This is a genomic window from Streptomyces sp. NPDC058665 (assembly GCF_042714995.1).
In the GTDB taxonomy this organism is placed as follows: Bacteria; Actinomycetota; Actinomycetes; order Streptomycetales; family Streptomycetaceae; genus Streptomyces.
In genome coordinates this window covers 1-57,671 of record NZ_JBHXRX010000053.1, presented here as the reverse complement: position 1 = coordinate 57,671, position 57,671 = coordinate 1, and the positions used below count along the sequence as shown (strand labels likewise).

Sequence of the window (57,671 nt, the reverse complement as noted above, 5' to 3'; positions counted from 1 at the left end):
TACGCGGTGTTCATGCTGCTCGGTGTCCTGCTGATCCGTGTGCCACGCCCCGACGCGGCGCCGAAGGCGGCGCCCGCGCCCGCGTCGGCCCTGATAACCACCGCCCAGGTCTCCGCCAAGTCCGCCGTCCGCACACCGCAGTTCTGGCTGCTGTGGATCGTCCTCTGTATGAACGTCACCGCGGGCATCGGCATCCTGGAGAAGGCCGCGCCGATGATCACGGACTTCTTCGCCGACACCGGCACGCCGGTCTCCGTCTCGGCAGCGGCCGGTTTCGTCGCCCTGCTGTCGGCGGCCAACATGGCCGGGCGCATCGGCTGGTCGTCCACCTCCGACGTGATCGGCCGCAAGAACACCTACCGCGTCTATCTGGGCGTCGGCGCCCTGATGTATCTGCTGATCGCGCAGTTCGGCGACTCCTCGAAGCCGCTCTTCATCATCTGCGCGCTGGTGATCCTCTCCTTCTACGGAGGCGGCTTCGCCACCGTCCCCGCCTATCTCAAGGACCTGTTCGGCACCTACCAGGTGGGCGCGATCCACGGACGGCTGCTCACCGCCTGGTCCGCGGCCGGCGTCCTCGGCCCGCTCATCGTCAACCGGGTGGCCGACAGCCAGGAGGAGGCGGGCAAGAGCGGGCCCGGACTGTACGGGCTCTCGCTGACCATCATGATCGGGCTGCTCGTCGTCGGTTTCGTGGCGAACGAACTGGTCCGCCCCGTACACCCGCGCCACCACCGGCCGGAGAACACCACCGGCACGGAGCCGGCAGAACCGAAGGAGGCCGCCGATGACCACAGCACCGGAGAGCGGGAGCGCAGTGCCTGAGTCCCGGCGAACCGCGCTGATCGTCTTCGCCTGGCTCTGGGTGGGTGTCCCACTCGCGTACGGTCTGTACGAACTCGTCCGCAAGGCCACCCAGCTCTTCACGGGCTGACTTGGGACGGCGCCGGATGATCCGGAGTCTCCAAGAGGAAGCAAAGAATCCTGTTGGGTCGGCTGCCCCCTTACTCGTGAGTCGCTGACGAGACTGGGAATCTCCTGACGTCGACCGAAAAGGAGGTCCCGGGCATGACCGGCACTCGTATCGCCGCGCTCGGGCACTACCAGCCCGCCCAGGTGCTCACCAACGACGACCTGGCGGGCATGGTCGACACCAGTGATGAGTGGATCAGGAGCCGCGTCGGCATCAGAACGAGGCATGTGGCCGGGCCCGACGAGCCCGTGGACGAGTTGGCGGCGCACGCCGCCGCCAAGGCGCTCGCCGCGGCCGGCCTCATGCCCACGGACATCGACCTCGTCCTGGTCGCCACGTCCACGGCGATCGACCGGTCGCCGAACATGGCCGCCCGCGTCGCCGCCCGGCTCGCCATGGGCTCACCTGCCGTGATGGACCTCAACGTGGTCTGCGCCGGCTTCACCCACGCGCTGGCCACCGCCGACCACACCGTACGGGCCGGGGCGGCGACCCGCGCGCTGGTCATCGGCGCGGACAAGATGGCCGACGTCGCCGACTGGACCGACCGCTCCACCTGCGTCCTGCTCGGCGACGGCGCGGGTGCCGCGGTCGTCGAGGCGGTCAAGCCGGGCGAGGAGCCGGGCATCGGCCCGGTGCTGTGGGGCTCGGTCCCCGAGATGGGCAACGCCGTACGGATCGAGGGCACCCCGCCCCGCTTCGCCCAGGAGGGCCAGTCGGTCTACCGCTGGGCCACCACCCAACTCCCGCCGATCGCGCGGAAGGTGTGCGAGCGCGCGGGCATCGCCCCCGAGGACCTGGCCGCCGTCGTACTGCACCAGGCCAACCTGCGGATCATCGAACCCGTCGCCCAGAAGATCGGCGCGGTCAACGCGGTCGTCGCGCGCGACGTCGTGGACTCCGGCAACACCTCGGCCGCGTCCATCCCCATGGCGCTGTCCAAACTGGTCGAGCGCGGCGAGGTGGAATCCGGCGCTCCGGCGCTCCTGTTCGGGTTTGGCGGAAATCTCTCTTACGCCGGCCAGGTCATCCGCTGCCCCTGAGCGCTACGGTTCTCGGTAGACTGTAGACGATAGCCAATCGTTGCCGTCTTTTGCCGGGGACTTTGCCGTAGATCAGCCAGGAGGGGGACCGCATGTTGTCCGCAGGACTGCCGCAGGGCTCAGTGCCCAAACTCGAACGACCCGGACCGCTGCGCGAGCGCGTCTACGAGGCCCTGCTGGAGCTGATCACTGTCCGCCAACTGCGGCCGGGACAGCATCTGGTGGAGAGCGAACTCGCCGGTCATCTCGGCGTCTCCCGGCAGCCCGTACGCGAGGCGCTCCAGCGGCTGAACACCGAGGGGTGGGTCGATCTCCGGCCTGCCCAGGGAGCGTTCGTCCATGAGCCGACCGAGGCGGAGGCGGACCAGCTGCTCTCGGTGCGTACGCTCCTGGAGGCCGAGGCGGCAAGGCTTGCGGCCGCGAATTCCGGCTCGGCCGGCATCGCGGCGCTTGAGGCGCTCTGCGCCAAGGGTGAGCAGTCGGTGGCCGACGACGACGTGGACCTCACGGTCGCGACGAACGCGGCGTTCCACGCGAAGGTGATGGAGCTGGCGGGGAACGTCGTGCTGGCGGAGCTCGCGGCGCAGGTGGACCGCCGGGTGCGCTGGTACTACACGCCGGTGGCGCGCCAGCGCGGCAAGCAGTCCTGGATCGAGCACCGGGCCCTGATCGCGGCGATCTCCGCACGCGACGAGCGGGCGGCGACGGAGGTCATGCGCGCCCACACGGAGCAGACGCGTTCCACGTACCACCACCGCGGGGACACCCAGGTCTGACCGATTCGCACGTGTGCAGTTGAAGAGCAAGGCGCCTCCGGCCGGTCGCGGAGGCGCCTTTCGTATGCCCGGCGACAGATGCCGAGGTGGCCGCCGCGAAACGCCTTTGTCCTGACTGTGGAGAAAGTTAGGAGCGATTCATGCTCAACTTCTTCCCACTCGGGGAAAGCGCTGCTACGTTCCCCTCGAAAGCCCGTCGAAACGAAACCGACGTAGCGACGCATCACAGAGCCGAGAGGCGGGGAGGGGCGCGTGAGACGTATGACCGCACGACCCGCGAACGCTCATCAGGCGCGACTGCTCCGGCTCTTGCGTGACGGTGGGCCCAACTCCCGCGCCCAGCTCGGTGACCAGGTCGACCTCTCCCGCTCCAAGCTCGCCGTGGAGGTCGACCGGCTGCTGGAGACCGGACTTGTCGTCGCGGACGGACTCGCCGCGTCGCGCGGTGGCCGCCGTTCCCACAACATCCGGCTCGCGCCCGCCCTCCGCTTCCTCGGGGTGGACATCGGCGCCACGTCCATCGACGTCGCCGTCACCAACGCCGAACTCGAAGTGCTCGGGCATGTCAACCACCCCATGGACGTCCGTGAGGGCCCGGTCGCCGTCTTCGAGCAGGTGCTCGCGATGGCCGCCAAGCTCAAGGCTTCGGGCCTCGCCGACGGGTACGACGGCGCCGGCATCGGCGTTCCCGGCCCGGTCCGCTTCCCCGAAGGTGTACCGGTCGCGCCGCCGATCATGCCCGGCTGGGACGGTTTTCCCGTACGCGAGGCGCTCAGCCAGGATCTGGGCTGCCCCGTCATGGTCGACAACGACGTGAACCTGATGGCGATGGGCGAGCAGCACGCGGGCGTCGCACGCTCCGTGGGCGACTTCCTCTGCGTCAAGATCGGCACCGGTATCGGCTGCGGCATCGTGGTCGGCGGCGAGGTCTACCGGGGCACCACCGGCAGCGCGGGCGACATCGGCCATATCCGGGTCGAGCCCGACGGGCGCGCCTGCGTCTGCGGCAACAGGGGTTGCCTGGAAGCCCACTTCAGCGGTGCCGCGCTGGCCAGGGACGCCGAGGACGCCGCCCGTACGGGCCGTTCCGCCGAACTCGCCGCGCGCCTCGAAGCGGCAGGCCGACTCACCGCCGCCGACGTCGCCGTGGCCGCCGCGGCAGGCGACCCCACCGCCCTCTACCTCATCCGCGAGGGCGGCAACCGGGTCGGCCAGGTCATCGCCGGACTCGTCAGCTTCTTCAACCCGGGCCTCGTCGTGATCGGCGGCGGGGTGACCGGCCTCGGCCACACCCTGCTGGCCAGCGTCCGCACCCAGGTCTACCGCCAGTCGCTCCCGCTGGCCACCGGCAATCTCCCCATCGTGCTGGGGGAGTTGGGACCGACCGCCGGAGTCACCGGAGCTGCCCGCCTCATCAGCGACCACCTCTTCTCCCCGGCCTGACACCGGTACCCCCGGCGCCGGGCCGTACGGCACACGCTTCATCCGCACAACCGAAATAACAGCAAAAGACATAACAAAAGCATCACCGGTCACGGCGTCACCCAGCTCCCGGCGCCACGCGCATCACCCGCACCGAGCCGCACCACAGCACCGAGCCGCTCCACCGCACTGAGCCGCACCACCGCACCTCGCACCGCCCTGTTCCGCACGCCCGCAAGCCCGCTCACCGGCCGCATCCGCCGAGGGGATACGCCATGGCACCAGCACCACCCGAAGGCCACCTGCTCACCATGTCCGGCATCACCAAGCTGTTCCCGGGCGTCCGCGCCCTGGACGGCGTGGACCTGGAGGTCCAGGCAGGCGAAGTCCACTGTCTGCTCGGCCAGAACGGGGCCGGCAAGTCCACACTCATCAAGGTGCTCGCCGGCGCGCACCAGCCCGACGACGGTGTCATCACCTGGCGCGGCGAAGAGGTCCAGCTCAAGTCACCCATCGCGGCGATGAAGCTCGGCATCGCGACCATCTACCAGGAACTCGACCTCGTCGAGGGCCTGTCGGTCGCCGAGAACATCTTCCTCGGACATGAGCCGACCTCCGCCGGTTTCATCGTCAAGGGCGGCGAGGCCAGGACCGCAGCCACCGCGCTGCTCGCGCGGCTCGGCCACCCCGAGATCCCCGCGGGCCGGCAGGTCGGTGAACTCTCCGCCGCCCACCAGCAGATCGTCTCCATGGCCCGCGCGCTCTCCCACGACGTGCGCCTGATCGTGATGGACGAGCCGTCGGCGGCGCTCGACCCGGACGAGGTCGACAACCTCTTCCGTATCGTCGACACGCTCACCGCCGACGGTGTCGCCGTCATCTACATCTCCCACCGCCTGGAGGAGATCCGCCGGATCGGCGACCGGGTGACCGTCATCAAGGACGGCCGCACCGTGGCCGTGGGTCTGCCCGCGAAGGAGACCCCGACCAGCGAGGTCGTCTCCCTGATGACCGGCCGGGAGGTCGCGTACGTCTTCCCCGACCGGCCCGCGGTTGCCGACGCCCCGCGGGGCGAGCCCGTGCTGCGGACCGAAGGACTCACCAGGGAGGGCGAGTTCGAACCGGTCGACCTCGAACTGCGGCCCGGCGAGATCGTCGGCCTCGCGGGACTCGTCGGCTCCGGACGCTCCGAGATCCTGGAGACCATCTTCGGCGCCCGCAAGCCCACGGCCGGCCGGGTGCTGGTCGACGGCCAGGAGCTCAAGCCCGGCAGCGTCCGCGCCGCCGTACGCGCCGGACTGGGCCTCGCCCCCGAGGAGCGCAAGGCCCAGGCCCTGCTGCTCATCGAGTCGGTCACCCGCAATGTGTCGGTGTCGTCGCTGTCCCGGTTCTCCAAGGGCGGCTGGCTCGACAGCTCCGGGGAGCGCAAGGCCGCCAGGGCCGCGACCCAGGAGCTCTCCCTGCGCCCCGACAACCCGGACGCGGTCATCCGCACCCTGTCCGGCGGCAACCAGCAGAAGGCGGTCCTGGCCCGCTGGCTGCTGCGCGGCTGCCGGGTCCTGCTTCTCGACGAACCCACCCGCGGTGTGGACGTCGGCGCGCGCGCCGAGCTCTACGCCGTGATCCGCCGCCTGGCCGACGAAGGCCTCGCCGTACTTCTCGTCTCCAGCGAGGTCCCCGAGGTCCTTGGCCTCGCCGACCGGGTGCTGGTGCTCCGGGAGGGCCGTGTCGTCCACACGTCACCGGCCCAGGAGCTGGACGAGCACCGTGTACTCGACCTTGTGATGGAAGGGAGCCCGACGCCATGAAACAGCCTGCCTCTGAGGCGCAGCAGGGCGGGCCCGAGGCCGCACCCGCCGCCGACGCCGCACCCGTGCCGCTGACCAAGCCCGCCGGAAAGACCCCGGGAGGGTCCAAGGGCCCGGCGCTCGGGCTGCGTCTCGATTTCCGTACGCTCTCGCTGCTCGGCGTGCTCGCCGCCCTGATAGTCGTCGGCGGTATCACCAAGCCCGAACAGTTCCTGGACACCAGCAACCTCCAGCTGGTACTCACCCAGGCGTCGATCATCGGTGTCGTCACCGTCGGCATGACGTTCGTCATCACCAGCGGCGGCATCGACCTGTCGGTGGGCGCGATCGTCGCCCTGGCCTCGGTGTGGGCGACGACCGTGGCGACCCAGGAGTACGGCTTCGCCGGCATCCTGTTCACCGCGATCTTCGTGGGTCTGGCCTGTGGTCTGGTCAACGGAGTACTGATCGCGTACGGCGGCATGGCCCCGTTCATCGCCACCCTCGCGATCATGGCGTCCGCCCGTGGTCTGGCGCTCCAGATCACCGACGGCAACACGCAGATCGTCACCCTGAAGTCGGTGCTCGACCTCGGCGCCCGTGACTCGTACATCCTCGGGATCCCGCCGCTCGTCATCATCTTCGCGCTGGTGACCGTGGTCGGCTGGCTGCTGCTGAACCGTACGACCTTCGGCCGCCGCACCATCGCGGTCGGCGGCAACGCGGAGGCGACCCGGCTCGCCGGTATCGACGTCCGCAGGCAGCGGCTGTATCTGTACCTGTTCTCCGGGCTCTGCTGCGGTATCGCGGCCTTCATGCTGATCGTGCTCTCCGGCTCAGGCCAGAACACGAACGGAAACCTCTACGAACTCGACGCCATCGCGGCGGCGATCATCGGCGGCACCCTGCTCAGCGGTGGCCGCGGGACGATCGTCGGCTCCGTGCTCGGTGTCCTGATCTTCACCACCATCACCAACATCTTCGCCCTCAACAACCTGCAGAGCGACGTCCAGCAGATCGCCAAGGGCGCGATCATCGTCGCCGCCGTACTGGTCCAGCGCCGCACGGCGCGCCACGGCGAGGCCTGACCTCGTTACCCCCGGGGCCCAGCCTCGTACCGCTTCCTACGCACCGCTCCATCCGCTCTCCTGAAGGGGACGAACCGCCATGCCAGAAACGAGCCGCAGAGGACTCCTGTTCGGCACCGCCGCGATTTCCGCAGGTGCCTTCCTCACCGCCTGCACCAGCAACGAGAAGGACGACGAGCCCGCGGCGAACAATGAGCCGGCGGCCGACGACAAGCCCGGCAAGCCGGTCACCATCGGCTTCGCGGGCCCCCAGGCCGACCACGGCTGGCTGAACGCCATCAACGACAACGCCCGTTCGCAGGCGAAGAAGTACTCGGACGTCACGCTCGACATCACCGAGGGCTCGAACGACACGGCCGCCCAGATCGGCCAGATCGACGCCCTGATCAACAAGAAGGTCGACGTCCTGGTGATCCTGCCGGCCGACGGCAAGGCCCTGACCCAGGCCGGTCTCAAGGCGATGCGCGCGGGCATCCCCGTCATCAACCTGGACCGTATCTTCGCCGACCCGCAGGCGTTCCGCTGCTACGTCGGCGGTGACAACTACGGCATGGGCGTCAACGCCGGCAACTACATCGGCGAGAAGCTGAAGGACAAGGCGAACGCCACCGTCATCGAACTCTCGGGCCCCGACAGCCTGGAGCTGACCCAGCAGCGCACCAAGGGCTTCGACGACGCGCTCAAGAACTACCCGAACATCAAGAAGGTCGCCCGCCAGGCGGCCGACTTCACCGTCGAGTCCGGCCAGGCCAAGATGGCCCAGCTGCTCCAGGCGCAGTCCAAGTTCGACGCCCTCTGGAACCACGACGACGACCAGGGTGTCGGCGCGCTGCGCGCGATCGACCAGGCCGGCCGTGACGGCTTCCTGATGGTCGGCGGCGCCGGCGCCAAGGCGGCGATGGACGCCATCAAGGCCGACAACAGTGTCCTGAAGGCGACCGTGCTGTACCCGCCGATCATGGCGTCGTCGGCGATCGACCTCGCCCGTGCGCTGGGCCAGGGCAAGGGCGTCAGCGGTCTGGCCGGTCTGGAGATCCCGGCCCAGGTCACCCTGTTCTCTGCGGTCGTCGACAAGACCAACATCGACGAGTACCTGCCCCAGGGATTCAGCTGACCGGCTCCGCCCGGCCTGACCCCCACACGCGCGAGAAGACGAGGAGTACTCCCTTATGACCAGCAGGGAAGCGTCGGAGAAGGAAGCCGGCGCACCGCCGCCACTCGGTATCGGCATGATCGGATACTCGTTCATGGGTGCCGCCCACTCGCAGGGCTGGCGCACGGCGGGACATGTCTTCGATCTGCCGATGCGGCCGGAACTCGCCGCCATCTGCGGGCGGGACGAGGCGGCCGTCGCCAAGGCGGCCGACAAACTCGGCTGGGCCGCCGCCGAGACCGACTGGCGGGACCTCATCGCGCGTGACGACGTGCAGCTGGTCGACATCTGTACGCCGGGGGACAGCCACGCGGAGATCGCCATCGCCGCGCTGGAGGCGGGCAAGCACGTCCTGTGCGAGAAGCCGCTGGCCAACTCGGTCGCCGAGGCCGAGGCCATGGTCCGGGCCGCCGAAGAGGCTCGGTCCCGCGGGCAGTTGGCCATGGTGGGCTTCAACTACCGGCGGGTGCCCGCCATCGCGTACGCCCGCAAGCTGATCGAGGAGGGCAGGCTCGGCGCGCTCCGGCATGTGCGGGTCACCTACCTCCAGGACTGGCTGGTCGACGCCGAGTTCCCCCTCACCTGGCGGCTCAAGCGTGAGCACGCGGGGTCGGGGGCGCTCGGCGACCTGGGCGCGCACATCGTGGACCTCGCACAGTTCCTCGCGGGGGAGCCGCTGGTCGGGGTCTCGGCGATGACCGAGACGTTCGTACGGGAGAGGCCGCTGCTCTCCGGAGCGTCGGCCGGTCTCTCGGCGTCCGGCGGCGCCGAGCTCGGCCCGGTCACCGTGGACGACGCCGCGCTGTTCACCGGGCGGCTCGCCTCGGGGGCACTGGCCTCCTTCGAGGCCACCCGGATGGCGGCGGGACGCAAGAACGCGCTGCGGCTGGAGATCAACGGCGAGCACGGCTCGCTCGCCTTCGATCTGGAGCGCCTCAACGAGCTGTCGTTCCACGACCAGTCGGAGCCCGCGGTCAGCGCGGGATTCCGGCGGATCCTGGTCACCGAGTCCGAGCACCCCTATCTGGATGCCTGGTGGCCGCCGGGCCACGGGCTCGGCTACGAGCACACCTTCGTGCACCAGGCGAAGGATCTGGTCGAGGCGATCGCCGCCGGAACCGATCCCGCGCCCTCCTTCGCCGACGGCCTCCAGGTGCAGCGGGTCCTCGCCGCCGTGGAGGACAGCGCGGAGAAGAACGCCATCTACACACCCGTGCCGGCCCCGTCCGGAACCGAGTCCTGAGAGAAGGTCCGTATGCCACGCCCGTTCACGCTGTTCACCGGCCAGTGGGCCGATCTGCCACTGGAAGAGGTCTGCCGGCTCGCCCGTGACTTCGGTTACGACGGACTGGAACTGGCCTGCTGGGGCGACCACTTCGAGGTCGACAAGGCGCTCACCGACCCCGGCTATCTGGAGAGCCGCCACCAGCTGCTCGACAAGTACGGCCTCAAGTGCTGGGCGATCTCCAACCACTTGGTCGGCCAGGCGGTCTGCGACAGCATCATCGACGAGCGCCACCAGAACATCCTGCCGGCCCGGATCTGGGGCGACGGGGAGGCCGAAGGCGTACGCCAGAGGGCCGCGGCCGAGATCAAGGACACCGCGCGGGCCGCCGCCGCCTTCGGTGTCAACACGGTCATCGGCTTCACCGGTTCGTCCATCTGGCATCTGCTGGCGATGTTCCCGCCGGTGCCGCCCACCATGATCGAGCGCGGCTACGACGACTTCGCGGAGCGGTGGAACCCGATCCTCGACGTCTTCGACACCGAGGGTGTGCGCTTCGCCCACGAGGTGCACCCGGGCGAGATCGCGTACGACTACTGGACCACGAAGCAGGCGCTGGAAGCGGTCGACCACCGGCCCGCGTTCGGGCTGAACTTCGACCCGAGCCATTTCGTCTGGCAGGACCTGGACCCGACCGGATTCCTCTACGACTTCCGGGACCGGATCTACCACGTCGACTGCAAGGAGGCGCGCAAGCGTCTCGACGGCCGCAACGGCAGGCTCGGCTCGCACCTGCCCTGGGGCGACCCGCGGCGCGGCTGGGACTTCGTCTCGGCCGGGCACGGCGACGTGCCGTGGGAGGACGTCTTCCGCATGCTGGGGGCGATCAACTACGAGGGCCCGATCTCGGTGGAGTGGGAGGACGCCGGTATGGACCGGCTCGCCGGCGCCCCCGAGGCGCTCGCCGATCTGAAGCGGTTCGACTTCGACCGGCCGACCGCGTCCTTCGACGCGGCCTTCGGCGGCGGCGAATAGCAGGCCGGTAGGCCGTGTCTTCGAAGTAGCGCCGTCCGCCTGCAAGGCGGGGCCCGCGGCGTCTGGTGCGGTGCATCGCAAGGCGGAGGATCGTGCTCGTACTGGGCGTACTCGCACGACTCCGACAACGCGGCGAGGTGCCGTGCCAGGCGCCGCGGCCAGGCGGGACTTCGAAGACACGGCCTACGGCCCGGCGGTGAACCTTCCACCGCCGGGCCGTCAGGCATGCCCGGAAACGCTTTGTCCTGAGGCGGGAAAAAGTTGAACTTCCCCGCTGCGCAAGGGCTTTCCGTCTTGGACGAACAGGGTTACGGTCACTGAGATGTACAGGACATGTTGATCTCCGGTGCGACGGCGCGCTCCGGCGAGACAGCAGACCGAGAGCAACAGATGCGGGAACACGGGTGCTTGGACGAGCACTCCCCCCCATCCCCCCACCCGAGGCGAGCGCAGCGCTCGCGCTGGCTGTCCCCTCGGACCCGCACGTACGACAGGCATTTCCGGAGGACTCTCGTGCACAGTCAACGACGTCCCAGAGGCCGAACATTTCTCGCAGCTCTGACCGGCGCCCTGCTCGCGGGGTCGACCCTCAGCGCCGTTCCGGCCACCGCCGCCGACCCTGGAAGACAGGCCGCCGCCCCCACGTTTCAGCAGGTGACCCTGGCCAAGGGCGCCGAAGAAGCAGGCGAGCCCATGACCCTCGCGGTCCTGCCGGACCGTCAGGTCCTGCACACCTCACGCGACGGCACACTCCGAATCACCGACGAGGGCGGCACCACCAAGGTGTCCGGCACCCTCGACGTCTACAGCCATGACGAGGAAGGTCTGCAAGGAGTCGGGGTCGACCCCGGCTTCGCCCAGAACCGGGCGATCTACCTCTACTACGCGCCCAAGCTCGACACCCCCACGGGCGACGCGCCCGAGACGGGCACGGCCGCCGACTTCGCCCCCTTCGACGGGGTCAACCGGCTCTCGCGGTTCACGCTGAACGAGGACGGAACCCTCGACAAGGCGAGCGAGAAGAAGGTCATCGACGTCCCCGCCTCGCGTGGCACCTGCTGCCATGTCGGCGGTGACATCGCCTTCGACGCGGACGGCAACCTGTATCTGTCGACCGGCGACGACACCAACCCGTTCGCCTCCGACGGCTACAGCCCGATCGACGACCGGCCGAACCGCAACCCCGCGTTCGACGCCCGCCGTTCGGCCGGCAACTCCAACGACCTGCGCGGCAAGGTGCTGCGTATCAAGGTCGCGGACGACGGCTCGTACACCGTCCCCGAGGGCAATCTCTTCGCCCCCGGTACGGAGAAGACGAAGCCCGAGATCTACGCCATGGGCTTCCGCAACCCGTTCCGGATCTCCGTCGACAAGGAGACGGGCGTCGTCTACGTCGGCGACTACGGTCCCGACGCCGGCGCGGCCGACCCGGACCGCGGCCCGGCCGGCCAGGTCGAGTTCGCCCGCGTCACCGAGGCGGGCAACTTCGGCTGGCCGTACTGCACCGGCGACAACGAGCCCTTCAAGGACTACGACTTCGCCACCAACACCTCGGGCGAGGCCTTCGACTGCGCGGCACCCAAGAACGACTCGCCGCACAACACGGGGCTGACCGAGCTCCCGCCGTCGCAGGCCGCCTGGATCCCGTACGACGGGAACAGCGTCCCGGAGTTCGGCGACGGCTCCGAGTCCCCGATGGGCGGTCCCGTCTACAACTACGACGCGGACCTCGACTCCCCGGTCAAGTTCCCCGAGGAGTACGACGGGAACTTCTTCGCCGGCGAGTTCGGCCGCAAGTGGATCAAGCGCATCGACCAGGGTGCCGACGGCACCGTCAACTCGATCAACGACTTCCCCTGGGCCGGCACCCAGGTCATGGACCAGGAGTTCGGCCCCGACGGCGCGCTCTACGTCCTCGACTACGGCACCGGCTACTTCGGCGGCGACGCGAACTCGGCGCTCTACCGCATCGAGAACGCCACCGAGGGCTACGCACCGGTCGCGGTGGCCGCGGCGGACAAGACCTCGGGCACCGGCCCGCTGGAGGTGGCCTTCTCGTCGGAGGGCACCGAGGACGCGGACGGTGACGAGCTCACGTACGCCTGGGACTTCGGCGACGGGGGCACCTCCACCGACCCGAACCCGACCCACACCTTCGAGGAGAACGGCACCTACTCGGCGACCGTCACCGCGAAGGACCCCGGCGGGCTCACCGGCACCGCGTCCGTGCAGGTCGTCGTCGGCAACACCGCACCCACGGTGAAGCTGGAACTGCCCGCGCCGGGCACGCTGTTCGAGTTCGGCGACGAGCTGCCGTTCAAGGTCACCGTGACCGATCCCGAGGACGGGGAGGACATCGACTGCTCCAAGGTCACCGTCCGCTACATCCTCGGCCACGACAGCCACGGTCACCCGATCACCTCGAAGACCGGCTGCGAGGGCACCATCACGGCGCCCGCCGACGCCGAACACGATCCCAACGCGAACATATTCGGAGTGATCGACGCCGAGTACACCGACGGCGGGGGCGGCGGCCAGGCCGCGCTCACCGGTCACGGCCAGTCCGAGATCCAGCCGAGGCACCGTCAGGCGGAGCACGCCAACGACTCGTCGGGCACCACCGTCACCGATCGCGAGGGAGCCAACGGCGGCAAGACCGTCGGCGGCATCTCGGACGGCGACTGGATCTCCTTCGAGCCGTACCAGCTGGCGGGCGCGGCCAAGCTCACCGCGCGGGTCTCGTCCGGCGGCGCCGGCGGCACCCTGGAGGTGCGCGCGGGCGCGGCCGACGGGGACGTCCTCGGCACTGCCGAGGTGCCCGTCACCGGCGGCTGGACCACCTTCGAGGACGTCGAGGTACCGCTCAGCGGCGCCCCGGCGGGGACGACCGATCTCGTCCTGAGCTTCAAGGGCGGCGATGGCGACCTCTTCGACGTGGACGACTTCGAGATCACCGGGGACGCACCCGCCGAGGCGGGCGAGCGTGTCCTGGTCTTCTCCAAGACCGCGGGGTTCCGTCATGACTCCATCGAGGCCGGTACAGCGGCCCTGAAGGAGCTGGGGGAGTCCACCGACATCGCGGTCGAGTCCACGGAGGACGCGGGCGCGTTCACGGCGGGGAACCTCGCGAACTACGACGCGGTGGCGTTCCTGTCCACCACCGGTGACGTACTGAACGCCGAGCAGCAGACGGCGTTCGAGGAGTACGTCGCCGGAGGCGGCGGCTATCTGGGTATCCACGCCGCCGCCGACACCGAGTACGACTGGGAATTCTACGGAGGCCTGGTGGGGGCCTACTTCGACTCCCACCCGGCGATCCAGCCCGCCACCGTGAAGGTGGAGGACCACGAGCACCCGGCCACGGCCCATCTGGAGGACACCTGGGACCGTACGGACGAGTGGTACAACTACCGCACCAATCCCCGTGAACAGGCCCGGGTGCTCGCCTCGCTGGACGAGTCGAGCTACGAGGGCGGGAACATGGGCGGCGATCACCCGATCGCCTGGTGCCAGACGTACGACGGCGGCCGGTCCTTCTACACCGGGGGCGGCCACACCAAGGAGTCGTACGCCGAACCGGCCTTCCGTGACCATCTGCTCGGCGGTCTGAAGTACGCCACCGGACAGGTCGAGGCCGACTGCACGCCGGTCGGCTCCGACCCGGACCCCGGATACACGCCCATCTTCGACGGCGAGACGCTGGACGGCTGGAAGCAGGCCGGTCCAGGCAAGTTCGACATCGTCGACGGTGAACTGCGCTCCGATGGCGGCATGGGCCTGCTCTGGTACGAGGCGAAGGAACTGTCCTCGTACTCGCTCAAGCTCGACTGGAAGATGGCCGGCGACGACAACTCCGGTGTCTTCGTGGGCTTCCCGGCCTCCGACGACGTCAACTCGGCCGTGAACAACGGCTACGAGGTCCAGATCGACGCCACCGACGCCGACGACCGCACCACGGGATCGGTGTACGGATTCCAGGCCGCCGACATCGAGGCCAGGGACAAGGCGCTGAAGCCGCCTGGCGAGTGGAACAGCTACGAACTCAGGGTCGAAGGGGAGCGCCTCCAGGTGTTCCTCAACGGGGTCGCGATCAACGACTTCACCAACACCGACCCGGCCCGGAGTCTGAAGGACGGCTACATCGGCCTGCAGAACCACGGCGCCGACGACCAGGTCTCGTATCGGAACATCCAGCTCAAGGAGGGCCCTACGTAGGCGTCACGGTGAGGTGACAGGGACGTGCCCGGCGGTGGTCAGCAACCATCGCCGGGCCGTCCGGCCTGCCATTTCTGCCTTTGTCCTCAACTGGGAAAAAGTTCAACCCAATTGCTGCGCAAGGTCTTTCCGGCGCGGACCAACCGGGCTAACGTCCAGCGAGATGTAGGGGACACGTTGCTGGCACAGGACGTACCTCAGGCACACGTCGGGAGGCGCCACGCGTCCTCCCGGCACCCGCACGTACGAACAGCCCCACCCTCGGAGGACTTTCGTGCCCAGAAGACGTCATAGATCCAGATCCCTCCTCGCGCTCGTGGCCGGTGCCCTCATCGCCGGCACCATCTCCGCCGTACCGGCCGCCGCCCACCCGGACGATCCCCATCCCGCGGACGGCACCTTCCAGCAGGTCGCCCTCGCCAAGGGCGCCGACGAGGTCGGCGAGCCGATGTCGCTGGCCGTCCTGCCGGACCGTCAGGTCCTGCACACCTCGCGCGACGGAACGCTGCGTATCACCGACGCGGCCGGCGCCACCAAGGTCGCGGGCAAGCTCGACGTGTACACGCACGACGAGGAAGGTCTCCAAGGCGTCGGTATCGACCCCGACTTCGCGGAGAACCGGGCGATCTACCTCTACTACTCCCCGGTGCTCGACACCCCCGCCGGTGACGCACCCGAGACGGGCACGGCTGCCGACTTCGCCCCCTTCGACGGGTACAACCGGCTCTCCCGCTTCACGCTGAACGAGGACGGCACCCTCGACAAGGCCAGCGAGAAGAAGGTCCTCGACATCGAGACCAACCGCGGTCTCTGCTGCCACGTCGGCGGTGACATCGCCTTCGACGCCGACGGCAACCTCTACCTGTCGACGGGTGACGACACCAACCCCTTCGCCTCCGACGGCTACACGCCGATCGACGAACGCTCCAACCGCAACCCGGCCTTCGACGCCCGGCGTTCCTCCGGCAACACCAACGACCTGCGCGGCAAGGTCCTGCGGATCAAGGTCGCCGAGGACGGTTCGTACACCGTCCCCGAGGGCAACCTCTTCGCCCCCGGCACCGCGAAGACCCGCCCCGAGATCTACGGCATGGGTTTCCGCAACCCGTTCCGGATCAACGTCGACCAGAAGACCGGCATCGTCTACGTCGGTGAGTACGGCCCCGACGCGGGCGCGGCTTCCGAGACCCGTGGCCCGGCCGGCCAGGTCGAGTTCGCTCGGATGACCGAGGCCGGCAACTTCGGCTGGCCCTTCTGCACCGGCGACAACGACGCCTACCGCGACTACGACTTCGCGACCGGCACCTCGGGGCCCGCCTTCGACTGCGCGGCGCCGAAGAACGAGTCGCCGCACAACACCGGTCTCACCGACCTGCCGCCCGCCCAGGCCGCCTGGATCCCGTACAACGGGAACAGCGTCCCGGAGTTCGGCGACGGCTCCGAGTCCCCGATGGGCGGCCCGGTCTACAACTTCGACCCGGAGCTGGAGTCCGCGGCGAAGTTCCCCGAGGAGTACGACGGCGACTTCTTCGCCGGCGAGTTCGGGCGCGAGTGGATCAAGCGCATCGAGAAGGACGCGGACGGCACCGTCACCGGCATCCACGACTTCCCGTGGACCGGCACCCAGGTCATGGACATGGAGTTCGGCCCCGACGGCGCGCTCTACGTCCTCGACTACGGCCGCTCCTGGTTCGGCGGCGACGAGAACTCGGCGGTCTACCGCATCGAGAACATCGCCGACGGCCGGGCACCGGTCGCCGTGGCCGCCTCCAACAGGACGTCGGGTGTGGCGCCGCTGCGGGCGAACTTCTCCTCCGCGGGCACCACGGACGCGGACGGTGACGAGATCACCTACGCCTGGGACTTCGGCGACGGCGGCAAGTCCACCGAGCCCAACCCCAGCCACGTCTACAAGAAGAACGGCACCTACACCGCGACGCTGACCGCCACCGACCCCAAGGGTCACACCGGCAGCGCGTCCGTACGCGTGGTCGTCGGCAACACCGCGCCCAAGGTGACGCTCACCGTGCCCGCCGACGGCGCCCTCTTCAAGTTCGGCGACAAGCTGCCCTTCAAGGTCACCGTCACCGACCCCGAGGACGGCCCGATCGACTGTGACAAGGTCACCGTCAACTACATCCTCGGCCACGACAGCCACGGCCACCCGATCACCTCGGCCAAGGGCTGCGAAGGCACCATCACCGCCCCGGCCGACGGCGAGCACGACCCGAACGCCGACATCTTCGGTGTCATCGACGCCGAGTACACCGACGGCGGAGGCGGCGGCCAGGCCGCGCTCACCACGCACGACCAGGTGCAGCTCCAGCCCCGCCACCGGCAGGCCGAGCACTTCACCAACTCGTCGGGCGTCAACACCTTCGACAAGGCGTCGGCCAACGGCGGCAAGACCGTCGGCGACATCAGCAACGACGACTGGATCTCCTTCAAGCCGTACAACCTGACCGGGTCCAAGACCCTCACCGCCCGGATCTCCTCCGGCGGCGCGGGCGGATTCCTCGAAGTGCGTACGGGCTCCGCCACCGGCAAGCTCCTCGGCTCCGCGCCGATTCCGGTGACCGGCAGCTGGGACACCTTCCAGGACATCGACGTACCGCTGCGCTCGGTGCCGAAGGCCACCACGGAGCTGTTCCTCGTCTTCAAGGGCGGCGAGGGCGCGCTCTACGACGTCGACGACTTCGAGATCAGCGACCAGGCGGCCGGCCGCACCGAGAAGCGGGTCCTCGTCTTCTCCAAGACCGCCGGGTTCCGTCACGACTCCATCGAGGCCGGCACAGCGGCCCTGAAGGAGCTGGGCAAAACCAGCAACATCACGGTCGACTCCACCGAGACCGGGGCGCAGTTCACCACGAACAACCTCGCCCGGTACGACGCGGTGGTCTTCCTCTCCACCACCGGTGACGTCCTCAACCCCGAGCAGCAGAAGGCCTTCGAGTACTACATCTCCACCGGCGGTGCCTACATGGGCGTCCACGCCGCGTCGGACACCGAGTACGACTGGGCCTACTACGGCAAGCTCGTCGGTGCCTACTTCTCCGGTCACCCGCAGATCCAGCAGGCCACCGTCCGGGTCGAGGACAAGGCCCACCCGGCCACCGCCCACCTGGACGACGAGTGGCAGCGCACGGACGAGTGGTACAACTACCGCGACAACCCGCGCTCCAACGTGCGTGTCCTCGCCACCCTGGACGAGACCACCTACCAGGGCGGCACCATGAAGGGCGACCACCCGATCGCCTGGTGCCAGACGTACGAGGGCGGCCGGTCCTTCTACACCGGAGGCGGCCACACCAAGGAGTCGTACGCCGACCCGGCCTTCCGTGAGCACCTGCTGGGCGGTCTGCGCTACGCGGCCGGCCAGGTGAAGGCCAACTGCAAGCCGAACACCGGCTACCGCAGCATCTTCAACGGCAAGACCCTGGAAGGGTGGAAGCAGGCCGGTCCGGGCAAGTTCAACATCGGTGGCGGCGAACTGCACACCGAGGGCGGCATGGGCATGCTCTGGTACCAGGCCAAGCAGCTCGGCTCGTACTCGCTGAAGATGGACTGGAAGATGGACGGGGACGACAACTCAGGTGTCTTCATCGGCTTCCCGGCCTCCGACGACCCCTGGTCGGCCGTCAACAACGGATACGAGATCCAGATCGACGCCACGGACGCGGCGGACCGCACCACCGGTGCGATCTACACCTTCAAGTCGGCCAACATCAAGGCCAGGGACCAGGTTCTGCGGCCTCCGGGCCAGTGGAACAGCTACGAGATCAAGGTCCAGGGTGAACGGGTCCAGGTCATCCTCAACGGAGTCAAGATCAACGACTTCACCAACACCGATCCGGCGCGCAGCCTGAAGGACGGCTACATCGGCATCCAGAACCACGGTGCCGACGATCAGGTCGCGTTCCGCAACATCCAGCTGAAGGAACTGGCCTCCTAGCACCAACCAGGAGGACCACCCGGCCTCCTGGCCCAGTCCAGGAGGCCGGCCGCCAGCCGGCGGCGGGCGGGGAGGCGCCGTACCCCCCGCCCGCCGTCCACCAACCCACCCACCCGGCAGGAGGCAGCCCGTGACCACCAACGATTCGACTGCAGGACGTACCGGAGTCTGGTTCGTCGGAGCACGCGGCTCCGTCGCGACGACAGCTGTCGCGGGATGCGCGGCGGTCACCGCCGGGCTCCACCCCGCGACCGGCATGGTCGCCGAGACCCCGCCCTTCGCGGAGTCGGGCCTCCCCGCCCTGTCGTCGCTCGTCTTCGGCGGCCACGACACCGCGAGCTGCCCCCTGCCCAAGCGGGCCGAGGCGCTCACCGCGGCGGGAGTCCTGCCGCACGGCCTGCCCAACACGATCGCCGCCGAACTGGAGGCGGCCGACGCGGAGATACGCATCGGCGGGCCGATGCCCGGCGACACCCGCGACGACGACGAACTGATCGCCGCGTTCGCCGACGACATCATCTCCTTCGTCCGGCGCACCGGCGTCGCGCGCGCCGTCGTCGTCAACGTCTCCTCCACGGAGCCCGAGCCCGCCGCGGACGACCCGCGGATGCCGGCCAGCTCCCTCTACGCCGCCGCCGCGCTCAGGGCGGGCTGCTCGTATGTGAACTTCACTCCGTCGACCGGGCTGCGGAGCGCGGCCCTCGCGGACGCCGTCGAGGCCAGTGGACTTCCCCACGCGGGCCGTGACGGCAAGACAGGCCAGACGCTGCTCCGTTCCGTGCTCGCCCCGATGTTCGTCCAGCGTGCCCTCGATGTCAGGGCCTGGTCGGGCACCAACCTGCTGGGCGGCGGGGACGGAGCGGCGCTGGCCGACCCGGCGGCTGCCGCCGCCAAGAACGCGGGCAAGGAGCGGGTCCTCGCCGACACGCTCGGCACCGCGCCCGAGGGCGAGGTGCACATCGACGACGTGCCCGCGCTCGGCGAGTGGAAGACGGCGTGGGACCACATCGCCTTCGACGGGTTCCTCGGCTCCCGCATGATCCTCCAGACCATCTGGCAGGGCTGCGACTCGGCGCTCGCCGCGCCGCTCGTACTGGACCTGGCCCGGCTGGTCTCCCGCGCGCACGAGGCCGGACTGAGCGGGCCGCTGCCGGAGCTGGGCTTCTACTTCAAGGACCCGGACGGCGGGCCCGCCGCGCTGGCCGAACAGTTCGACGCGCTCCTCTCCTTCGCCGAGCGCCTGAAGGAGAGCAAGTGACCTTGCGCGCCTGGGCCGAACTCCTGCGGGTGTCGGCGCTGTTCACGGTCCCGGGCGACGCCCTGGCCGGCGCGGCGTCCGCGGGGGTGCGGCCCAACCGCGGCACCGCGCTGGCCGTCGGCGCGTCCCTGTGCATGTACGAGGCGGGGATGGCGCTCAACGACTGGGCGGACCGTGACGAGGACGCCGTGGAGCGCCCGCACCGCCCGATCCCCTCGGGCCGGATCACCCCGAACGCGGCACTGGCGGCGGCGGGCGGCCTGACGGCCACGGGCCTCCTCCTGGCCTCCCGCGCGGGCCGGCCGTCCCTGGCGCTGACGACGGCGCTGGCGGCGACGGTGTGGGCGTACGACCTCCGCCTGAAACACACGGCGGCGGGCCCGGCGGCGATGGGCGCGGCTCGCGCGCTGGACGTACTGCTGGGCGCGACGGCGACGGCGACGGCGACGGCGACGGCGACGGCCTCGGCGTCTCGCCGGACCCCGACACCGCGCGTCTCGAAGCCCGGCTCCGACCGGACCCCGGTGGCGGCTTCGCCGAGCAGGCTCACCGCATCGGCGGCCCCTCGGCGGGGCGTGCTGTCACGTCTGTCGGCCTGGGCGACCGGCTCCGTCCGGACCTCGCCGTCCGGCCACGCGGGCGGTTCGGCCCCCCGGGGCCTCCCGGCGGGCGCCCTCGCGGGGTCGGCTCCCCGTCCGGCGGTCGAGGCCGCCGCGTCGACGGCGCGCACCTCGGCGGGTCAAGGCCGTGCGGCAACGCCGGTTGGCGCCCTGGCGGGCAAGCTCGCGGGTTCGGGTCCCCGTCCGGCGGTGGAGGCCGCCGCTTCGACGGCCCGTTTCCCGGAGCTGCCCGCCGAGCGGGGTGTGCTGGCGCGTTTGTCGGCCTGGGCCGATGGCTCGGCGGGTCAGGCCCGTCCGGTGGTCGAGGCAGCGGCCTCGTCGGCCCGCTTCCCTGGCCCGCCGGGCGGTTCGGCCTCTCAGGGCCGTAATTCGACGCTGGGCAGCGCCCCGGCGGGCAAGTACGCCGGCTCGGGTCCCGGTCCGGTGCTGGAAGCTGCTGCTTCGACGGCCCGTTACCCCGCGCCGCCGGGCGGTTCGGCCAGGAGCGGCGGGTGGCCCCACGCCGTGCCCCGGCGGGCCCTGCTTCCCGCCGCCCTCCTCGGCGCGCACACCGTCGCCGTCACCGGCGTCTCGCGAAGTGAGGTGTACGGCGGGGCCGTTGGGGCTCCCCTCGCCGCGCTCGCCCTCACCGGGGTGCTCGGCGGAGTTGTCGGGCGCCCGCAGGACGTCGGCGTCGCGGCCCTCGTCACCGCCGGGCTCGCCGCCGCGTACGCGGTGACCGCCGGGCGGCCCTTCCTGCACGCCGCGCTCAATCCGTCGCCGCAGCTCACCCAGCGCGCCGTCGGCGGCGGGATCCGGGCCATGATCCCGTTCCAGGCCGCGCTCGCGGCGCGCGGCGGGTCGCCGGCGATCGGGCTCGTCGTCATGGGACTCGTGCCGCTGGCGCGGAAGTTCGCGAGAAAGGTGAGTGTGACATGACCATCCGCTACGGATACGGCACCAACGGGCTCACCGATCTGCGTCTGGACGACGCGCTCGGGCTGCTCGCCGACCTCGGGTACGACGGGGTCGGACTGACCCTCGACCATATGCATCTCGACCCGCTCGCCCCCGAACTCGCCGCCCGCACCGCCAAGGTGGCCGCCCGGCTCACCGAGCTCGGTCTCGATGTCACCGTCGAGACCGGTGCCCGCTACGTGCTCGACCCGCGCCGCAAGCACGGGCCCACCCTGCTCGACGCCGACCCCGAGGGCCGCGCCGCCCGCACCGATCTGCTCGTCACCGCCGTCCAGGTCGCCGCCGACCTCGGCGCGCACGCCGTGCACTGCTTCAGCGGCATCACACCCGAGGGCACCGACACCGACACCGCCTGGAAGCGGCTGGAGGAGTCGATCACCCCGGTCGTCGACGCCGCGAGGACCGCCGGCGTCCCCGTCGCCATCGAGCCCGAACCCGGCCATCTCCTCGCCGACATCGCCGGCTTCCACCGCCTCAGAACGCTCCTCGGCGACCCCGAACCCCTCGGCCTGACACTCGACATCGGCCACTGCCAGTGCCTGGAGGCGGCGTCGCCCGCCGACTGCGTCCGGGACGCGGGCCCCTGGCTGCGGCACGTACAGATCGAGGACATGCGGCGCGGCGTGCACGAGCATCTGCCGTTCGGGGACGGCGAGATCGACTTCCCGCCCGTGCTGGCCGCGCTCGACGCCACCGGCTACCAGGGCCTGACCGTCGTGGAGTTGCCCCGCCACTCGCACGCCGGCCCCGAAATGGCCCGTACCTCCCTGGACTTCCTGCGCTCGAAGGGAGCATCGGTATGAACCGTCAGGAGATCGACGGCCGGCTCGACGCGAAGGCCGTCGCCTGGCTGGACCAGGCACTCGCCGAAGCGGCGGAAGCGGCAGAGGCGGCCGAGAAGCCCGACAACGTTGCCGTCCCCCGATGGGAACTCCGCTTCGCCGCCGCCGGCCGTCACTGCGGCCAGGAAAACGCCGACGACGTCCGCACCCTCCTGCTGCGCCGCGCCGGAGCGGACGTCGGCACCCTGACCCGGCTCTACCAGCAGGGCGCCGCCGCCGAGCGCCGCGCCGTACTCCTCGCGCTGCCCGACCTCGTGCCAGGACCCGAGGCCCTGCCGCTCGTCGAGGACGCCCTGCGCACCAACGACACCAGACTCGTCGAGGCGGCCGTCGGCCCGTACGCCGCCGGCCATCTCGACCCGCACGCCTGGCGGCACGCCGTACTGAAGTGCCTCTTCACCGGCGTGCCCGTCGCCGCGGTCGCCGACTTGGAGCGCCGCGCCCACGGCGACGCCGAACTCGCCCGGATGCTCGCCGACTACGCGTCCGAGCGCACCGCGGCGGGCCGGTCGGTACCCGCCGACCTGCACCGCGTACTGATCATGACCGGCGAGGAGTCCTGATGCGCATCTTCGACCCCCACATCCACATGACCTCCCGCACCACGGACGACTACCAGGCCATGTACGCCTCCGGAGTCCGTGCGCTCGTCGAGCCGTCCTTCTGGCTCGGCCAGCCCCGTACCTCGCCCGCCAGCTTCTTCGACCACTTCGACGCGCTGCTCGGCTGGGAGCCCTTCCGCGCCGCGCAGTACGGCATCGCGCACCACTGCACGCTCGCCCTCAACCCCAAAGAGGCGAACGACCCGCGCTGCACACCCGTCCTGGAGGAGCTGCCGCGCTATCTCGTCAAGGACGGCGTCGTCGCCGTCGGCGAGATCGGCTACGACTCCATGACCCCCGCCGAGGACGTCGCGCTCGCCGCCCAGCTCCAGCTCGCCGCCGAGTACGCGCTGCCCGCGATGGTCCACACCCCGCACCGCGACAAGCTGGCCGGGCTGCGCCGCACCATCGACGTCGTACGCGAGTCGAACCTCGACCCCGAGCATGTGCTGCTCGACCATCTCAACGAGACGACCGTCAAGGACGCGGCGGACAGCGGCAGTTGGCTCGGCTTCTCCATCTACCCCGACACCAAGATGGACGAGGACCGGATGGTCTCCGTCCTGCGCAACCACGGCACGGACCGGGTCCTCGTCAACTCCGCCGCCGACTGGGGCAAGAGCGACCCGCTCAAGACCCGGAAGGTCGGCGACGCGATGCTCGCCGCCGGCTTCTCCGACGACGACGTCGACAAGGTGCTGTGGCGCAACCCCGTCGCGTTCTACGGCCTCAGCGGCAGACTCCAGCTCGACGTCCCCGCGCCGGAAGCCCTCCACGAGGGGAACTCCATCCTCCGCGGCGGTGAGTGAGCCATGCGCTTCCGCCACCCCGACGGCTCCACCGTCCATCTCTCGTACTGCACCAACGTCCACCCCGCCGAGAACCTCGAAGGCGTCCTGGCCCAACTGCGCGACCACTGCGAGCCGGTCCGTAAGCGCCTGGGCCGCGACCGCCTCGGCATAGGTCTGTGGCTCGCCAAGGGCGCGGCCCGCTCGCTGATCAACGACCCCGCCCAACTACGCGGCCTCAAAGGCGAGTTGGAGCGGCGCGGCTTGGAGGTCGTGACCCTCAACGGATTCCCGTACGAGGGCTTCGGCGCCGAAGAGGTCAAGTACCGCGTCTACAAACCGGACTGGGCCGACCCCGAGCGCCTTGAGCACACCACCGACCTCGCGAGGCTCCTCGCGGCCCTGCTGCCCGACGACGTCACCGAGGGCTCCGTATCGACGCTGCCGCTCGCCTGGCGCACCGACTTCGACGAAGCGGCCGCCCGCACCGCCCACGCCGCGCTCACCACCCTCGCCGAACGGCTGGACGCGCTGGAGGAGTTGACCGGCAAATCCATCCGGATCGCGCTGGAGCCCGAGCCCGGCTGCACCGTCGAGACCACCGCCGACGCGATCGGGCCGCTCACCGACGTGGCCAGCTCCCGGATCGGCATCTGCGTCGACACCTGCCATCTCGCCACCTCCTTCGAGGAGCCGTCGACGGCGCTCGAAGCGCTCACCGAGGCCGGAGTCACCATCCCCAAGGCGCAGCTCTCCGCCGCGCTGCACGCCGAACACCCCCATCTGCCCGAGGTACGGGACGCCCTGGCCGCCTTCGCCGAGCCGCGCTTCCTGCACCAGACCCGCACCCGTACGGCGGCCGGGCTGCGTGGCACCGACGACCTCGAAGAGGCCCTGGCCGGCGAGGCGCTGCCCGACGGCGCCCCCTGGCGCGCCCACTTCCATGTCCCGCTGCACGCCCCGCCCGCCCCGCCCCTGACCTCGACCCTCCCCGTACTCCAGGAAACCCTCGCCCGGCTCGTCGGTGGCGCCGAACCGCTGACCCGCCACCTGGAGGTCGAGACGTACACCTGGCAGGCGCTCCCGCCCGAGCTGCGCCCCCGCTCACGCGGCCGGCTCGCGGAGGGCATCGCCGCCGAACTGACGCTGGCCCGCGACCTCCTGGTCGACCTGGGTCTCAAGGAGCTGCCATGACCGCCGACCCCACATCCGAGCCGAAGACCGGGCCCGCCGAGCCCGCCGAGACCGCGACGGGCCCCACCCCGCTGCTGGTCCTGGACGTCGTCGGCCTCACCCCCCAGCTCCTGGCCCATATGCCGAATCTCAAGAAGCTGGCCGCCGCGGGCTCGCAGGGCCCGCTGACCACCGTGCTGCCCGCCGTCACGTGCAGCGCGCAGTCCACGTTCCTCACCGGCACCCTGCCGTCCGAGCACGGCATCGTCGGCAACGGCTGGTACTTCCGCGAACTGGGCGACGTGCTGCTGTGGCGCCAGCACAACGGACTCGTCTCCGGCGACAAGCTCTGGGACGCCGCCCGCCGCGTCCACCCCGGCTACACCGTCGCCAACATCTGCTGGTGGTACGCGATGGGCGCCGACACCGACTACACCGTCACACCGCGCCCCGTGTACTACGCCGACGGCCGCAAGGAGCCCGACTGCTACACCCGGCCCCCGGCCCTGCACGACGAACTGCACGACAAACTCGGCACGTTCCCCCTCTTCCACTTCTGGGGCCCCGGCGCCGACCTCGTCTCCTCGCAGTGGATCATCGACGCCACCCGCCACATCATCGACACCCGCCGTCCCGATCTGGCGCTCTGCTATCTCCCGCACCTGGACTACGACCTCCAGCGCTTCGGCCCCGACGACCCCCGCTCCCACCAGGCGGCCCGCGACCTCGACGCGGCGATGGGCCCCCTGCTGGCCGACGCGCGCCGCGAGGGCCGCACGGTCGTCGCCCTGTCCGAGTACGGCATCACCAACGTCTCCCGGCCCGTCGACATCAACCGGGCCCTGCGCCGTGCCGGCCTCCTTGAGGTCCACACCCAGGACGGCATGGAGTATCTGGACCCGATGGCCTCGCGCGCCTTCGCCGTCTCCGACCACCAGATCTCGCACATCTACGTGCGCCGCCCCGAGGACCTGGACGCGACCCGCGAGGCGCTGAAGGACCTCAAGGGCATCGAGGAGATCCTGGACGACGAGGGCAAGAAGAACTACGGCCTGGACCACCCGCGCTCCGGCGAACTGGTCGCCGTCGCCGAGCCGGACGCCTGGTTCACGTACTACTACTGGCTCGACGACGCCAAGGCTCCCGACTTCGCCCAGCTCGTCGAGATCCACCGCAAGCCGGGCTACGACCCCGTCGAGCTGTTCATGGACCCCGCCGACCCGTATGTGAAGGTCAAGGCGGCCAAGGCCATCGCCCGCAAGAAGCTCGGCATGCGCTACCGGCTCGCCGTGGTCCCCCTGGACCCCTCACCCATCCGCGGCAGCCACGGCCGCCTTCCCACGAGCGACGACGAGGGCCCGCTCATCCTCTGCTCCACCCCCGAAGCCGTCACCGGCCGCACCGAGGCCACCGACGTGAAATCCCTGCTCCTCAACCTCGCAGGACTGCACTGACCTAAGGAGTTCCACGCATGAGCCGCAAGAAGTCAGTCGACCCGGAGCTCGCAGCGAAGCTCAGCCGCCGCAACATGCTGGGTGTGGCGGCGGGCACCGGTGCCGCCGCCATCCTCGGTCTCTCCGCGGCCACCCCCGCAGCCGCCACCGAGCGCGGCCGGGGCCACGGTCACGGAAAGACCGAGCCGGTCCTCACCCCGGGCCACCTCGGCATCCAGCTCTACTCGCTGCGTGACAAGGTCAACTCCCTCGGCTTCGCGAAGGTCTTCGAGGAGCTGGAGCGCTTCGGCTACGACGAGATCGAGTACGCGGGCTACACCCAGGGCAGCGCGGGCGCCATCACCATCCCGCAGCTCCGCAAGCTGGCCAGGAACCACGGCCTGCGCCCGATCGGCAGCCACGTCAACTACGCCGACGACAACAACCCGGACGCGTACAGCTTCGCCCAGAACCTGGAGAAGGTGCTGGACGACGCCCAGGCGCTGGGCCTCGACCACATCGGTACGGCTTCCGGACCCTTCCGTCACGGTGACACCGTCGACGCCTGGAAGCGGGCGGCCGAGGACTTCAACACCTACGGCGCCGCCGCCCGCAAGCGCGGCATGAAGTTCTACCAGCACAACCACGCCGAGGAGTTCTCCTTCGCCAGCGACAAGCCGGGCGTCCGCCTCTACGACGTCCTGCTCGCGGAGACAGACCCCAAGCTGGTCTATCTGGAGATGGACATCTACTGGGCCTTCTCCGCCGTGCACCGCTTCAGCAAGACCGGTGACGGCAAGCCCGCCCCCTTCGACCCGCTGCGCTACGTGCTCAAGCAGCCCGAGCGCTACCCCCTCTTCCACGTCAAGGACGGCGTGAAGAACGAGGAGGCGCGCGACGGCTACGACATGGTCGACGTCGGCGACGGCGACATCGACTACAAGAAGTTCATCTCGGCCGTGAACAAGACCCACAACGGCCGCAGGACCCACCACTGGCAGGCCGAGCACGACAACCCGGTCGACTCGATCCTGTTCGCCCAGAAGTCGGCGGACCACCTGCACTCGCTGCGCGAGAAGCGCTGCTGACCCGCCCGACCCGCATGACTCGCCCATGACGAGGCCCCCTGTACGACTCCTTCCGGAGCCGCACAGGGGGCCTCGTGTGTGTGCGCGATCCCGTTTTCCGGACCCGCTCAGGCGTCCTCCCGCCCGATCGGGTTCGGATTCGCCTGGATCTTCTTGATGTCCGGCCGCCCCGGAGCCTTCAGGAAGGTCGCCAGGCACGCCGAGAACAGTCCGACGCTGCCGGCGATGACGAACGCGGTGTTGTAACCCCAGTTGCTCACCACGACTCCACCCACACCGGCACCGACCAGGCCGGAGATGAGCTTGGAGCTGTAGACCATGCCGTAGTTCGACGCGTTGTTGTTCTCGCCGAAGTAGTCCGCCGTCATGGCCGCGAAGAGCGGGAAGATCGCGCCGCCGCCGAAGCCGGAGATCATCGAGCAGACCAGGAACAGCGGCATACTGCCCGCGGATCCGGAGGCCAGCACGCCGAACTGCGACATGCCCAGGACGATGCAGACGAAGATCAGCGTCTGGCGGCGCCCGTACTTGTCGGAGATCCAGCCGATGACGCCTCGGCCCGTACCGTTCACGATGGCCTTCAGCGACATGGCCGTGGCCACGATCCCGCCGGCGAAGCCCATTTCCTTACCGAACGGCACCTGCATCGCGATACCGAAGATGTTGATGCCCGCCGTGCAGAGCAGGCAGAACCACATCATCCACAGGACCGGGACCCGTGCGGCTTCCTTCGGGGTGTACTGCCGGACGGCCGGCGGGTTCTTCTCCAGCGCGCGCCGGATCCTCGGGTCGTCGGAGACCTTCAGCGGGTCGGCACCCTCGGGCCACCAGAACTTCGGCGGGTCCTTGAAGAACCAGCCGGAGACGGCGACCATCGCGCAGCAGACCACACCGACGAAGACCAGCACACCCTGGTAGTTGCTCAGGTCCATGTACGAGGTGAAAAGGAAGACGAAGGGCACGGAGCCGTAGGCGAAACCGCCGTTGACGAGGCCGGTCTTGCCTCCCTTGCGCTCCGGATACCACTTGCCGACCATGTTGACGCAGGTCGCGTAGACGAGACCGGCGCCGATACCGCTGAACATACCGAAGCCTATGTACGCCACGATCACGTGCGGCGCGTAGGCCAGGGAGAGGTAGCCCAGCAGCGTGCCCAGCGCGCCGAGCATCATCGCGTAGCGGGCGGGCAGCTTGCCGCTCTCACGGAGCTGCCCCGCGGGGAAGGCCACGGCCGCCTGGAAGAAGATCCAGACACCCATCAGCCAGAAGATGTGCCCGCTGCTCCACGCGTGTGCCGTGTGGAGAGTGTCCTCGGCCGCGGTGAACGCGTACTCCGAGGAGCTGATCCCCATCATGCCGATCCACGGGAAGAGCACCATCGTCCAGCGCGGCCGCCCCATGATCTGCCGGTCGGACTGGCCGATCCGGTAGATGCGGCCGTTCCGGTCGGTCACCTCCTGATAGGGGACGGATGTGGAGATGTCAGTTGTCGCCATTTTCGATCGAACCCCTTGCGTCGAAGAAGTCAGGCCAGCGCCCCCTGTCCGTTCTCTTCGTGCGGGGGGCCTGCGATGAGCGGAATCCACAGGCCCCCTGGGTCGCACCGTCAGCTCATCCGGCGCCTCCCTACAGCTCTGCGGCTTGCGCCGTACGGCCTGCGCTCGGCCGCTGCCGGTCTCTCACAGCAGCCCCGCCGCCCGCGCCCAGCGGTATTTCGCGCCGAGCACCTCGACGGGCTTCTCGGTGGTGTACGGGTACGCTACGACGCCCCGTTCGTAGAGGTACTGGCACGCGGCCTCCACCTCGACGTCGCCCGCGAGCGACGCCACCACCGGCTTCTCGATGCCGCGTTCCCTGAACTCGGCCACCACCCGCGCCGTCAGTTCGGCGAAGACCATCGGCGGGGTGACGATTGTGTGCCAGTAGCCCAGCACGAGTGAGTGGATCCGGGGATCCTCCAACCCGAGCCGGATCGTGGCCTCGTAGGTGGACGGCGGCTCGCCGCCCGTGATGTCCACCGGGTTGCCCGCCGCCCCGAAGGGCGGGATGAAGGCGCGGAACGCCTCGTCCAGGTCCGGCGGGATCTCCATCAGCGACAGGCCGTTGTCGACGATCGCGTCCGACAGCAGCACCCCCGACCCGCCGGCGCCCGTGATGATCACGACGTTGTCGCCCTTGGGGGTGGGGAGTACGGGCAGCCCGCGCGCGAACTCCAGCATCTCGCCAAGACCCGGCGCCCTGATGACGCCCGACTGCCGCAGGATGTCCTCGTACACCGCGTCGTCGCCCGCCAGGGCCCCGGTGTGCGAGCCCGCCGCCTTGGCGCCCGCCGCCGTACGACCGGCCTTGAGGACCACCACGGGCTTCTTCGGTACGGTCGCGCGCGCCGCCTCGACGAAGGCGCGGCCGTCCTTGAGGTCCTCCAGGTGCATCGCGATGCAGTCGGTGTTGTCGTCCTCACCGAACCAGGTCAGCAGGTCGTCCTCGTCGAGGTCCGACTTGTTGCCGAGTCCGACGATGGCCGACACACCGGTCCTGGTGGTCCTCGCGAAGCCGAGGATCGCCATCCCGATGCCGCCGGACTGCGAGGTCAGTGCCACGCCGCCCTTGACGTCGTACGGGGTGCAGAACGTGGCGCAGAGGTCCTGCCAGGTGGAGTAGTAGCCGTAGATGTTCGGCCCGAGCAGCCGGATCCCGTTCTCCTCGGCGATCGTCACGATCTGCTGCTGGAGTTCGTGCTCGCCGGTCTCGGCGAACCCGGACGGGATCAGGACGGCGTTGGGGATGTTCTTGCGGCCGACCTCGGTGAGCGCGGTGGCGACGAACTTCGCGGGGATCGCGAATATCGCCACGTCAGGCTCACCGGGAACGTCCATCACGCTCTTGTACGCCTTGCGGCCGAGAATGTCATCGGCTTTGGGATTGACCGGGTAGATCTCGCCCGCGAAACCTCCGTCGATAAGGTTCCGCATGACCGAATTGCCGATCTTGCCGTCCTCGTTGGAGGCACCGATGACCGCCACCGAACGCGGCTCCATGAGCCGGCGCATGGAGGTGAGGATCTCCTCGCGCGAGTAGGTGCGCCGTACGGCGGGCACCTCGTCGGTGAGCAGGATCCGTACGTCGGCCGCCATGACCCCGCTCGCCGACGCGAAGACCGGGTTGAGGTCCACCTCCGCGATGTTGGGGAAGTCGGCGGCCAACTGCGAGACCCGCACCACGAGATCGGCCAGCGCGTCACGGTCGACCGCCGCACCGCCCCGTACGCCGCGCAGGATCTCCGCGGCCCGGATGCCGTCCAGCATGGACAGCGCGTCGTCCTTGGTGGCGGGCGCGAGCCGGAAGGTGACGTCCTTCAGCACCTCCACCAGGACACCGCCGAGACCGAAGGCCACGACCTTGCCGAAGGTGGGGTCGGTGACCGTACCGATCAGGATCTCGGTGCCCGCGGGCACCATCTGCTGCACCTGGACGCCCAGGATCTGCGCGTTCGGGTCGTACGCCCGCGCGTTGGACACGATCGTGGTGAAGGCGGCCCGTACCTCGGCCGCCGAACCGACGCCGATCTGCACGCCGCCCGCGTCCGTCTTGTGCAGGATCTCCGGCGACACGATCTTCATCGCGACCGGGAAACCGATCCGGGCGGCCACGGCCACCGCGTCGTCGGCCGACTCCGCGAGCGCCTCGCCCGGCGTCGGGATCCCGTACGCGTCCGTGATCGCCTTGCCCTCGGGCGCGGTCAGCGACGTACGCCCCTGCGCGAGCGCGGTCTTGATGATCGCGTCGACGTTGTCCTTGTCGGGCTTGAAGGCAGTGCTGTCCGCCACTAGATGACTCCGTTCGTCTTCAACAGGCGCAGTTCCTCGTCGCCGAGACCGAGCTCGCCGACGTACACCTCCGCGTTGTGCTCACCGAGCAGCGGGGATGCGGTGATGTGGACGGGGGAGTCGGAGAGCTTCAGCGGGCTTCCGACCGTGGTGAAACTCCCGCGCTGCGGGTGCTCGACCTCGACGACCATCTCGTTGGCCGCGAGCGAGGGGTCCTCGATGATCTCCTTGGTGGAGAGGATCGGGCCGCACGGGATGTTGTGCGCGTTGAGCTTCTCCAGCACCTCCCACTTGGGAAGGGTCGAGGTCCACTCCTCGATGAGCTGGAACATCTTGCCCAGCTTGGTGAGGCGGGCCTCGGGAGTCGCCCAGTCAGGGTCGTCGGCCAGTTCGGGCCGGCCGATCAGTTCGCTGACGGGCTTCCAGCCGACCGGCTGCACGATCACGTACACGTAGTCGTTCGGGCCGCCCGGCGCGCACTTGACCGCCCAGCCGGGCTGTCCGCCGCCGCTGGCGTTGCCGGAGCGCGGGACCGCGTCGCCGAAGTCCTCGTTCGGGTACTCGGCCAGCGGGCCGTGCGAAAGGCGCTGCTGGTCACGGAGCTTGACCCGGCAGAGGTTGAGCACGGCGTGCTGCATCGCGACGTTCACGCGCTGCCCGCGCCCGGTGGCGGTGCGCTGGTAGAGCGCGGCCAGGATGGCGGCCACCGCGTGCATGCCGGTGCCGGAGTCACCGATCTGCGAGCCGGTCGCCAGCGGCGGACCGTCCTCGAAGCCGGTGGTCGACATCGAGCCGCCCATCGCCTGCGCGACGACCTCGTACGCCTTGAAGTTGGTGTACGGGCCTTCGCCGAAGCCCTTGATCGAGGCGTACACGATCTTCGGGTTGATCTCCTGGATCTTCTCCCAGGTGAATCCCATCCGGTCGACCGCGCCGGGGCCGAAGTTCTCGACCATCACGTCGGAGCGGCGGATGAGTTCGGTCAGGATCTCCTTGCCGCGCTCGGTCTTGGTGTTGAGCGTGACACTGCGCTTGTTGCAGTTGAGCATCGTGAAGTACAGCGAGTCGACATCGGGGATGTCGCGCAGCTGCTTACGGGTGATGTCGCCCGTCGGCGCCTCCACCTTCACCACGTCCGCGCCGAGCCAGGCGAGGATCTGGGTGGCCGAAGGGCCGGACTGCACATGCGTCATGTCGAGGACACGGATGCCGCTCAGGGCCTGGGGGCTCGGTGTGTCGGGGGAGTTCTCCGGGGCTTCGAGAGCCTGGGTCATCATGGCCTCCCTTACTTGTACATGGTCTGGTTCATGGTTCCGGGGGCGTACGCGTCGGGGTCGACCCAGACGTTGATCAGTGACGGCAGCCCGGACTCGCGGGCCCGCTGGAGCGCGGGTGCGATCTCGGCCGGGTCCCTGACCTCTTCGCCGTAACCGCCCAGCATCTGGGCGAACTTGTCGTAGTGGACGTCGCCGAGGGTGTTGCCGACCCGCTCGCGCTCGTCGCCGTACTTGGCCTTCTGGCCGTAACGGATCTGGTTCATCGACGAGTTGTTGCCGACGATGCCCACGAACGGCAGGTTGTAGCGGACGAGCGTCTCGAAGTCCCAGCCCGTCAGCGAGAACGCGCCGTCGCCGAAGAGCGCCACGACCTCCTTGTCAGGCCGCGCCTTCTTCGCCGCGAGGACGAAGGGGACGCCGACACCGAGCGTGCCGAGCGGGCCCGGGTCCATCCAGTGGCCGGGCGACTTGGGCTGCACGACCTGGCCGGAGAAGGTGACGATGTCGCCGCCGTCGCCGATGTAGATCGAGTCCTCGGTGAGGAATTCGTTGATCTCGCTGACCAGCCGGTAGGGGTGGATCGGCGAGCTGTCCTTCTTGAGCGAGGGCAGCCGCTTCTCGATCGCCGTCTGCTCGGCGGCCCGCAGCTCCTCCAGCCATGCCTTGCGCTTGACCGAGCCGCCGTTGATCCGGCCGCTCGCCGCCTCGGTGACCGACTTCAGGACGAGGCCGGCGTCGCCGACGATGCCGAGGTCGATGTCGCGGTTCTTGCCGACGGTGCGGTAGTCGAGGTCGATCTGGACGACCGTCGCGTCGGGCGAGAGCCGCTTGCCGTAACCCATCCGGAAGTCGAAGGGCGTGCCGACGATGATGATGAGGTCGGCGTTGGTGAAGGCGTAGCGGCGGGAGAGCTGGAAGTGGTGCGGGTCGCCGGGAGGCAGGGTGCCCCGGCCCGCGCCGTTCATGTAGGCGGGGACGTTCAGCGTCCGTACGAGCTCGATCGCCTCGTCCGTGGCCCGGGTGGTCCACACCTGGCTGCCGAGCAGGATCGCCGGCTTCTCGGCGTGCACGAGCAGATCGGCGAGCTTCTCGATGGCCGCGGGGTCACCGGCCGAACGGGTCGAGGCCCGGTACTGGCCGGCCTTGGGTACGCGTGCTTTGTCGGCCGGGACCTTCGCGTCGAGGACATCGCGCGGAATCTCCAGGAAGGACGGGCCGGGAGCGCCGTTGTAGCACTCCCGGAAGGCCATGGAGACCATGTCGGCCGCGCGGGCCGTGTCGGGGACGGTCGCCGCGAACTTGGTGATCGGCGTCATCATGTCCACGTGCGGCAGGTCCTGCAGCGAACCCATCTTGTGCTGGGTGAGTGCGCCCTGGCCGCCGATGAGCAGCATGGGTGACTCGGCACGGAACGCGTTGGCGACACCGGTGACGGCGTCGGTCGTGCCCGGTCCCGCGGTGACGACGGCGCAGCCGGGCTTGCCGGTGATGCGCGCGTAACCGTCGGCGGCGTGGGCGGCGACCTGCTCGTGACGTACGTCGACGACTTCGATGCCCTCGTCGACGCAGCCGTCGTAGATGTCGATGATGTGGCCGCCGCAGAGGGTGTAGATGACCTCGACACCTTCTGCCTTGAGTGCCTTGGCGACCAGATGACCACCGGAGATGAGTTCCTGGCTGTCGTCGGGCATGAGGTTGTCCTGTCCCTTCGTAGGGGAGCCGGGGGTGCTCTTGGGGGTGCTCCCGAGTGCTCCCGCGATGGATTGCATACAGTCGACGAATACTGTATGAAGCTTGTTATCCCGCATTCGGTGGGTGGTGTCCAGGGGGCGTGCGGCACTTTCATTCGTTTCTGTTGCAGTGGGAGCCGGCATGGATCTGTACGAGCACCAAGCCAGAGACCTGTTCGCGGAGTACGGCATCGCCGTGCCGGAGGCCGAAACCGTCGAGTTCGCGAGGGAAGCCGCCCTCGCGGCGGAGCGGCTCGGCGGCCGGGTCGTCGTCAAGGCACAGGTGAAGACCGGAGGCCGGGGCAAGGCAGGCGGGGTGAAGCTCGCGGCCGATCCGGCCGCCGCGGAACTGACCGCTCGCCAGATCCTCGGGATGGACATCAAGGGCCACACCGTCCGCACGGTGATGCTGGCCCAACCGGTGGACATCGAGACCGAGTTCTACGTCAGTTACGTGCTCGACCGCGCCGCGGGGACCTTCCTCGCGATCGCGTCCGCCGAGGGCGGCATGGAGATCGAGGAGGTGGCGGCGACCCGCCCCGAGGCGGTGGCCCGGATCCCGGTCGATCCGGCCGAGGGCGTCACGGCGGCCAAGGCGGCGGAGATCGCGGCGGCGGCCGGGCTGCCGCCGGAGACCGCCTTCGTACTCCAGTCGCTCTGGCAGGTCCTGATCAAGGAGGACGCGCTGCTGGTCGAGGTCAACCCGCTCGTCAGGACAACCGACGGCCGCATCCTGGCACTTGACGGAAAAGTGACCCTGGACGACAACGCCCGGTTCCGCCAGAGCCGTTGGGGCGACGACCAGGAGGACCCGGGCGCCGACCCGCTGGAGGCGGCAGCCGCCGCCAAGGGCCTCAACTACGTCAAGCTCGACGGCGAGGTCGGCATCATCGGCAACGGCGCGGGGCTCGTCATGTCGACCCTCGACGTCGTCGCCGGCTGCGGCGCCCGCCCCGCCAACTTCCTCGACATCGGCGGCGGCGCCTCGGCCCAGGTCATGGCCGACGGACTCTCCGTCATCCTGTCCGACCCCGACGTGAAGTCCGTGTTCGTCAACGTCTTCGGCGGGATCACCGCCTGCGACGCCGTCGCCGACGGCATCGTCCAGGCGCTGGAGACCGTCCGGCTGACCAAACCGCTCGTCGTACGCCTCGACGGCAACAACGCCGCCCAGGGCCGCGCGATCCTCGCCGACCGTGCGCATCCGCTCGTGGAGCAGGTCACGACCATGGACGGCGCCGCGCGCCAGTCCGCCGTACTCGCCAACGCCGGATGAGCCTGCCAGCAGCAGCAGGCGACGCGGACAACGGAAAGAGGGAGAAGAGACCATGGCGATTTTCCTGACCAAGGAGAGCAAGGTCCTCGTCCAGGGCATGACCGGTGCCGAGGGCATGAAGCACACCCGCCGGATGCTGGAGGCCGGGACCGAGGTCGTCGGCGGCGTCAACCCGCGCAAGGCGGGCCAGAGCGTCGACTTCGACGGCAGGGCGGTCCCCGTCTTCGGCTCCGTCGCCGACGGCATCGCGGCGACCGGCGCGGACGTCACCATCGTCTTCGTGCCGCCGCCGTTCGCGAAGGCGGCGGTACTGGAGGCCGTCGACGCGGGGATCGGCCTCGCCGTCGTGATCACCGAGGGCATCCCCGTCCATGACGCGGTCGTCTTCCAGGCGTACGCCGCGAAGAGCGACACCCGGATCATCGGGCCCAACTGCCCAGGGCTCATCAGCCCCGGACAGTCCAACGCCGGCATCATCCCGGCGGACATCGCGACCAAGCCCGGCAAGATCGGACTGGTCTCCAAGTCGGGCACGCTGACGTACCAGTTGATGTACGAGCTGCGCGAGATCGGCTTCTCGTCGGCGGTCGGTATCGGGGGAGACCCCGTCGTCGGCACGACACACATCGACTGCCTCGCCGCGTTCGAGGCCGACCCGGACACCGAACTCATCGTGCTCATCGGCGAGATCGGCGGCGACGCGGAGGAGCGTGCGGCGGCGTACATCGCGGACCATGTGACCAAGCCGGTGGTCGGCTACATCGCGGGCTTCACCGCGCCCGAGGGCAAGACGATGGGCCACGCAGGGGCGATCGTCTCGGGCTCGTCGGGCACGGCGGAGGCGAAGAAGAAGGCACTGGAAGCCGTCGGAGTCCGCGTCGGCTCGACGCCCTCGGAAACGGCCCGCCTGGTGCTCGACCGCATAGCGGTCAGCGCCTGACACGACCCGGGGCGTGTTTCGGAAGCCCTGTGCGGGGCACGGCGGCCTTGTGGCGTCCCCCGGGCGCACGGGTGACTTCCGAGACACGCCCCGGGAGGGGCCGGTCCCGGTCGGGACGGGCGACATCCCGTCTCCCCGGCGGACCGTCCCCGCCGGCGGGCGGCGCGCGTGTGCCTGGTGATCAGCCGGGCCGCCGCCCCGCCCGGCGTCCGGGATTCAGCCCGTTCGGCTCGGGACAGTCCGGGTCGGGTGGCCCGTCCCGGTCGGGATGGGCGACGACTCGTCTCCCCGGCGGGCCGTCCCCGCCGCCGGGTGGCGCGGTCGTGTGCCCGGTGATCAGCCGGGCCGCGATCTGGTCCGTCCGGCCACCCCTGGTCCGCCCGGCGTCCGGGATTCAGCCCGTCCGGCGTTTGAGGACGAACCGGCCACCGGGCGGGCCCGGTGAGAACAACACGCTCCACCCCTGCCGTACCCGGACGACCCGTGCACCTCGTCCGGCATCCGCGCTCACGCGCCCCGCCCCTTCACGAGCGGAGAACCCTCAATGGCACCCACCCTCATCCTCAAGCCGGGCACCGCGTGGTCCGACGCCTGGCAGCAATGCCTCGCCATCGCGCCCGAGGCCTTCCGGGAGGACCACGTCCTCAACCTCTGGGATGCCACCTGGCAGTCCGGCGGCCGTACCCTCCCCGCCTACAGCGCCGTCGACGGCAGCCCCATCGTCGGGCCGCCGCGGCTCGGCGCCGAGGCCGCCCAGCAGGCCGTACGCGCCTCGCTCGACCAGCACCGCGCCTGGCGGCACGTCCCGCTCGCCGAGCGCCGCGCCCGCGTCGGCGCCACGCTCGACGCCCTGACCGAACACCGCGAGTTGCTCGCCCTCCTCCTCGTCTGGGAGATCGGCAAGCCCTGGCGGCTCGCCCAGGCGGACGTCGACCGCGCCATCGACGGCGTGCGCTGGTACGTCGACGGCGTCGAACCCATGCTGGATGGCCGCACCCCGCTGCCGGGCCCGGTCTCCAACATCGCCAGCTGGAACTACCCCATGTCCGTGCTGGTCCACGCCATGCTCGTGCAGGCGCTCGCCGGCAACGCGGTGATCGCCAAGGCGCCCACCGACGGCGGTGTCGCCTGCCTCACCCTGGCCGCCGCGCTCGCCGTCCGCGAAGGGCTCCCGTTCACCCTGGTCAGCGGCAGCGGCGGGGAACTCTCCGAGGCGCTCGTCCGCTCCCCGGAGATCGGCTGCGTCTCCTTCGTAGGAGGCCGCGACACCGGCGCGCGTATCGCCACCACCGTCGCCGACCTCGGCAAGCGCCACATCCTCGAACAGGAGGGCCTCAACACCTGGGGCGTCTGGAACCACTCCGACTGGGACGCGCTCACCGCCGTCATCCCCAAGCTGTTCGACTACGGCAAGCAGCGCTGCACCGCGTACCCGCGCTTCGTCGTCCAGCGCTCCCTCTTCGCCGATTTCCTCGGGGCCTATCTGCCCGCCGTCCGCTCCATCCGGCTCGGCCACCCGCTGGCCGTCGAGCACCCCGACGACCCGCTTCCCGAACTCGACTTCGGCCCGCTCATCAACGCGGCCAAGGTCAAGGAGCTGGACGACCAGGTCGCCGAGGCCATCGACCGCGGCGCGGTCCCCATCCACCACGGATCGCTCGCGGACGGGCGCTTCCTGCCCGGCCAGGACACCTCCGCGTACCTCGCGCCGGTGACGCTGCTGGGCCCGCCGCCCTCCTCGCCGCTGCACCACGCGGAGCCCTTCGGCCCGGTCGACACCATCGTCCTGGTCGACACCGAGGCGGAACTCCTCGCCGCGATGAACGCCTCGAACGGGGCACTGGCCGCGACGCTGGCGACCGACGACCCCGAGACGTACGCCAGGCTGTCCCCGCAGATCCGCGCCTTCAAGGTCGGCCACGGCAAGCCGCGCTCCCGCGGCGACCGCGACGAGCTCTTCGGCGGCTTCGGGCACTCCTGGCGGGGCGCCTTCGTCGGCGGTGAACTGCTCGTGAAGGCCGTCACGAACGGTCCCGACGGGGAGCGCCCGCCGGGCAACTTCCCGGACTACCACCTGATGCCGTGACGGTGAATCCGGCACGGCCCTGAACCGGGATCGGCTGAGGTCGCTCGGACCCCTCCTCAGCCGATTCCTCCATATCCTCGCAGGTCAGGGCGAGTGCTAGCCTCGTAGCCATGGACCCGAAGGATCTCGCCGACCTCGCGCATCTGCGCCGGGCGCGCGATCTGATCGACCGCGAGTACGCGCGCCCGCTCGACGTGCCCACGATGGCCCGCCACGCGCTCATGTCGCCCGCGCACTTCTCGCGGCGGTTCCGCGCGGCCTACGGCGAGACGCCGTACAGCTATCTCATGACCCGCCGCATCGAGCGCGCGATGGCGCTGCTCCGCGCCGGCACGAGCGTGACCGACGCGTGCATGACAGTGGGCTGTACGTCCCTCGGCTCGTTCAGCTCCCGGTTCACCGAGATCATGGGGGAGACGCCGAGCGCGTACGCCGCCCGCGAGCACGGGGCCGTCACGGCGATGCCCGCCTGTCTGGCGAAGGTGCTCACCCGCCCCACCAGGCGGCCACCGAGCAGGATCCGAGAAGCGGGCCCCGAAGGCGCGGCCTAGCGTTGACGGTATGACCATCGCACTCCAGTACTCGCACATCACTGTCAACGACCCCGACGAGGCCCTCACCTTCTACCGTGACGCGCTCGGCCTGGAGGTCCGCAACGACGTCGCCTCGGGCGGATTCCGCTGGGTCACCCTCGGCAGCCCGACCCAGCCGGGCCTCGAACTCGTCCTCTCGCAGCCGCACGCCGGCCGCTCGCAGGCCGACGGCGACGCCCTCCAGGAGCTGCTCACCAAGGGCGTCCTGACCCAGATCGTCTTCCGCACCGACGACGTCGACGCGACCTTCGAGAAGGTACGGTCGGCCGGCGCCGAAGTGCTCCAGGAGCCCATCGACCAGCCCTGGGGCCCACGCGACTGCGCGTTCCGCGACCCCTCGGGCAACACGGTCCGGATCTCCCAGGAGCCGAAGCCCGCCTAGCCGGCGCACGCCCCCGGCACCGTACGCTCCACCGCGCCGCGCAGGAGCGTACGGTGCCGCCCGAACCCGCCCCGCACCGGCCCCGCCGCGCCCCGGACCATGGGATATGCGGGTGAAGAGCACCCCTGAGCCCTGGTATCGTTCATTACGTCGCCCGGCGGAAACGTCGAGGTTCGACCACTCGTCCGGGTGGCGGAATGGCAGACGCGCTAGCTTGAGGTGCTAGTGCCCTTTATCGGGCGTGGGGGTTCAAGTCCCCCCTCGGACACGATGGGTATTTCACGTAATTGCCTTGCTTGGCTTCACAGAACTCCCAGCACGGATTCGTCCGGGCTGGGAGTTCTTCGTGTGTACGGGATCTTGTTCGGAAGAGGCCCGACTGCGGAGCCTGGCGGCGTCGTTTGACCGGTTCATCCCATTGGTGTTGGTGGGGCGGGTGTGCGGGAGGCGCATGGAGGCGGCGTGGTTGGGGCAGCGCAGGTGTCCGGCGAGGGCGGGGCCTTTGAAGCGCTGGTAGCCGTCGGTGTCTGGGCGGCTGTGCGGGGTGAAGGCGTAGGCGGCGCGCTGGTCGTAGCGGGCGCGGACAGGGTGAGCCCATTGGGCGGGGTGCAGTAGGAGTAGCCCCGCTCGCCCGGCGACTCGCTGGTCGGGTTCGGGCCTCGTGGCAGTATCGTCACCCACCTCGGCGGGAAGAAACAGGTCCAGATCCACGACCTGACGGGCGACGCTGCCTCCGACACTCTGCCGGTCGCGGGAGGGGACGACTGGACGGCGGGCTTTGTCAACGTCCACGGCCTGACCATCGACACCGGCACCCTGCGCCAGACCTTCGACCTGCGCCCCGACACACAGTTCCGTGCCCTGTGCGCCGCCACAGGGCGCGACTACATCACGGCCGAACGTAAGCTGCTTCCGGAGGGAACCCCGTCGAAGCCGCCCTGCGAGTTACTCACGGCCCGATCCCCAAGGCGCCCCTGTCGCCGTCACCTTCGGCGTGCAGCTCGGACAGGACCTGAAGCTGGGCATCGTAAACGGCAGCGGGCAGGCGCATCTGACGGTCACCGCCACCTGGAAGCCCGTGGCGTGACGGAAGCGTTGATTCGCAGCCATGGACGCGTGCCACGCCTCGCGTGGCGCGTGCCTTCGCCGCACCCGTTCCACATCGGCCGGCCCGGCCGTCTTCGTCTGCGGTCTGGACGAGGGGGCCGCGGGTTTCCTCGACCGAACCAACTGGCCGCCCGCTCACGGAATACTGGCCAAGCGTCTGGGTCGGCGGCCTGCACCACCGCGGTGCCCCCCGCCGCGGCCAACGCGGCCATGCCCTTCCTCTGCCCGCCCAGGCTCGCCGGCCGATCAGAGCGAAGTAGCCGCTTTGACCGCGTCGGTCGCGGGCGGGGGGCCACGGTGCCCTGCGGCAGTGCCGACACACTGCGATCCGCGAGTGCCACGGCAGGACCGTCATCACACCCATCGGCGAACCGGGGCCTGAAGTGGGCACTGGGCCCGCCGAACCAATAGGCGGACGGAAGCGTCTATCCCGAAAACCAGCGAGGCACGTAGAGCACTTCAGGAGGCTTCGTCTTGGCGGCACCGCTTCTTCCCGGCGACCCACGGCAGTTGGGCACCTTCTATCTCGATGGCCGCCTCGGCGCGGGCGGTCAGGGCGTGGTGTACGAGGGCTACGACGCCGAAGGCGGACGGGTGGCCGTCAAGGCTCTCCACGGGGTGAGTGACAGCGACCGGGACAGGCTCCGCAAGGAGATTGAGGCCTGGCGCCTGGTGGAGCCCTTCTGCACCAGCAAGGTGCTCCACGAGGACCTCGACGGTCCGATCCCATTCGTCGTCAGCGAGTATGTGGCCGGCTCGGATCTGCGGCACACGGTCGACACCGGCGACCCGTACGAACCGGAAGAGCTGCGCCGTCTGGCGATCGGCGTGGCCACGGCGCTGGTAGCCATCCACCGGGCTGGCGTGGTGCACCGCGACCTCAAGCCGGAGAACATCCTCCTGGGCCCCGACGGCCCTCGGGTGATCGACTTCGGCATCGCCCGGATCGTGGAGGGGACTGCAACTGCGGGGGTGCCCATGGGCACCCTTCGCTACATGCCGCCCGAGCGCTACCGCGGCGAGCACGGCGACGGAAAGGTCGACGTCTGGGGCTGGGGCGCCGTCATCCTGTTCGCCGCGACCGGCCGCCACGCCTTCGACGGCGAAAGCGCGGTGGAGCTGACGTACAAGGTCGCCACCCACGAACCCGACACCTCGATACTCGACGAACCGCTCCGTTCCCTCGTCACGGCATCGCTGTCCAAAGACCCCGCGGACCGGCCGACATCAGAGCAACTGCTCCTGTCCCTCGTCGGCCGCACGGACCTCGCCGAGGTCGTGAAGGACATCGTTTCCCGAAACCCGTTCGAGCCCGTCAAGCCCTCCCGGGCCGAGGTGGCGGAGGACGTGTTCGCCCGCCTGGACAGCAAGGCGCGGGAAGTCGTCCCCCAAGTGCTGCTGCGCCTGGTCGCCCCGGGCGAACGCGCCGAGGACACGCTGCGCTCGGCGCGCCGGCCCGAGTTCGCCGACGGCCGGACCTCGGAGCAGGTCCTGGAACAGGTCCTGCAAGCGTTCACCGAGGCGGGGATCCTGGTCTGGAAGGACGAGTCCGTCACTTTGTCCAGCGCCGCGCTTATCCGGGCCTGGCCCCGCCTGCGCGACTGGGTCGAGGACGAACGCGACGGCCTGGGCGTCCATCAGCGCCTGTCCGAGGCATCACGGGTCTGGGAAGACCACAGCCGTAAGAACAACGACCTGCTTCAGGGAACAGCCCTGGAACGCGCGAGGAACTGGGCCGCGACGGAGCGCCGCCACCTCACGCTCAACCGCACCGAACACGATTTCCTGCAAGCCGGATCGGGACTGGCCCGCCGCCGAGGCCGGTTACGCATGCTGCTCAGCGCCGTCCTGGCCGTCTTGCTGGTCATCGCGGTCGGCGCGGCCGGTGTCGCCTTCGACCAGCGGCAGACCGTCGTAGGCCAGCGTGACCGCGCCACCTCCGCCCAGGTGGCCGGCGTAGCCCAAGCCGTGCGCCGCACCGATCCCGAGCTCGGCCGGCGGCTGGCGGTGGCTTCGGCGCGTCTGGCCGACACCCCCGAATCCTGGTCCGCCCTGCTGGCCCTGCGCAACCAATGGGAGGACGACGCGCTCAAGCTGCCGGATTTCGTGGCGACGGAATCCGATCTCGACGGCACCGGCCAGGTCCTCGTTTCCGCGGCGGAGAACCGCGTCGAGTTCTGGAACGTCCAAACCCGCAAGAGGACCGGTTCCTACACCGCCCCGGCCAGGGTCCACTGGGTGGACCTTTCCGACGACGGCAAGACGGCCGCCGTGAGCACCGACGACGGACACATCCGCCTGCTCGACGCCTCCACCGCCCGCCCGCGCAGCTCCCACACCTATCCCACCGCCAAGCAGGACAACGGCCACTGGCCGAGGATGGCGGTCAGCCCTCTGGGCACGTACCTGATGACCGAAACGGCCGAATCGGACGTGAAGTCCACGCTGGCGATCTGGGACACTCGCACCGCGCGCGAGATCATCACCGTCGACGGCAGCGTGTTCTCCCTCCTCCTGGCGAACACCTCGTTCTCTCCGGACGAACGTGTGCTCTCCGTACCCGGCGACGGCCAGGGAAAGCCGTTCACCTGGTTCGACACGCACACCGAGAAGAAGCTGCCCGTCCCCGTCCCGTATCTCGGCGTCAAGGCCGCCGACATCCAGGGGCCCGTGGTGTTCAGCCCGGACGGGAAGCTCGGAGCCCTGACACTCAGGGGCGGGAAGATCAGCGTGTTCGATCGCGCCAAAGGCTGGGCCGTCAGCAGCGACCTCACCGGCGCGGAGGAGTTCACGGCCTATCCGCTCCTGTTCAGTCCTGACGGCCGGTATCTCATCCAGAACGCCGTCGTCTGGGAAACGCCGCCGTCTTCGTCGCGCACGCCCGTCATGCGCCACGCGACCACTCAGAGCGAGTGCTACCCGTCCACGGCCCTGCGTTTCACGGCCGACGGCTCGAAGCTCCGGTGCGTCGGGGAGGACGGCGTCGTCCGGTCGTTCGACGTCGGCGCCTTCACCAAACCTCCCGCGTCGATCGGCGAGGAGACGTACTACGGAGAGGGGGAGGTGAGCCTGGACCGGCGCACCCTCGCGCTCCGCAAGGACGACATCGAAATCTGGTCTCCGCTTTCGCGGACCAAGCGGTCCACCGTGACCCTGGGCGCCTCGGCGCCGTACGTGAAGAAGATGGAACTCAGCCATGACGGGCGGCTGCTGGCGGTCCTCCTCGGTACCGAGATCCAGATCTGGGACACGGCCAGCAAGAAGGCAGCCAAGCTCGGCACCCTGCCCATCCTGAAGCAGGACCAACTGAGCGGGGCATCGACCGAGTTCGCCTTCTCACCGGACAAAAAGTCGCTCGCCGTCCAGGTTGTGACACAGGACGAGATCAACAAGCTCACGTTCTGGGACCTGCCCACCATGCGCCGGATCCGTGAGGTACGGGCCGACCTCGGCTACCCGACCAACCACGGGGCCGTCATCTTCCACCCCGACGGCAGGTCGGTGATCGCCGCGCCGAACTTCGGCAGGGTCGCGTTCCCCTCCGGCCGGGTCATCACCAAGGGCGCCCCGAGCCTGGAAGTTGACTCCTTGAGCGCTGACGGTGCGACGCTCTACACTCACCCCCGCGCTTTCCGGCCCTATGTCCGATTCTGGGATGCCCGGACGCTCCTGCCGGAAGGAGAAGACCTGCGTACCGGCGCCGTGGCCCCGCCTCTTTTCGCCCCGGAAAGGGCCACTGCCGTCTCGCCCGACGGCCGGCTGTTCGCCACCATGCACAAAGTCGGCCCCTCGTACCAGATCAAGGTGTGGGACAGCCGCTCCCGAACTCAGCTCGGCGTCGCACTCGCGGGGCGCATCGACGAGATCATTACGCTCGCCTTCACCGCCGACGGTTCTTCGCTGATCAGCCTGGACAAGGGCGGCAGGTTCCTCACCCACACCGTCAACCCCGTGCGGCTGGTCCGAGACCTCTGCGCCAAGTCCGGCCCTCTCACCGAACAGCAATGGAAAACCCACATCCCGGACATCCCCTACCGCAAGACATGCTGATCTGGAGGAAACGAACCAGCCGAACTCACCGAGCGCAGGGAAGTACGGACTCTGCGGACACCCTGAAGTCGCCTGCACTACGGTCGAGTTGGCCGTATTCGTGTGCACGACAGGGGCTGGCCCTCGCCGACGCGGTCGGCCTGTGCGCCCCGCCGCTGATGGCGATGTCGGAGAAGCTGCCCGTCGGGTGACGGGTGTTGAGCCCCCTTCCGGCCCTGCGCCTCCCCATACCCCGACCCGCGAAACGGACAAACCGCTGTGGTGGCGCGCCTGCTTAACCTGTGCAGGCGTCTTCCCGGCGGAACCAACCTCGCAGGCCACTGGCTTATGTCAACAACCCACGATGGGCAGTTCACACGACCGCCCAGCTCGGCTTTACAGAACTCCCGGCACGGATTCGTCCGCGCTGGGAGTTCTTTCCGTGTGCACTCTCCCCGCTGCCCGCAGCGTGCGAGCCAGGACTACGGGGCCGCCTCACTCCTGAAGCTCCGCACGGCTCGCGACCGCCGCGCCCAGTCGGCTCACTTCGGCGTCGCCCAGACGCAGTTCCGCAGCGCGGGCGGAGTCGAGGATCGTATCGGGGCGGCGGGCGCCCGGTATGGGGATGAGTACCGGGCTGGTGGACAACAGCCAGGACAGCGCGGTGCGTTGAGGGCTGACGTCGTGGGCGCGGCCTACCTCGGTGAATGCGGCCGTCAGTTCGTCGTCCCTCGTGCCGACCGTGCCCAACGGCCGCCAGGCCAGGAACGCCAGGCCGAGTTCTTCCGCGCGGCGCAGTACCGCGCCGTGCTGGGTGGCGCTGGGCGAGAACTCGTTCTGCACGGCGACGAGGGCCCCGCCCAACAGCTCGTGGGCCAGGTCGAGTTCGGCGACGGTGACGTTGGATACGCCCACCGAGGTGACCGTCTCCTCCGTGAGCAGCCGGAGCAGCGCGATCAGCGAGTCGGCGAAGGGCACCACCGGGTCAGGGGCGTGCAGGAAGAACAGCTCGATGCGGTCGAGGCGGAGCCGGTCGCGGGACGCGGTGGCCGAGCGGACGAGGTGATCGGGGCTGCTGTCGGTGAGCCATCGCCCGTCGCCCGGCCGGACCCGGCCCGCCTTCGTCACCACCGTGACTCCGGCCGCGTCGCCGTCCCAGCTGTCCAATGCGTCGGCGATCAGTGTCTCGTTGTGCCCTACCTCGTCGGCGCCGATGTGATAGGCGGAGGCGGAGTCGATGAGGGTCACTCCGGCGTCGAGCGCGGTGTGGATCGTCGCCATGGCCTGAGCGCGGTCCGGACGCCCCTCGATGGACAGCAGCATGCCGCCCAGGCCGACAGGGAAGACCTTCGAACGCCCGCACGCGCGGGTCGGGTTGGTGAGGTGCGGTGAGTGGTTCATACGGCTCCCTGTCTGTTGATGGTGCTGCCACGCGGCAGCCGCCGGGCGGCGCAACTCCGGTCGGCGAACAGCCGATTCGGCGATCGGCCCGGCGATACCCGGCGGTTGCCGCACGGCCTAGGTCCTGTCCGGTGGATCTTCGCGGATAGCCCGGGGCGTCTGGTGCGGTGCGTCGCAAGGCGCCGAAGTGCCCGCAGGGTGGTTTCCTGTGGGCATTTCGGCAACGCGGCGAGGTGCTGTGCCAGGGGTTTCGGGCCCGCGAAGATCCACCGGACAGGACCTAGCGGCGTACCGCGAGGCGGCCCCGCGAGAAGACGGCGGCGACCTCGTGCGCCGGGTCCGCCAACCGCTCGACGTGGACAGCAGGGTTGTGGCGGGTCAGGACGATGTCGGCGCGGGCGCCGGGGGCGAGCACACCGAGTTCACCGGCCGCGCCGAGCAGCCGGGCACCGGTGGTGGTGGCGCTGCGCAGCACCGCCCAGCCCGGCTGCACCCTGGCCCGCAGCGCGAACTCCCGCGACTGATGGACGTGCATGGCACCGAGCAGGTCGGTGCCGAAGGCGATCGGAGCGTCGGCGGCGTGGGCGTGGGCAAGCGCGGTGAGGCCACTGTCACGCACGGCCGCGACCTTGGCGGTGCTCGCGGGAGGGAGCCCGTGGAGCGGGCCCTCCTCCGCCAGCACCGTGTACGTCACCAGCGTCGGCACGTAGTACGTGTCGTGCCCGGCGAACAGCCGCGCCTCGTCAGGGCCGATCAGATTGCCGTGCTCGATGGTGCGTACGCCCAGTCGCAGCGCGCGGGCCACCGCCTCCGGGGTATAGGCGTGCCCGGCGCAGTAGACGCCCGCCCGCCTCGCCTCGTCGACCGCCGCGCGGATCTCGTCCTCGCTGTACTGCGGGGTGTCGATCCGGTCGGTGGGGCTGGAGATCCCGCCGGAGAGCATCAGTTTCACGAACGACGCCCCGGACCGTACGGCTTCCCGTACGGCGGTGCGCAGCGCGTCTGGTCCGTCGACGATCCGGCCGATGCCGGGCACGGCCGGGTGGTCGTCGGCGTGCAGCCGGCCTCGGGGCCGCAGGTCGCCGTGTCCCCCGGTCTGCGACAGCGCTTTGCCACACACGTACAGCCGGGGGCCGGGCGCCAGCCCCTCGTCCAGGGCGTCGGCCAGTCCGGCATCCGCGCCGCCCGCGTCCCGGACCGTGGTGAAGCCGCGTTCGAGCATCGCGCGCAGCTCCCGTAGCGCGTGGGCGGTGACGTAACTCGGCGGCATCCCGGTGTCGGCCCACTCGTCGGCCGTCACCGAGGTGACGTGAACGTGGCAGTCGATGAATCCGGGGACCGCGTACAGGTCGGTGCCGTCCAGGTCACCGGGCGCGAGTGGGCCGGGAGTGTCGGCCGCGACGGCGGTGATCCGGTCGCCCTCCAGGGTGATCCGCCGGTCCCTGAGCACCTGTTCGCTCTCGGGGTCCACCACGTGGACGTGTCTGATGTCCATTCCGGTACGCCGCTCCTCGTTTCCGCTACGCCGATCCGCCGGTCGCCTGCTCGCTCGCGCCCCCGGCGCTCAGGTGCCGAACAGCTCGTCGACGGTGGTCGTGGTGTTGGCGTTGCCGACCATGAAGCCGTAGTCACCCGGTGCGGTGCGGGTGTAGCCCTCGCGACTGAGCACCAGGATGTTGGAGTCGTAGGGCGCGACGAGCTGTTCCAGCGTCTCGAACGTGTACGGGTCCACGACCTCGCCCAGCACCGTGCCGCCCTTGATCACCTCACCGAGCCGGTCCGGGGTGAAGTGGGAGATCATCGTGCCGCCCTTGGACGGGCGCAGCGTGACGAGTTCGGTCATCACCGTCTGCCGCTCGACGATGGCCTCCGGGGCGCCTGCCAGCATGCCGATGCCCTTGAGCATGTTGCGGCCCTGGCGTACGGCCTTGTCCAGGAAGGCGTTGGTCAGTTGGCCGCCGCCGCCGAGTTCGCAGACGGTCGAGGCGATGCTGTTCTTGATGGCCCACGCGCTGGAGGTGCCCTCGTAGGGCTCGTGGTGGTAGAGCAGCCCGGCGCCGAAGGAGGTGGCCATCTCCCGGCCGTCGTCCATGAGGTACGAGTACTCGACCGTGGAGTACAGGCCGCTGGAGTGGAAGTCCACGAAGTAGTCGGCCTGGAGCATGATCTCGGCGAGCACGGCGGCCAGTTGCTCGGTGACCGAGCCGTTGCGGTCGCCGGGGAAGATGCGGTTGAGGTTGAGGCCGTCCTGCGGTGTGAAGCGGGACATCGCCGCGTACGCGTACGGGTTCGCCACCGGTACGGCGACGATCGTGCCCGCCAGCTCTGCGGGGTCGACCGACGAGACGAACCTGCGTATCTCCTCGGGGCCCATGGCCTCGTCGCCGTGGACTCCGCCGAAGGCGACCAGGGTGGGTCCCGGCCGGGCGCCGGTCAGGCGGTGGACGGTCAGTGCGAGGTCGTGCCCGCTGTCCACGCGGGTGACGGGGACGGTCTCGATGGTGCGGCCGGGCTGCGCGGCCGGGGTCCCGGTGGCTGTGGTGTCGCTCATCCGCTGTGTCTCCTTGCTGGTACGGCAATGGGTACGGGGATCAGTGCTCGGGCTCATATCGGTGCCGGGGGCCCGGGACGGTGTCCCCGGCCGGCCGAGGTCACCGCATCTCGCCGATCGCGGACGCCTCCTGGCGCAGCGCGGGAACGGCTCCTTCGGCGAGGTCGAGGGTGAAGCGGGCGGCCGGCCCGCTGATGGAAAGACCGGCGACCGCCAGACCGTCCGGGCCGATGACGGCGGCGGCCCGGCAGCGCAGGCCCACGCTGTAGGTCTCCTCGTCCACGGCGTAGCCGCGCCGCCGTGCCTCCTCCAGCTCCGGCAGTATCTTCTCCAGCGTGGCCTCGGGGTCGGCCACGTCGGCGCCGCGCAGCAGCGCGAGCTGCCGGGCGCGCGGCAGGCGGGACATGATGGCCTTGCCGAGCGCGGAGTTGTCGGGCGGGATGAACTCGCCGATCCGGTTCACCGCGCGCAGCGGCTGCTCGGACTCGGTGCGGGCGATGATGAACATGCTGTTCCCGACGATGCGTCCGGCCGTCGTGCTCTCGCCGGTGATTCCGGTGAGCAGCCGGGTGGCCTGCTGGAGGCGGTCGTTGCTGTAGAGGTGTTCGCTGACGGCGGCGGCCATGGCGGCGAGCCGTCGGCCGGGCACGAAGCGGTGCGTGGTGGTCTCGTTGAGGAAGCCCCAGGCGACGAGTTGGGCCGTCAGCCGGGACACGGTGGACAACGGCGCTTGGGCCGCCGCCGCCAGTTCGGTGAGTGTCAGCGGCGCGCCTTCGGCGACCACGGACTGTTCCAACAGGTTGAGGATGCGCCCCATGTAGCTGGGTGATTTGGTGTTCTCGGTGGGGGCCGGTCCGGGGACTTCGGTGTCCTCTGCCATGGGTACGTGCCTCTCCTGTCGTCCCAAGTCGGTTGCGTAGGGCGGCTGTTCGGGCGGGGCGGTCACCATCCCGCGGCCCGTCCCGGGCGCCGCGGGTCGCAGTATCCGTGGCGGTGGCCGTCCGCGTCGACTTCCACCGCGTGGACGGAACCGAAGTGCCAGAAGTACGGGGTCGTCAGCCGTACGTCGGCGCCGTAGCGGGTGGCGAGCGTGTCCAGTACCCGCGGATCGACACGGGCCTCGACGGTGAACGGCTGGTCGGTCTGGGCGCCTTGGAAGCGCGGCGCGTCGATCGCCTCGGGCAGGCCGAGGCCGTAGCCGAGGTGGTTGGCCAGCACGATCGCGGTGGCACGCGCGGACAGGCCGGGTGAGCCGAGGGCGAGGTGCGGTGCCCCGTCGCGGGCGACCATGGTGGGTGGGAACGGCGACAGGACGCGCCGCCCTTCGCCGTTGCCGGTGCCCGGGAAGCTGTTGCCGCTGTTGACGGGGATGCCGTCCACCACCAGACCGGTGCCGAAGGTGGTGCCGTAGACGCTGTGGGTCAGCGACGCCATGTTGCCCGCGCCGTCCACCGCCACGACGTGGTCGGTGTTGTTGGTGTGGGGCGTGCCGGGCGGCCGGACGGTACCGCTGCTCGCCGGCACCGGGTCGCGCCTGGCGTTGCCGCGGATCAGCGCGGCCAGCGACGCCGCGAAGTCGGGTGACAGAAGTTCGTCCACCGGTACGTCGTAGGACAGCGGGTCCTTCACGAAGCGTTCGGTGAAGAACTCAGCGAAGGCCATGGCACGCCGCAGCACTTCGAGGGCTTCGGCGTCGCGCGTGTAGTGGCCCATGGCGGGCAGGTCGAAGTTCTCCAGGACGCCGAGCACGAGCGCGATGAGGACGCCCGCGGAGGACGGGGGCGGGGCGCCGACGATCTCGTGGCCCCGGTAGGCGCGGCGCACGGGCTGGGTCGCGCGCGCCGCGTAGTCGTCGAGGTCGCGGACGGTCACGGTACCGCCGGTTTCCCGCACGGCGGTCACGAAGCGGGACGCCCACGCACCGCGGTAGACGTGGTCGGGGCCATCCACGGCGATCCGCCGCATCGTCTCGGCCAGCGCCGGGCGGACCAGCCGCTCCCCGACCGGCGGTACGTGGCCGTCCGGCAGGAATTCGGCGCGGCCCGAGGGGTGGGCGGACAACCGGCCCACGGCGGCTTCGAAGGCTTCGCCGTACAGGAACGAGTACATGGGGAAACCGGCCGCCGCGACCTCGACGGCCGGTGCGAAGTAATCGGCCCAGGGAATGCTGCCGTGGCGCTCCATGGCCAGGTGCATGCCCGCCACGGCGCCGGGGACCGCGACCCGCCGGCCGGAGGAGGCGCCCAGGGCGCCGTCCACCGTCACATAGTGGTCCCAGGTGGCGGACACCGGCGGGTCGTCGCGAGTGTGGTCGAGTTCGCCGTCGATGTAGTCGTAGGTCTGCCGCGCCGCGTCGTAGTGGAGCACCGACATTCCACCGGCCAGCGTGGTCATCTGCGGTTCGACCACGCCTTGCAGGGGGACGGCAGTTAGCACCGCGTCCATGGCGTTGCCGCCGCGCCGCAGGACGTCCAGCATCGCGTCGGCGACGACGGGATGCATGGCCGAGACCATGGCGGTGCCGCCGTGAGCCGCGGTCTTCCGCCCTTGTTCGAGTGCCAGGTCCACGACCGGCCACCGGCCCTCCGTCATACCGACCCCCTTCCCTGGCCCGGCCGCGAGCCCGGCGCCGGGCCGACGCCCATGGCCGACGCCACCAGGCCGACCGGCGGGGAACCCAGGGCCATCAGCTCGCGGTGGAAGCGCGGCAGGGTGAAGTCGCTGCCCCACGCGGTCTTCGCCTGGTCGCGCAGCCGCCGCACGAGGACCTTGCCCCAGGTGTAACGGATGTACGTCGGCTCCCAGACGCCGCGCAGCGCCTCGGCCCGCGCGGCGGGACCCGCCAGGAACGCCTTGCGTTCGAAGAGGGCGACAGCGTCATCGAGGGTGAGTGCACCGGTATGGATACCGAGCGCGGCCTGTACGCGGACGGCCCGCATCATGGCCTCCTGCGCCATGCCGAACTGGTAGAGGGGACTGTCGTCCTGGTAGCCCTCCTCCCACATCATCTCCTCGGCGTAGTGGGCCCAGCCCTCGAAGAACAGCTCGGACCACAGCGTCTTGCGGATCGGCCGGTCGACCTGACCCATCATCAGTGCGTGGCTGCAGTGGCCCGGGCCGATCTCGTGGACGGCCATCACGGCCATCGCGGGCCGGTTGAAGCGGGACAGCCAGGCGCGGTGATCGTCGAGCGACCAGTGCGGGGACGGCCCGGTCACATGGAAGAGCGAGTGGCCTCGCGTCTCCCACGGCGCGGTCCAGCTCACCCTTCCCGCCGCCCAACTCCGCGCGGGCGGGCTGGGTTCGATGACGCACGCCTCGTCCACGATCGGCACCAGATCGCGCTCGCGGACGAAGCGAGCGGCCAGCGCGACCTGGGCCTGAGTGTCGGCGAGGATCCGCGGGAAGTCGCCGTGGTCGGCCCGCACCCGAGCGCTGAGCCGCCGGGTCCGAGCGGCCGGATCGTCGGCGCCCGCGGGGTCGAGGCGGGCTGCGGCATCGTCCAGGATGTCGCTCATCCGCGCGTACTCGCTGTCGGCCATGGCGGCCAGCTCTTCCAGGTCCGCCACAACGCGGTCCTCGCAGCCGAGGAGCGCCGTGAGGTCGGCCCTGCCGAGGCCGGCGGCCGGAGCGGCCTCGCGTGCGGCGTATTCGAGGTGCGCGGTCAGCCGCGCCAGCGCGGCCAGTGCGCGGACACCGTCCTCGCCGTCGTCCTCACGGACCTCGGCGGCCATCCCGCGCGCCGCGGGCAGGAACATCCCGGCGACGGAGGACGACAGTTCGTCCAGCGCCTCGATCGCATTGTCCACGGCGTCCGGCCAGAGCCGCAGGTGGCGGCGCCTGGCCTCCTCGCGTACCGCGCCGTCGTCGTAGGGCCGGTCGTACGACGACAGGTCCAGTGCCTCGATATGGACCCAGGGGTCCCAGCGGTGCTGGCGGATACGGCCGAACCGGGTCCGCATGGCGTTCTCGGTGGCCGCGAGCTGTGCTTCGTCGTGCGCGTCGTCCAGCGCGGGACCGCCGAGCGCGGCGAGCGCCGAGGCCACCCCGGGCGGCGACAGATCGACGATCGTGCCGTCGTACTCGTCGTGCAGTCCTGAGTACTCGCGCAGGTAGGCGGCGTCCAAGTCGCAGACGTGGCGCAGCCGTGGGAACAGCTCAGCCATCGGTGGTCTCCCTGGTGGTGGTACGAGGTCGGGCGGTGTACGGGTAGGCGGTCGCGGGTACGGGGTCGCCTGTATGTCGTCGCGGGCCGCGGTCGGTCACAGTTCCAGTCGGCGTCCGCGCTGGACGACGCGCAGGAGCAGCGCACCGAGTCCGACGACGAGCACCGAGAGCGCGGTCATGATCGTGGACAGGGCGGCGGGCGTCGGGTCCTGGTAGTTGTTGAGGTAGCCGTACATCCACACCGGCAGGGTCTGCTGGTCGGAGTTGAGCAGGAAGATCGACAGGTCGATCTCGTTGAAGCTGACGAGGAAGGCGAAGACTCCGCTGATCAGCAGGGCGGGCGCGATCTGCGGCAGCGTCGTGCCCAAGAAGGCGCGCAGCGGCGAGGCGCCGAGGTCGATCGCCGCGTAGTCGAGGGTGCGGTCGGCCCGCGTCAGGGCCGCGGACAGCAGCACGATCACGAACGGCACGGTCGCCACGGTGTGCGCGAGGACCACGGCCCAGCGACCGGAGGGCAGGCCCGCCCGAGCGAGCAGCATGAACACGGCGAAGCCGAAGGCGATCTTGGGCACCACGACGGGTGAGAACAGCGCCGACTGGACCATTCCGCTGCCCCGGAAGCGGTAGCGCACCAGGGCGACCGCACCGGCGGAACCGAGCAGTACGGCGAGCACGGCGACCAGGGCACCGATCCACACGCTGCCGACGAAGGCGTCCATGACGCCGTCTTGGTGGTAGAGGCTGGTGTACCAGCGGGTGGAGAAGCCGGGCGGCGGCCATACCCCGTAGGAGACCGACGACAGCGAGCTGATCACGACGATCGCGGCGGGCACGAGCTGGAAGGCGTACAGCACGGCCATCCACACCCCGAGTCCGCGGATGCCCCTCGGCGGCGACGGACTGGTCGTGACCCCGCCCTGGTCGGCCTCGGCGAACCGGCGCTGGAGGAGTACGAACGCTCCGGTGGAGACCAGCGCCAGGACCAGCAGCACCAGGGCGCAGACGGAGGCGCCCGGATAGTCCGTGGTGCCGACCAGGGAGTAGATGCTGGTGGACAGGGTCGCGATCCGCCCGCCGCCGAGGAGGCTGGGGGCGGTGAAGCTGGAGATGGCCAGGGCGAAGGTGAGCTGGCAGCCGGCGATGAGCCCCGGTGCGCTCAGCGGCAGGGTGATGGAACGGAAGGTGCGCCAGCGGGAGGCTCCGAAGTCGTCGGCCGCGTCGGCGAGTGTGCCGTCGATCTGGCGGAAGGTGCTGCTGATCGGCAGGACCATCAGCGGCAGCAGCGTGTGCACGAGCGCGATGACGACGGCGCTGCGCTCGTACAGCAGGTGGACAGGACCGATGCCGAACAGGCCGAGCGCGGAGTTGAGGAAACCCTCCTGGCCGAGCAGCAGTTGCCAGGCGTAGACGCTGGCGATGCCGGAGAAGACCAGCGAGGAGAAGACCACCGCGTATCCGGCGTTGCGCCAGCCGGTCCGCTTGGTGTGGTGCAGGGCCAGGGCGGTGAGGTAGCCGACGACCGCGGTGATAGCGGTGACCAGCAGACCGACGAGTACGGTCTGCCAGATCACCGACCAGTAGTAGGAGCTGGTGAGGACTTTGGCCCAGGTGGCCAAGGTGTTGGGGGTGTTGACGCCACCGGGTTGGTACTCCTGCAGGGAGTACTCGACGAGCGACTCCATGGCGAAGGCGAACACCGCGAGCAGCAGCACGATGCTGGGGGCGAGCAGCAGCATTGCGGTGCGCCGGTCGCGGCCCTTGCCGGTGAAGGTTCTGGAGTGTCCTCGGCGGGGTCCCGGCTCTTCGGGGGCGGGGCGCTCCGCCGTGGCCGTCGCCGCCCCGCTCACCTGGGCGGCTTCTCGTATGCCGCCTGGAGGGTTGTCCGCCATCGTGCAGGTCCTTCCGGTCGTGGGTGGACGTCGTCAGAACTGGCTTGTCGGAATTGGGCCGTCAGATCTTGGAGACGACTTCCTCGTTCCACCGCGCGGTCCAGGCGGCCATGTTCTTACCGACGGTGTCCCAGTCGACGTCCACGAACTTCTGGTCGGGGCCCGCGGCGATGGCCGGGATGGCCTTGAGCTTCGAGGCCAGCTTCGACGTGCTGGAGGCGGGAATCTGGATCGAGGTGTCCACCCAGCGCTGGTTCCACTTGGGCTGGAGCATCTCGTTGACGATGTCGTAGCAGACCTCAAGCTGGTCGTCGGAGCTGCCGGAGTTGATGTTCACGCCGACCGGGTCGAAGAAGGCGCCCTCGGTGGGACGGCTGTAGCCCAGCGGCGCGCCCTGGCTGCGCCAGGCGGTCGAGGTGCCCAGGTAGTGCGAGGTCAGCGGGGCCTCGCTGGTGGACAGGACGTTGAGGAACTGGGGGTTGGCCGTCACGATCGTGCGGATGTTCTTGGCGTGCTCGATCCACAGCTCGAAGCCCGGATCCATGTTGTCCCAGCCGCCCCCGTTGAGGTTGGCGGCCATGCCGATGGCCCACCAGGGGACGGTGAAGAAACAGAGCTTTCCGCGCTGGTCGGGCGACCACAGGTCGGTCCAGGACTCGAAGCCCTTGGGATACGTCTTGGTGTTGTAGACCAGCCCCATCTGGTCGGCTCCGAACACCACACCGCAGTGGTCGCGTTCGACGAACTGCGGGTGCAGTTGGGCGGTGTTGGGGATCTTGCTGTAGTCCAGCTTGAGGTACATACCGGTGGCCTTGCCCGTGGCCGTCGCGCCGCCGTTGGAGAAGACCAGGTTGTTCAGCGGCTTGTGCGGGCCGGCCTGGTAGGCGGCGGTCTGCTTGGCGAGATTGAGCGTGTCGTCGATCTTGATCTGTACGTTGGGGTGCTTGTCCTGGTACTCCTTGGCGAATTCTCTCGGCATGACGCCCAGATCGGCGCCCGCGAAGGGGGTCATGGTGATGGTGAGCTTCTTGCCCGAGCCCGAACTCGCGGACGCGCCGGGCTGCTTGTTCGAGGCGCAGGCAGCCAGGAAGAGCCCGGCCGCCACCGCACCGCCGCCGGCCAGCAGCGAGCGCCGCGACACCGGGGTACGGCTTGTTCCTTCTCCTGCGGGCGACGTGGCTCCGGCCGCCGCCTTGTCCCCATTCGAGCTGTCCGTGTTGCTGTGCATGGTCTCTCCCTGGGTGGTCAAGGCACTTCAGATGGTGGGCCCGCGCTCGGCCAGGTCCTGTCCGCGAAGATCCGCCGGACAGGCCCTAGTTGCCGGCGCCGAGCATGACGGCGGCGTCGGACGGCCAGCCGATCTCGACCTCGTCCCCCGCGGCGATCCCCCGTGCGTCCTTGGCGGGGAGTTGTACGACCAGTTCGGGCCCGGAGTCCGCCACGGCCACCTGGAAGCGGATGCTCGCTCCCTGGAAGGTGAGGTCGGTGACGCGGGCGGTGAAGAGATTGTCGAAGCCGGTGGTCAGCCTGGGCCGCATGGCGATGGCCTCCGGCCTGACCGACAGCGCCGTGCCGGGGCCCGGGGTGCGGCAGGTGAAGCCGTCCGCGCGCAGCACCCGGTCATCGACGGCGCCGCGGATGATGTTGGTGTCGCCGAGGAACGTGGCGACGAACTCGGTGGCGGGGCGGTCGTAGAGTTCGTCGGGCCGGCCGACCTGTTCGACGCGGCCCCCGTTCATCAGGGCGATCCGGTCGGAGATGGTGAACGCCTCGGTCTGGTCGTGGGTGACGAAGACGAAGGTGGTTCCGGACTCCTGCTGGATCTGCTTCAGAGCGCGCTGCATCTGTACCCGCAGCCGCAGGTCCAGCGCGCCCAGGGGTTCGTCGAGCAGCAGTACGGCGGGCTTGTTGGCCAGGGCGCGAGCGATCGCCACCCGCTGCTGCTGCCCTCCGGACAACTGCGCGGGCTTGCGGGTGGCGTAACCCGTGAGGTCGACCAGGTCGAGCATGTCGGTGACGGTCGTCCGGATCTCCGCGCGTGACTGGCGGCGGATCTTCGGGCCGAAGGCGATGTTTTCGGCCACGGTGAGGTGCGGGAAGAGCGCCAGTTTCTGGAAGATCAGGTTGGTCGGCCGCTTGTTGGGCGGCACTTCGGTCATGTCCTTGCCCGCGATGGCGACGGTGCCTTCTGTGGGCTGTTCGAGACCGGCGAGTATGCGCAGTGTCGTGGACTTCCCGCATCCCGACGGTCCCAGGAGCGAGAAGAACTCACCGCGCCTGATGTCGAGGTTCATGCTGGTCACCGCGGTCTCGCCGCCGGGATAGGTCTTGCTGACATTGGTCAATCGGGCGTCGAGAGCCGACGGATCGTCCGGGTTCACAGCTTTCACCTGAACTTCCATTCATTGGAACTTGGCTTCCACTGGGGTGGGCAGGACGCTAAGTGAGTAACAAGGGTGCGGTCAACGGTCGATGACGAAGTTCTTGAATCGGCGACGATTCTCAGGGCACTGTTCCAGCCATCCGGCCGGACTCGGAAGCGGGCACAGGGCCCGCTCGCCCGAGCGCTCAACACCCGTCTGTCACCTGGGAGTTCACTCCCTCGGCTGCGTCCGGGCCGGCCCGGACGGAGCGCCGTCGCACCGGGCCCGAATACCCGTACGATCCGTCCGGTAAAATCTGTGTTACGCGCGTGGCCTGTACAGCGCCCTCACGGACCGGAGCACCGGCACAGGGCAGCGAGTCATGTGAACCACCCACCGGCTGAGACCCCACCAGGGGCAGCGCGGCACCCCGCGCGCCCGTGGTCGGAACCAGTACATGGCTCGGGCCGTTCCACCGGCCGACGGGCGGATGACACCGCAAGGTCGCGCGGAGCGGGGATTCCTAGAGGGTGTCTTCAAAGTAGCGCCGTCCGCCTGCAAGGCGGGGCCCGCGGCGGCTGGTGCGTGCGATCGCAAGGCGGAGGATCGCTCTCGTACTGGAC

General features: G+C 69.8%; 39 protein-coding genes, 1 tRNA gene and 1 pseudogene (1 of these 41 running past the window's edge). 28 read left to right on the top strand and 13 right to left on the bottom strand.

Features of this window, described 5'->3' with window-relative positions; translation table 11 throughout:
• The 20 genes from ACFWV8_RS28620 to ACFWV8_RS28525 form a co-directional block, all read left to right on the top strand.
• Positions 1-825, top strand: the 3' portion of a protein-coding gene (locus tag ACFWV8_RS28620) for an OFA family MFS transporter (protein ID WP_329379224.1). Its footprint begins 552 nt before the window's first position; the window shows 825 of its 1,377 coding nt (coding positions 553-1,377); the start codon falls outside the window, past its left edge; its stop codon occupies positions 823-825.
• On the top strand, positions 788-934 hold the full coding sequence (locus tag ACFWV8_RS28615; protein WP_329379222.1) for a hypothetical protein: 147 nt from the start codon (positions 788-790) through the stop codon (positions 932-934). The genes ACFWV8_RS28620 and ACFWV8_RS28615 overlap by 38 nt, the downstream gene beginning before the upstream one ends.
• Before the next feature lie 134 nt (positions 935-1,068).
• Positions 1,069-2,016, top strand: coding sequence for a beta-ketoacyl-ACP synthase III (locus ACFWV8_RS28610; protein WP_384209923.1), 948 nt, complete (start codon positions 1,069-1,071; stop codon positions 2,014-2,016).
• A gap of 92 nt (positions 2,017-2,108) precedes the next feature.
• On the top strand, positions 2,109-2,792 hold the full coding sequence (locus tag ACFWV8_RS28605) for a GntR family transcriptional regulator (protein WP_329379218.1): 684 nt from the start codon (positions 2,109-2,111) through the stop codon (positions 2,790-2,792).
• A 261-nt stretch (positions 2,793-3,053) separates the two neighbouring features.
• The gene (locus tag ACFWV8_RS28600; RefSeq protein WP_329379216.1) at positions 3,054-4,235 is read left to right on the top strand and encodes an ROK family transcriptional regulator; all 1,182 of its coding nucleotides are present in this window, start codon (positions 3,054-3,056) and stop codon (positions 4,233-4,235) included.
• A 254-nt stretch (positions 4,236-4,489) separates the two neighbouring features.
• Positions 4,490-6,022, top strand: a complete 1,533-nt coding sequence (locus ACFWV8_RS28595; RefSeq protein WP_384209906.1) for a sugar ABC transporter ATP-binding protein — start codon at positions 4,490-4,492, stop codon at positions 6,020-6,022.
• A complete protein-coding gene (locus ACFWV8_RS28590; protein ID WP_329379212.1) occupies positions 6,019-7,089 on the top strand; it encodes an ABC transporter permease in 1,071 nt (356 codons plus the stop codon). Before ACFWV8_RS28595 ends, ACFWV8_RS28590 begins: the two co-directional genes overlap by 4 nt.
• A gap of 79 nt (positions 7,090-7,168) precedes the next feature.
• Entirely contained in the window at positions 7,169-8,203 is a 1,035-nt protein-coding gene (locus ACFWV8_RS28585; protein ID WP_329379210.1) for a substrate-binding domain-containing protein, read from the top strand.
• Positions 8,204-8,258: 55 nt separating this feature from the next.
• Positions 8,259-9,485, top strand: a complete 1,227-nt coding sequence (locus tag ACFWV8_RS28580; protein WP_384209894.1) for a Gfo/Idh/MocA family protein — start codon at positions 8,259-8,261, stop codon at positions 9,483-9,485.
• Positions 9,486-9,497: 12 nt separating this feature from the next.
• Complete coding sequence (locus ACFWV8_RS28575) at positions 9,498-10,502, top strand: sugar phosphate isomerase/epimerase family protein (RefSeq protein ID WP_329379206.1); 1,005 nt, start codon at positions 9,498-9,500, stop codon at positions 10,500-10,502.
• A gap of 390 nt (positions 10,503-10,892) precedes the next feature.
• Positions 10,893-14,717: a ThuA domain-containing protein gene (locus ACFWV8_RS28570; protein WP_384209946.1), complete on the top strand. Its 3,825-nt coding sequence runs from the start codon at positions 10,893-10,895 to the stop codon at positions 14,715-14,717.
• A 274-nt stretch (positions 14,718-14,991) separates the two neighbouring features.
• The gene (locus tag ACFWV8_RS28565) at positions 14,992-18,669 is read left to right on the top strand and encodes a ThuA domain-containing protein (RefSeq protein WP_384209886.1); all 3,678 of its coding nucleotides are present in this window, start codon (positions 14,992-14,994) and stop codon (positions 18,667-18,669) included.
• A 130-nt stretch (positions 18,670-18,799) separates the two neighbouring features.
• Positions 18,800-19,927, top strand: a complete 1,128-nt coding sequence (locus ACFWV8_RS28560; protein ID WP_384209880.1) for an inositol-3-phosphate synthase — start codon at positions 18,800-18,802, stop codon at positions 19,925-19,927.
• Positions 19,924-21,465 (top strand): UbiA family prenyltransferase, encoded by a 1,542-nt coding sequence (locus ACFWV8_RS28555; protein ID WP_384209875.1) that lies wholly within the window; start codon positions 19,924-19,926, stop codon positions 21,463-21,465. Before ACFWV8_RS28560 ends, ACFWV8_RS28555 begins: the two co-directional genes overlap by 4 nt.
• Positions 21,462-22,307: a sugar phosphate isomerase/epimerase family protein gene (locus tag ACFWV8_RS28550; RefSeq protein ID WP_384209870.1), complete on the top strand. Its 846-nt coding sequence runs from the start codon at positions 21,462-21,464 to the stop codon at positions 22,305-22,307. The genes ACFWV8_RS28555 and ACFWV8_RS28550 overlap by 4 nt, the downstream gene beginning before the upstream one ends.
• On the top strand, positions 22,304-22,909 hold the full coding sequence (locus ACFWV8_RS28545; RefSeq protein WP_384209862.1) for an EboA domain-containing protein: 606 nt from the start codon (positions 22,304-22,306) through the stop codon (positions 22,907-22,909). Before ACFWV8_RS28550 ends, ACFWV8_RS28545 begins: the two co-directional genes overlap by 4 nt.
• Positions 22,909-23,757 (top strand): TatD family hydrolase, encoded by an 849-nt coding sequence (locus ACFWV8_RS28540; RefSeq protein ID WP_384209859.1) that lies wholly within the window; start codon positions 22,909-22,911, stop codon positions 23,755-23,757. The genes ACFWV8_RS28545 and ACFWV8_RS28540 overlap by 1 nt, the downstream gene beginning before the upstream one ends.
• Before the next feature lie 3 nt (positions 23,758-23,760).
• Positions 23,761-24,930 carry a metabolite traffic protein EboE gene (gene eboE / locus ACFWV8_RS28535; RefSeq protein ID WP_384209855.1) on the top strand — a complete coding sequence of 390 codons (1,170 nt, stop codon included), beginning with the start codon at positions 23,761-23,763 and terminating at the stop codon, positions 24,928-24,930.
• Positions 24,927-26,363, top strand: a complete 1,437-nt coding sequence (locus ACFWV8_RS28530; RefSeq protein WP_384209852.1) for an alkaline phosphatase family protein — start codon at positions 24,927-24,929, stop codon at positions 26,361-26,363. The genes eboE and ACFWV8_RS28530 overlap by 4 nt, the downstream gene beginning before the upstream one ends.
• Positions 26,364-26,380: 17 nt before the next feature.
• Positions 26,381-27,430: a sugar phosphate isomerase/epimerase family protein gene (locus ACFWV8_RS28525; RefSeq protein ID WP_384209849.1), complete on the top strand. Its 1,050-nt coding sequence runs from the start codon at positions 26,381-26,383 to the stop codon at positions 27,428-27,430.
• A 107-nt stretch (positions 27,431-27,537) separates the two neighbouring features.
• Here the strand turns inward: ACFWV8_RS28525 and ACFWV8_RS28520 are convergent, their stop codons facing one another.
• The 4 genes from ACFWV8_RS28520 to ACFWV8_RS28505 all read right to left on the bottom strand — a co-directional run bounded on the left by ACFWV8_RS28520 (position 27,538) and on the right by ACFWV8_RS28505 (position 34,225).
• Positions 27,538-28,926: an OFA family MFS transporter gene (locus ACFWV8_RS28520; RefSeq protein WP_329379188.1), complete on the bottom strand. Its 1,389-nt coding sequence runs from the start codon at positions 28,924-28,926 to the stop codon at positions 27,538-27,540.
• Between the two features lie 183 nt (positions 28,927-29,109).
• Positions 29,110-31,209 (bottom strand): acetate--CoA ligase family protein, encoded by a 2,100-nt coding sequence (locus ACFWV8_RS28515; protein ID WP_384209943.1) that lies wholly within the window; start codon positions 31,207-31,209, stop codon positions 29,110-29,112.
• 47 nt (positions 31,210-31,256) lie between these two features.
• Positions 31,257-32,531 carry a formyl-CoA transferase gene (gene frc / locus ACFWV8_RS28510; protein ID WP_384209846.1) on the bottom strand — a complete coding sequence of 425 codons (1,275 nt, stop codon included), beginning with the start codon at positions 32,529-32,531 and terminating at the stop codon, positions 31,257-31,259.
• An 11-nt stretch (positions 32,532-32,542) separates the two neighbouring features.
• A complete protein-coding gene (locus tag ACFWV8_RS28505; RefSeq protein WP_329379184.1) occupies positions 32,543-34,225 on the bottom strand; it encodes a thiamine pyrophosphate-binding protein in 1,683 nt (560 codons plus the stop codon).
• Positions 34,226-34,406: 181 nt separating this feature from the next.
• Between ACFWV8_RS28505 and sucC the strand changes: the two genes are divergently transcribed.
• The 8 genes and pseudogenes from sucC (at position 34,407) to ACFWV8_RS28465 (ending at position 44,698) form a co-directional block, all read left to right on the top strand.
• On the top strand, positions 34,407-35,540 hold the full coding sequence (sucC, locus tag ACFWV8_RS28500; protein WP_384209841.1) for an ADP-forming succinate--CoA ligase subunit beta: 1,134 nt from the start codon (positions 34,407-34,409) through the stop codon (positions 35,538-35,540).
• Positions 35,541-35,592: 52 nt separating this feature from the next.
• Positions 35,593-36,480, top strand: coding sequence for a succinate--CoA ligase subunit alpha (gene sucD / locus ACFWV8_RS28495; protein ID WP_384209834.1), 888 nt, complete (start codon positions 35,593-35,595; stop codon positions 36,478-36,480).
• Positions 36,481-37,024: 544 nt separating this feature from the next.
• Positions 37,025-38,566 (top strand): aldehyde dehydrogenase family protein, encoded by a 1,542-nt coding sequence (locus ACFWV8_RS28490; protein ID WP_384209829.1) that lies wholly within the window; start codon positions 37,025-37,027, stop codon positions 38,564-38,566.
• A 110-nt stretch (positions 38,567-38,676) separates the two neighbouring features.
• Positions 38,677-39,117, top strand: coding sequence for a helix-turn-helix transcriptional regulator (locus ACFWV8_RS28485; protein WP_384209824.1), 441 nt, complete (start codon positions 38,677-38,679; stop codon positions 39,115-39,117).
• Positions 39,118-39,127: 10 nt separating this feature from the next.
• A complete protein-coding gene (locus ACFWV8_RS28480) occupies positions 39,128-39,541 on the top strand; it encodes a VOC family protein (protein ID WP_384209818.1) in 414 nt (137 codons plus the stop codon).
• A gap of 183 nt (positions 39,542-39,724) precedes the next feature.
• Positions 39,725-39,809: transfer RNA gene (locus tag ACFWV8_RS28475), tRNA-Leu, on the top strand.
• 708 nt (positions 39,810-40,517) lie between these two features.
• Positions 40,518-40,628: pseudogene (locus ACFWV8_RS28470) on the top strand (CU044_2847 family protein); the annotation flags it as partial.
• A gap of 494 nt (positions 40,629-41,122) precedes the next feature.
• A complete protein-coding gene (locus ACFWV8_RS28465) occupies positions 41,123-44,698 on the top strand; it encodes a protein kinase (RefSeq protein ID WP_384209813.1) in 3,576 nt (1,191 codons plus the stop codon).
• Between the two features lie 474 nt (positions 44,699-45,172).
• On the opposite strand, the gene ACFWV8_RS28460 is transcribed toward ACFWV8_RS28465, so the two are convergent.
• From ACFWV8_RS28460 to ACFWV8_RS28420, 9 genes are all read right to left on the bottom strand, one after another.
• Entirely contained in the window at positions 45,173-46,078 is a 906-nt protein-coding gene (locus tag ACFWV8_RS28460; RefSeq protein WP_384209808.1) for an aldo/keto reductase, read from the bottom strand.
• 280 nt (positions 46,079-46,358) lie between these two features.
• Entirely contained in the window at positions 46,359-47,573 is a 1,215-nt protein-coding gene (locus ACFWV8_RS28455) for an amidohydrolase family protein (protein WP_384209800.1), read from the bottom strand.
• Positions 47,574-47,642: 69 nt separating this feature from the next.
• A complete protein-coding gene (locus ACFWV8_RS28450) occupies positions 47,643-48,629 on the bottom strand; it encodes a succinylglutamate desuccinylase/aspartoacylase family protein (RefSeq protein WP_384209795.1) in 987 nt (328 codons plus the stop codon).
• 100 nt (positions 48,630-48,729) lie between these two features.
• A complete protein-coding gene (locus ACFWV8_RS28445; RefSeq protein WP_329379168.1) occupies positions 48,730-49,509 on the bottom strand; it encodes an IclR family transcriptional regulator in 780 nt (259 codons plus the stop codon).
• A gap of 62 nt (positions 49,510-49,571) precedes the next feature.
• The gene (locus ACFWV8_RS28440; RefSeq protein ID WP_384209786.1) at positions 49,572-51,221 is read right to left on the bottom strand and encodes a gamma-glutamyltransferase family protein; all 1,650 of its coding nucleotides are present in this window, start codon (positions 51,219-51,221) and stop codon (positions 49,572-49,574) included.
• Positions 51,218-52,795, bottom strand: a complete 1,578-nt coding sequence (locus tag ACFWV8_RS28435) for a DUF885 family protein (protein WP_384209780.1) — start codon at positions 52,793-52,795, stop codon at positions 51,218-51,220. Before ACFWV8_RS28435 ends, ACFWV8_RS28440 begins: the two co-directional genes overlap by 4 nt.
• A gap of 96 nt (positions 52,796-52,891) precedes the next feature.
• Complete coding sequence (locus ACFWV8_RS28430; protein WP_384209774.1) at positions 52,892-54,685, bottom strand: ABC transporter permease; 1,794 nt, start codon at positions 54,683-54,685, stop codon at positions 52,892-52,894.
• A 61-nt stretch (positions 54,686-54,746) separates the two neighbouring features.
• Positions 54,747-55,913: a PotD/PotF family extracellular solute-binding protein gene (locus ACFWV8_RS28425; RefSeq protein ID WP_384209767.1), complete on the bottom strand. Its 1,167-nt coding sequence runs from the start codon at positions 55,911-55,913 to the stop codon at positions 54,747-54,749.
• A gap of 85 nt (positions 55,914-55,998) precedes the next feature.
• Positions 55,999-57,075 (bottom strand): ABC transporter ATP-binding protein, encoded by a 1,077-nt coding sequence (locus tag ACFWV8_RS28420; protein ID WP_384209762.1) that lies wholly within the window; start codon positions 57,073-57,075, stop codon positions 55,999-56,001.
• Positions 57,076-57,671: the final 596 nt, after the last annotated feature.

What these genes read in the sequence shown, in the direction of transcription:
- ACFWV8_RS28615 (WP_329379222.1), top strand. Translation starts at nt 788, where the DNA reads ATGACCACAGCACCGGAGAGCGGGAGCGCAGTGCCTGAGTCCCGGCGA.
- ACFWV8_RS28610 (WP_384209923.1), top strand. Translation starts at nt 1,069, where the DNA reads ATGACCGGCACTCGTATCGCCGCGCTCGGGCACTACCAGCCCGCCCAG.
- ACFWV8_RS28605 (WP_329379218.1), top strand. Translation starts at nt 2,109, where the DNA reads ATGTTGTCCGCAGGACTGCCGCAGGGCTCAGTGCCCAAACTCGAACGA.
- ACFWV8_RS28600 (WP_329379216.1), top strand. Translation starts at nt 3,054, where the DNA reads ATGACCGCACGACCCGCGAACGCTCATCAGGCGCGACTGCTCCGGCTC.
- ACFWV8_RS28595 (WP_384209906.1), top strand. Translation starts at nt 4,490, where the DNA reads ATGGCACCAGCACCACCCGAAGGCCACCTGCTCACCATGTCCGGCATC.
- ACFWV8_RS28590 (WP_329379212.1), top strand. Translation starts at nt 6,019, where the DNA reads ATGAAACAGCCTGCCTCTGAGGCGCAGCAGGGCGGGCCCGAGGCCGCA.
- ACFWV8_RS28585 (WP_329379210.1), top strand. Translation starts at nt 7,169, where the DNA reads ATGCCAGAAACGAGCCGCAGAGGACTCCTGTTCGGCACCGCCGCGATT.
- ACFWV8_RS28580 (WP_384209894.1), top strand. Translation starts at nt 8,259, where the DNA reads ATGACCAGCAGGGAAGCGTCGGAGAAGGAAGCCGGCGCACCGCCGCCA.
- ACFWV8_RS28575 (WP_329379206.1), top strand. Translation starts at nt 9,498, where the DNA reads ATGCCACGCCCGTTCACGCTGTTCACCGGCCAGTGGGCCGATCTGCCA.
- ACFWV8_RS28570 (WP_384209946.1), top strand. Translation starts at nt 10,893, where the DNA reads ATGCGGGAACACGGGTGCTTGGACGAGCACTCCCCCCCATCCCCCCAC.
- ACFWV8_RS28550 (WP_384209870.1), top strand. Translation starts at nt 21,462, where the DNA reads ATGACCATCCGCTACGGATACGGCACCAACGGGCTCACCGATCTGCGT.
- ACFWV8_RS28545 (WP_384209862.1), top strand. Translation starts at nt 22,304, where the DNA reads ATGAACCGTCAGGAGATCGACGGCCGGCTCGACGCGAAGGCCGTCGCC.
- ACFWV8_RS28540 (WP_384209859.1), top strand. Translation starts at nt 22,909, where the DNA reads ATGCGCATCTTCGACCCCCACATCCACATGACCTCCCGCACCACGGAC.
- eboE (WP_384209855.1), top strand. Translation starts at nt 23,761, where the DNA reads ATGCGCTTCCGCCACCCCGACGGCTCCACCGTCCATCTCTCGTACTGC.
- ACFWV8_RS28530 (WP_384209852.1), top strand. Translation starts at nt 24,927, where the DNA reads ATGACCGCCGACCCCACATCCGAGCCGAAGACCGGGCCCGCCGAGCCC.
- ACFWV8_RS28525 (WP_384209849.1), top strand. Translation starts at nt 26,381, where the DNA reads ATGAGCCGCAAGAAGTCAGTCGACCCGGAGCTCGCAGCGAAGCTCAGC.
- ACFWV8_RS28520 (WP_329379188.1), bottom strand. Translation starts at nt 28,926, where the DNA reads ATGGCGACAACTGACATCTCCACATCCGTCCCCTATCAGGAGGTGACC.
- frc (WP_384209846.1), bottom strand. Translation starts at nt 32,531, where the DNA reads ATGACCCAGGCTCTCGAAGCCCCGGAGAACTCCCCCGACACACCGAGC.
- ACFWV8_RS28505 (WP_329379184.1), bottom strand. Translation starts at nt 34,225, where the DNA reads ATGCCCGACGACAGCCAGGAACTCATCTCCGGTGGTCATCTGGTCGCC.
- sucC (WP_384209841.1), top strand. Translation starts at nt 34,407, where the DNA reads ATGGATCTGTACGAGCACCAAGCCAGAGACCTGTTCGCGGAGTACGGC.
- sucD (WP_384209834.1), top strand. Translation starts at nt 35,593, where the DNA reads ATGGCGATTTTCCTGACCAAGGAGAGCAAGGTCCTCGTCCAGGGCATG.
- ACFWV8_RS28490 (WP_384209829.1), top strand. Translation starts at nt 37,025, where the DNA reads ATGGCACCCACCCTCATCCTCAAGCCGGGCACCGCGTGGTCCGACGCC.
- ACFWV8_RS28485 (WP_384209824.1), top strand. Translation starts at nt 38,677, where the DNA reads ATGGACCCGAAGGATCTCGCCGACCTCGCGCATCTGCGCCGGGCGCGC.
- ACFWV8_RS28480 (WP_384209818.1), top strand. Translation starts at nt 39,128, where the DNA reads ATGACCATCGCACTCCAGTACTCGCACATCACTGTCAACGACCCCGAC.
- ACFWV8_RS28460 (WP_384209808.1), bottom strand. Translation starts at nt 46,078, where the DNA reads ATGAACCACTCACCGCACCTCACCAACCCGACCCGCGCGTGCGGGCGT.
- ACFWV8_RS28455 (WP_384209800.1), bottom strand. Translation starts at nt 47,573, where the DNA reads ATGGACATCAGACACGTCCACGTGGTGGACCCCGAGAGCGAACAGGTG.
- ACFWV8_RS28450 (WP_384209795.1), bottom strand. Translation starts at nt 48,629, where the DNA reads ATGAGCGACACCACAGCCACCGGGACCCCGGCCGCGCAGCCCGGCCGC.
- ACFWV8_RS28445 (WP_329379168.1), bottom strand. Translation starts at nt 49,509, where the DNA reads ATGGCAGAGGACACCGAAGTCCCCGGACCGGCCCCCACCGAGAACACC.
- ACFWV8_RS28440 (WP_384209786.1), bottom strand. Translation starts at nt 51,221, where the DNA reads ATGACGGAGGGCCGGTGGCCGGTCGTGGACCTGGCACTCGAACAAGGG.
- ACFWV8_RS28435 (WP_384209780.1), bottom strand. Translation starts at nt 52,795, where the DNA reads ATGGCTGAGCTGTTCCCACGGCTGCGCCACGTCTGCGACTTGGACGCC.
- ACFWV8_RS28430 (WP_384209774.1), bottom strand. Translation starts at nt 54,685, where the DNA reads ATGGCGGACAACCCTCCAGGCGGCATACGAGAAGCCGCCCAGGTGAGC.
- ACFWV8_RS28425 (WP_384209767.1), bottom strand. Translation starts at nt 55,913, where the DNA reads ATGCACAGCAACACGGACAGCTCGAATGGGGACAAGGCGGCGGCCGGA.